Consider the following 49,040-nt stretch of genomic DNA (forward strand, 5'->3'; position numbering starts at 1 on the left):
GCCTGGCATAGGCGTCAAGCTGGCGCAGAGAGTCCACATAGGTCGCCAGCCATGCCAGTCCGTGGGTGGCCCGCTGTTCTTCTTCCATGCGCTGCGAGGAGATACGGCCGTCTTTCGTCACAAGCGCGCGTACACGCTGCGCTGCGAGATCAAGCAGGCGGTCGAGGGTGGCAACGGCGGCGGCCGTGTGGTCTGACAGGCTCTCCGGCGTTTCTGCCGCCTTTGTGGCTGCAGGGGGCATTGGCGTTCTCCGTTTTCATTTGTTGCGCTCTGGCGCTTGTTGTTGAAGCTATGTTGCGTTGCACACCCCAATTTGTCGAGGCGGAATTTCTTCACCTTTTGGAGGGGGCGGAATTCACCCGGGGGCCTTGACTAGTCCTTTGCAGCAAGGCCTCATCGAAGTATGAGTCTTCGCCTTGCAGCCGTGACGATTTATGCCGTCCTGAAAGACGCAATCGGCCATTTCACCCGTGATGACGGTTTCGCCATGGCCAGTCATGTCGCTCTTTCCGGCCTTCTCGCCATTTTTCCACTGTTGATTTTCATAGCGTCACTGGCGGCTTTTCTCGGTCTGACGGGGGCGGCCGATACGGTCTCCGATCTCATTTTTGATGCCTGGCCCGAGAGTGTGGCCGCGCCGCTCGCGCGGGAAGTCCAGAATGTCCTGACAGTCCGGCGCGGGGACCTGTTGACCCTGGGTGCCGTCGCCGCGCTGTGGTTTGCCTCAAACGGCGTGGAAGCGCTTCGCACCGCGCTGAACCGCGCCTACCGGCAGCAGGAACACCGTTCGATCATTCTGTTGAGGCTGCAGTCCCTCGGACTGGTTCTGCTGGGCGCAGGCATCCTGCTTGCCTATACGTTTCTTGTGGTTCTGGCCCCGCTGGCACTGTCGAAACTGGAGACTTATGTGCCGGCGATCGAATCCTTCCTGCTGTCGATCAATCTGGCGAGATACACGCTGGCCGGGTCTCTGCTGATCATCGGTCTGTTCATCACCCACTGGCAGCTTCCCTCCGGACACAGAACGTTCAGGGATCTGTGGCCGGGTGTGCTTGCAACCCTGATCATGTGGATTGTCGCCGGCAGTGTCTTTGGCGCCTATCTGGCCCGCTTCGCGAATTACGTTTCCACCTATGGCGGGCTGGCAGGCATCATGACCGCGGTGATCTTCCTGTATATCTGTGCATTGGTCTTCATTCTCGGCGGCGAGCTCAACGCCGCGATTTCCCGTCAGCGGCAATTTGCCCGGCGCAAGAAAATGCAAGCTGCCGCGCGTGCGGTGTCCGAAGACTGACAAGCCCCGTGCTGCGGGCGGATCAGGATTTCGCGGCTGGCTTCCGGATCGTCAGAACGGCGCTGATGACGAGTGCCATGCCGGCAAGCTGAACCAGGGTCAGCGTTTCCCCGAAAAGAAAATAGCTCTCGACCGCCGTGGCGACAGGCACCAGATAGAACAGGCTGGCGACCCTCGAGACGGCTCTCTGACGAATGAGCAGCATCAAAAGCAGGATGGCTCCCACGGACAGAACCAGCACCAGCCAGACAAGGGCGAAAATGAATTCACCTGACCAGGTGATGTGCCAGCTTTCGAAAAGGCTGAGAGGGACGGTTACCAGCAGGGCACCGACATATTGCCAGGCGGTTGCCGCCAGAAGATCCGTGCTCCCGACAAATCGCTTCTGGTAGACCGTGCCCAAACTGATGGCGAAGACACCGGCAAGCACGGCTGCAATGGTCGCGACCGTGATTCCGGTTCCGCTCAGGTCGAATTTGGGGCCGAGAACCAAGGCAAGACCAGCGGCACCGATTGCCATGGCGAGCCAGTGTCGTTTTGAAACGGTTTCCCCGAGCATCAGCACCGCCATGATGGCGGTCAGCACCGGTTGCAAACCGACAATGATCGACGACAGACCTGCCGGCATTCCCTGCTTGATCGCCCAGAAGACGCCAGCGAGATAAATCCCGTGAACCAGCATTCCAGTGACAACGCAGTGAAAGATTGCAGCGGGTGATCTGGGCCAGGACTTCGCAAGCACCAGGGCCAGGACGATCAGGACCGGCACGACCGCAGCGAATCGGACGGTCAGGAACACCATTGGTTCGACATAGGGCGCACCCAGTTTCGAACCGATGAATCCGGTTGACCACAATAGAACGAAGATTGCCGGTGCAGATTTGGCGAGGAATTTCAAGTTTTGCCTCAAAAAGGAGAGAAAATGCCTGGAAACTGTGCAGTATTGCGGATGCAATATTAGGATTCATTAACCGGAAATTGTGGATTTTCCTCGACTCTGTGGACTGATACTCAGGTGTTAGGGGCATACGCTGGTGACTGTCGGTACTCAACAATCATTTCAAATTCTGTCCAGACTGTCGGTCAAAGTCAGAATTCTCTCGCTCAGCCTATTCACGATTGTAGGCCTTCTGGCAATAGGGGCCGTGTTTTTCTGGAGCCAGAATGAGGTGAATACCGCATTTGTGCGCATGGGAGGAAGCGCAACCCTGGCAGAACAGGTCGCCGAACTGTCCGATGTGGGAGGCGCTCTGCTGGCGGTCGAGGAACGCTACCTCATCGCGCCTTCACCCGGCGGGGTCGAAGCCTTCGAGGCAAAACTCGCGCAGGCCAACATGGTTCTGGAAAGCATTTCCACCAACCCGGTTGCCGCGGCCCAGTCTGCCCAGATTTCCGATGTGAAGGATACTCTGGACGGCACCGGGGGCGCGTTCGAAATGCTTGACGCGGTTCAGCAGAAGATCGGTTATGACAGCACTCAGGGCTATCTGGCGAAACTGGATGAATCCGCCGGGGCCGTGAAGCTTCGCCTGCAGGAAGAAATGAAATTCGGAGGAGGTCCGGACTTCGAAAAACTGGCCCGTGCCATCCTTGCCGTTCAACTCGCGGAAAAGGAATACACCCTGAAGAGCACGCCTCAGTCGGTTGAGGTGTTTGCGACCGAGTTCACGGTGTTCGAGAAGCTTCTGAAAAAGGTCTATATCTCCGACGCCATCAAGAAAGAGCTGGCCGACAATATGGCCGCCTACAAGATGACATTCGACGAATATACCGCCGCAATGACCCAGAAGACCGAATATACGGGTCTGTTGGAAAGCCTGTTCGAGCTGGTGCCTCCGCATATCGCCACCTTGAACGCGGCTGCCCGCGTCACCAAGACACAAGCCGACAGCCAGCTGGAAACCGCCCGTTTCATAGCTGCTGTCGCAATTGGCGGCACGATACTGCTCCTGCTGGTTCTGCTTCCCGCCATTGCCCTTCTGATCGGGCAGTCCATCGCCCGGCCACTGTCGCGGCTCCAGACGGCGATGGAGGCACTGGCTGATGGGCACACCGATCTCGACCTTCCCGATGTAGCCGGAAACACGGAACTGGCCTCGATGAGCCGGACGGTCCAGGTGTTCCGCGACAACGCGCTTGAACGCGTCGAGCTGGCGGAAGCGCAGGCATCAGAACACGGCAAGCGTGAAGAACGCGTTGCCCGGCTCGACAAACTGATCGGCAGTTTCGAGGGCACTGTTTCCCAGGCACTGAACAGTCTGGACAGGGCGAATGACGAACTGCGGCAAACCTCGAAATCGATGGAGCATTCGGCGGATGATGTCGCGGATCAATCCGACGAAGCGGCAAGTGCCGTCAAGACCGCCGCGCAAAACGTGACATCGGCGGCCCAGTCCGCGGAAGAGCTTGCCGCGTCCATCGCGGAAATCGCCGGGCAGGCGAACCAGTCGACGGAAGTTGCCAAACAGGCCGTCGAGAGTGCGACCTCGACCGTTGCCACCATGCAGAAGCTTTCCGGCGCTGCGGACCGGATCGGTGAAGTCATGGGTCTCATCCGGGATATTGCAAGCCAGACCAATCTCCTGGCGTTGAATGCGACCATTGAAGCCGCCCGTGCGGGCGAGGCGGGCAAGGGGTTTGCCGTGGTGGCGGCGGAAGTGAAGCAGCTCGCCGACCAGACCTCTCAGGCGACCGAGGAAATCGCAACCCAGATCGAGGCGATCCAGGGCTCTTCCGGCGAGGCGGTCCAGGCCATCGAGGATGTGAACCGCATCATTTCGGACATGGAAGGGCTGGCATCCGCCGTGGCCGCGGCCGTTGAGCAGCAGGATGAGGCGGTTCAGGCCATTTCCCAGAATGTTTCCAGTGCCTCCACCCGCTCCGAAGAGGGGGCCGAGCGAATGGAGGCCGTCGGCTCCGCCGCCAGCCTGGCGCGCAGCAACAGTTCGGAAGTCGAGTTGCTTGCCGAATCTCTCGGTGAGCAGGGCGTTCTGATCCGCGAGGAGGTCGCCCGGTTCCTTCAGGATGTCCGCAGCGCCTGATCGGAATATTGACTGGCGTGCAGCCGGATTCGTCCTCGCGGCAATTCGCCCTTCTGGCGGGTTGCCGCACTTCATGTTAGGCCATACGCAGATATCGGTGCGAAAAGCCAGGCATGAAAAGGGCGGACGGAATGCAGGAAGAAATCGTCATCATCGGCGCGGGGCAGGCTGGTGCGCAGATTGCCCAATCTTTGCGTCAGGGCGGGTTCGAAGGACCGCTGCGCCTGATTGGCGACGAGCCCTATCTTCCCTACCAAAGACCGCCGCTTTCAAAGAAGTTTCTGGCCGGAGAAATCGACTCGGATGGCCTCCTGCTGCGTCCCCCGGCGTTTTTCTCCGCCAATGACATCGATCTCATTCCCGACACAAGGATCGCTGCGATTGACCGGAAGTCGAAACGCCTGCGGCTTGAGAACGGTGATACGCTGCCTTACGGCAAGCTTGTTGTGGCAACGGGAACCCATGCGCGCTCCCTGCCGATCGAGGGTGCCGAAAAGCAGGGCGTGCTGACACTGCGCTCGATCGCCGATGTCGATAACATCCGAGAAAGGCTGGAGAACTGCACGCGGGTCGCGATTATCGGTGCCGGTTATATCGGTCTGGAAGTGGCAGCCGTCGCCAAGGGACTCGGCAAGGACGTGAGCGTTATCGAAGCCCAGGACCGCCCCATGAAACGTGTGGTGAGCGAGACTGTTTCAGCCTTTTTCACCACCCTGCACCGGTCAAAGGGCATAGATCTCCGCCTCGACACGGGTATAGAGGCAATCGAGGGTGAGCGCGATGCCACGGGGGTCAGATTGACTTCCGGGGAAACGGTTCCGGCAGGTCTCGTGCTGATGGCCGTCGGGGCGGGGCCGAACGACAGCCTTGCGGCCGAGGCCGGTATCGAGACTGACAACGGCATCCTGGTGGATGGGTCTGGCCAGACCAGCGACCCGAATATCTATGCGGCAGGTGACTGCACACGGTTCTATTCCAACCGCTACAAGCGGTCCGTGCGGATGGAGAGCGTGCAGAACGCGATCGATCAGGCCAAGATCGTGGCGCAGGCGCTGGTCGGGAAGGATGTCGATTACGATCCGCTGCCCTGGTTCTGGTCCGACCAGTATGACATCAAGCTGCAGATCGCGGGACTTTCGGATGGCTATGACGACACCGTCGTCGTCGGCTCGCCCGATGATCACAAGTTCTATGTCGCCTATCTGAAGGCCGATCAGCTTATCGCTGTCGACAGCATCAACGCGCCGCGTTCCCATATGATGGCGCGCCGGGTAATCGGTGAAACCTGGCGTGAGGGATTGCTGCCGGAGGCGTGACGTCCGAGATGGGTGGCAGGTCCGGCTGTTGCCGGCAGTTCTTCCACCTGTCCGTATGTATCCAGAAAGTGGGCCTTCATTTCCTTCCAGCCATCTCCCGCATCATTTCTCACGAAATGCATCTCCAGTTCGTGCACACGGCTTAGCGCATGCCGCTGTTTAGCAGAATGAGCCGGGTGACTTCCTTCGGAATTTCCAGGTGAACCATGTGGCCGACCCGCTCGAAGATGTGCGTGGCCACCATGCCGGGCAGCTTGTGGGCCTGGCGGGTGGGCAGAACCCGGTCCTGGGTGCCCCAGATAACCTTGATCGGCAGGGGTAGGGCGGCGAGTTCTTCCCTGGGCAGGGTCTTTTGCACATTGCCGTCGATGATTTCGTCGGCGACGGCCTGCAGCGTTGCGGCGGCGCCGGGCAGGGCGCGGCTTTCGGCAGCGGTTTTTGCCAGGAATTTCGGTAGTTTGAATTCCCAGCCGAAAAACTGCTCCAGCAGGGTTTCCATTTCAGCTGCATCCGTCGCGGTGGCGTAACGGCGCAGGAGGCGGTGGTTAATTTCCGGGCCGAAGCCGCCCGGGGCCAGCAGCGTGAGGCTCGCAACAATCTCCGGGGCTCTCAAGGCGATAAGCGCGGCGATCGCGCCGCCCATGGAATGGCCGACCAGGTGCACTTTGGTCAAGCCGAGCGCCTCCAGGGATTGCGATACGGCCTTCGCGGCGACACCGGCATTGCCGATTTTCGGCCAGTCCAAAGCCTCTCCGTGACCGGGCAGGTCGAAGGCGATGGACCTTTTTTGCGCGGAAAGACCTGTCTGGATGTTCAACCAGGTCTGACGATCACCGCCGAAGCCATGCAAAAGAACAACGGGCGCACCCGTATCGTTTCCGCTGGCTTGCTGGTCGCGGAAGGGCAAATGCGCTGGGGCGGCTGGGCGGAGGTCGGTCATGTTGTTCCGGTACTTTGCAAGTGGCGGATGGGTCCGGCAGCAGTGCCGCGAAGGGGGAGGATAGCTTTTTAGGGAAGCTGACGGCTTATTCCAAGGCGAAAAGAGGTTGCGGGGCGGCGAAACCGCTCAGCGCGAAATCACCGACAGCGCGTGCTCTGGCGCCTGTGCGCCCGGCGACATCCGCAGTCATGAGAACATCCACGCCGACGGTTTTCGTGAGGCTCTCGATCCGCGCGGCGGCGTGTACGGTCTGGCCGATGACGGAAAACGTCATTCGGTGCGGAACGCCGATATTGCCGAACATTACCGTTCCGACGGAAAGGGCTACGCCCGCTTTCAACGGCTGGGTGGACGCAGGCTCCGCGTTGACAGATTTCAGCCGCTTGCGGGTCGCGTCCGCCGCGGCGATTGCCTGACCCACGGCGGTGTCCAGGCTCTGGTCACCTATCGGGAAGACCCCGAGAACGGCGTCGCCGATGAAGTCGAGCACCTCGCCGCCATTGTCCAGTATCGCGCCGGCGGTTGCCTGGAAATAGGCGTTGAGCCAGGACAGATAGGCATCTGGCCCCAGTTGTTCGGCAATGGCTGTGGAGTTGCGCATGTCGCTGTAAAAAATCACGGCATCTATGGTTTCCCCGTCGCCGTGACGGATCTGACCGGACAGAACCTTGCCGCCCGCGATCTTGCCGAGATAGGTTTCGGCAATTGTGCGGCTGATCTGGCTTTGAAGCGTGGCGCGCGCGGCAAGGGCCAGACGTTTTTGAATATAGGTGATCGCGTGCAGGGCTTCGTCGGTGAAACCGTTCTCTTCCCGGGTCGCCCAGGTCACCACGATGCCCGAAGTGGTGACTTCCTCGCGGATCGTCGGCAGCTCGAAGGCCGTGACCATGATCATGTAGTCGCTGTAGCCACGGTCACTGAGGTTGGCAAGCAGGGGAAAATCGAACGGTGCGTTGGTGTTTGCCAGACGCCGGCGCATCATCGGTTCGCCGCTCCTGAGGATCGAGCGAATCGGGCTGGTGAGCCAATCTTCGCTTTCTTCCTGGAAATGAACGATCTGTTCGTGCTGGAGGTCGTTGCCGTTTTCCCAGCAGACTGTTTCCGCTTCGATCAGCGGATGAAGCGTCGACCAGCCCATCAGGGCCCGATCGATCGGCACATGGCATTGGCGGAGCCTTTCGCACATTTCGGCGAACATCGCCGCCATGTCCGGCGAGCCCAGGGCCTGGCCGATAAGCCAATCCTCGACTCCGTCGATTTCCTTCATACTGATCATGGTGAGAAGTTAGATCACTTTCCGATCATGTTGAACCATTTGATGGCATGAAACGGCTCACGCGGGAAATGCTCTACCGATCTTTCTCGTCCGTTTCGAGACAGTCCGAACCGGCAGATATGCAGGAAGCCGGCTGAAGCGCGACTTCGCCCGGCGGGATGATCAGCCAGTTGACGATTTCCTCCGGAATGCCGGCGGAGGACCTGTAGGGGAAGCTTTTCCGGCCGCCGCGCACCGCATCCGGATAAAAAAGCAGTATTTCGTCGTCGGGGCGCTCATTGTCGCCGTCCCAGACAATCATCAGTCCCCGGTTCTGTACATCCTCCATATCGATCCACGGACTGAGGCGTGCATCGTGCAGGTAGAACATGGCGGGCCGGTCAGGCACGTATATCGTGGCATTTGCCGCAGCCCACATGTCTCCGGCGATATAGGCGAGATCCGTGCCCGTTTGTGATGTCCAGACCGAGGCAAGATGACTCGCAATGTCCCGGCCGGGGTAATGGATGCGGGTCTGCTTGTTTTTCCAGTGCGGTTCCAGAACAGCCTGTCCGACCAGCAGGGCAAGGAAAATCGTCTGGATCGCGACCGCGGCGGCGAAGGCGCGGCGGGGGTAGGGCCAGCATTCCGGCAGCGCAAGAAATCTGACAGCGAACGTTCCGGAGAGCAGGAACATCGGCATGCCCCACATATGTTCGAATTCGTTGCCGGTCACTGCCGAGGCTGCCAGCACGACGGCAAGGGGCATGAAAGCGAACCAGAGCAGGAAGCGGTCCCCTTGAGCCGGCAGGGCACGGACCGACTGTCGAAGGCCGCTTCTGAAGGTTCTCATGCCGCCCCAGCCGAGGCCTGCCAGCACGACCAGGAAAAGTCCGACATGATTGCCGATCTGTGCGGCAAGAAAGTTCAAGGGGTTGAAAATGTGGTCGAGGAACGAGATGGCCGGATTGCTGCGCGCTGCGGCGTAGTGAAAGGTCAGGAAATCCGTTTCCAGGAGCCAGAGGATATGCGGAACGAGCAACGCCGCGCAGACCAGGGCGCAAAGCCAGGGACCGGCAGACAGAAAATGCCGGCGTGCGTCGGCGAAGATCAGTGTGTGGAGCCCGATTGTTCCGATCAGGAGGAGTACGAAATATTTGGTGTAGAGCCCGAATGCGGCGAGGGCACCGAGGACGATCCAGTCCAGCAGGCGTCCTTTTTCCAGCGCCCTGTGAAAGAAGAGCATCATGCCCGCCCAGACCGGGATCTGAAGGACATTCGGATTGAATTCCGGCATGGGCAGGGTGAAGTAGAATGTCACGCTGGTCAGGACGACGGCCCAGAAAGCCTGCCAGGGAGACAGGCCGAGGCGCCGGGCGAGTTGCCAGATGAACAGATAGGCGAGCGCGGCGCAGAGCGCGCTCAGCCAATAGCCGCCGATATGATGGCCACCGGTGAGACGGTAGGTCATTTCCAGCAGCCAGGCCTGCATGGGTGGATGCTTGGTGTAACCGAGTGCGAGCTCCCGGCCCCAGGCAAACCCTTCGACCACATCCAGCGGCGGTCCCGGGAAGGTCAGCGACGGGATCAGCGCGTAGAGCAGGCAGACAAGGCCGCCGTAAAGAAGCGCGGCCCGGGGCGCGGAGGAGGTGCGAAAGGCCATCGAGGTGCTCAGGTTTCAGCCAGGTCATGGGAGAATGCCCACAGACGGGCGCTCAGAAAAGACACCGCCGGCACGATCGCGATGGAGAACAGCAAGCCGATGAGATCCGGCCAGGGCGTCAGTTCGAGCCAGAGCGCCAGCACAACCGAATTGAGCAGAAATCCCGACAGGGCGATCACAAGGAACCGGGTCATGCTGGCAAGCACCGCGCCGTTGCGGCGCAGATGCGAAAAGCTCCAGAAATAGTGACCGCTGAAGGATACGCCGAAAGCCACGAGGAAACCGCAGATGTTGGCCGGAAAGGCGGACAGTGTTCCGGTCTCCAGGAGGACGGCTGCAACACTGGCGTGGGTAAGGGTGGCCAGGATGCCGACAACGGCAAATTTTCCAAGGGCCGCCGTCTCGGTTCTGATCTTCCGGTGTCTTGACTCAGTTTCCATCCGAAACCTGTTTCGCCTGATCGCCTGTGCCGGTCACGTCCCCCTCTATGACGTCCTGGAGGATATAGACCGGCCGCTGCTTTGCCTCGTTGAAAAGGCGGGCGATATATTCGCCGATCATGCCGATGGACAGGAGCTGCACTCCGGAGAAGAACAGCAGCGCAACCATCAGCGAAGTATAGCCGGGTACATCGATGCCGAAGACAACCACATGCAGGACCAGATAGAAAGCATAGGCAAAGGCGGCGACCGACACGAGCGCGCCACCATAAAACCAGACCCGCAGCGGCAGGGTGGTAAATCCGGTCAGGCCGTCCAGAGCGAAGTTCCACAATTTCCAGTAGTTGAACTTGCCCGCTCCTGCCTTGCGCGGCGGGCGTTCGTAGGGCAGCGCCATCGCCGGAAACCCGACCCAGGCGAACAGGCCCTTCATGAAGCGGTTGCGTTCGGGCAGTCTCAGAAGCGCATCGATCACGGCGCGGTCGATGAGGCGGAAATCGCCGGCATTCGCGGGCATCTGGATGTTGGCCAGCTGGTCGAACAACCGGTAGAACATGCCGGCCGTCGAGCGCTTCATGAGCGTGTCGGAAGAGCGGTCGACCCTGAGGCCGTAGACGACATCGTAGCCGGCCCGCCAGCCTTCCAGCATTTGCAGAATCAGATCCGGCGGGTCCTGAAGGTCAGCATCGATGATGACGGCGATGTCCCCCCTTGCGGCTTCCAGGCCTGCGGACAGGGCGGCTTCCTTGCCGAAATTCCGCGACAGACCGAGAAGGCGACCCGGCAGGCCGTCCTTCAGCGCCCTGGCGAGAATGTCGGCCGTTGCATCGCGGCTGCCGTCGTCGATGAAGACATATTCGTATTTCAGGCCGCTCCGCTCCAGCACTGTCCGGGTCGCGTCGAGAAAATGGACGATGACGTCTTCTTCATTGAAGACCGGAACAATGACGCTGAGCAGCGGCGTGGCGGAGCGCGAACCTTGCCTTCTCGAGACGTAGATTTTCGAAGCTTCCGCTGCTTGCATGAAGGGCTCCCGGTTCCTCGCAACTCTAGGGCGTAAACTCATACATGAAGACGAAATGCCATTTCCATGTCCTTCGGATTTGACCGAATTGGTTCTCCTCCGCGTCGCGAAAGGCTTGAAATGAACGACATTTCCTGCGCTTTCGCCCCTTGATGAAGACCGACTCGCCTCAAACCATTTCATCTTCGTGTATGAGCTTACGCCCCAAGTCGGCGCAACCTGACGGAAAAACATGAAAAAGGCCAGCCTCGATGATGCGGACCGGCCTGTTTTCAGTTCGGATGTGTTTGCGGTCTAAACAAGTGCCCCGTGGCAATGTTTGTACTTCTTGCCCGATCCGCACGGGCAGAGTTCGTTGCGGCCAACCTTGCCCCAGGTTTCGGGATTGTTGGGGTCGCGCTGGCTCGAAGCCGCCAGGCGTGCATCCGCCACAGCCATTTCATCTTCCCCCGTGAGAGGGTCGATGTGATGAGCGTGCATTTCCGGTTCGGCCGGCATCTGCGGCGGCTGTTCGGTGACCAGTTCCACACGCAACAATTGCGCGGTGGTTGTCTGGCGGAGCTGCGTCAGCATGGACTCGAACAGGGTGAAAGCTTCCGTCTTGTATTCCTGCAGCGGGTCGCGCTGGGCATAGCCGCGGAAACCGACAACGGACCGCAGATGATCCAGGTTGGCGAGATGTTCACGCCACAGATTGTCCAGGGTCTGCAACAGGATCGCCTTTTCCACCTGACGCATGATGTCCGGGGTGTATTTGGCGACCTTTTGCGCCATGGCGCCATCGGCGGCCTTTCGCAGCCGGTTCTTGACTTCTTCCTCGGCAATGCCTTCCTCGTCCGCCCAGTCCTTGACCGGCAGATCGAGGTTCAGGTACTTGCGGACTTCTTCCTGAAGGCCTTCCGTGTCCCATTGTTCGGGATAGGCGCGCTCGGGAATGTGGTTCGCCACCAGATCGTCGATCACGTCGTGGCGCATGTCCGCCACCGCGTCCTGAATTGCCTCGCTGTCCATGAGTTCGATGCGCTGGTCGAAAACCACCTTGCGCTGGTCGTTCATCACGTCATCGAATTTCAGGAGGTTCTTTCGAATGTCGAAGTTGCGCGCCTCGACCTTCTGCTGGGCTTTTTCCAGGGCCTTGTTGATCCAGGGGTGGATGATCGCCTCGCCTTCTTCAAGGCCGAGCTTCTGAAGCATGGAGTCCATGCGCTCGGAGCCGAAGATGCGCATCAGGTCGTCTTGCAGCGACAGGAAGAACTTCGAATGGCCGGGATCGCCCTGACGGCCGGATCGGCCGCGCAGCTGGTTGTCGATACGCCGGCTTTCGTGGCGCTCCGTACCGATGACGTAAAGACCGCCTGCCTGCAGAGCCTTCTGTTTCAGGGTCTCCACATCGGCGCGGATCTTCTCTTCGGCGGCGGTTCGCTCCGGGCCCTCGGGCATGTCGGAGAGTTCCATGGCGATCTGCATGTCCGCGTTGCCGCCGAGCTGAATGTCGGTGCCGCGGCCGGCCATGTTGGTCGCGATCGTGACCGCGCCTGGCAGACCGGCCTGTGCTACGATGAAGGCTTCCTGCTCGTGGTAGCGGGCGTTGAGGACCGCAAATACCTTGGACTTTCCGTCGTCGGTTTTCTGCGCCTCGGCAAAGGCGACGGGATCGCTCAGGTCGATCTGTTTGTAGCCATGCTTTTTCAGAAGTTCGGCGAGGCGTTCAGACTTTTCAATTGACGTCGTGCCCACCAGTACAGGCTGGCCGCGTTCCTTGCATTCGTCGATCAGTTTGGCGATCGCCTGGAATTTTTCATCTACCGTGCGGTAGACCTCGTCATCGTCGTCCACCCGGCTGACCGGCATGTTCGTCGGGATCTCGACGACTTCGAGTTTGTAGATATCCGCGAATTCGTCCGCTTCGGTCGAGGCGGTTCCGGTCATGCCGGCGAGTTTGCCGTACATGCGGAAATAATTCTGGAAGGTGATCGAGGCCAGTGTCTGGTTTTCCGGCTGGATCTGAACCTTTTCGCGGGCTTCCAGCGCCTGGTGCAGGCCTTCCGAGAACCGGCGTCCCGGCATCATGCGGCCGGTGAACTCGTCAATAATGACAACTTCGTTGTTGCGGACGATATAATCCTTGTCCCTCTGGAACAGCTTATGCGCCTTCAGCGCCTGTTGCAGATGGTGGACGATGGAGACGTTTTCCACGTCGTACAGCGAGTTGCCCTTCAGAAGTTCGGCTTCCCGCAGCAGGTTTTCCAGCTTCTCGTTGCCCGCTTCGGTAAAGCTGGCCGAGCGCTGTTTTTCGTCCAGTTCGTAGTCTTCGGCGGTCAATTGCGGAATCAGCGTGTCGACCGAGTTATAGAACTCCGAGCGGTCCTCGAGCGGACCGGAAATGATCAGCGGCGTTCGGGCCTCATCGACCAGGATCGAGTCAACTTCATCGACGATCGCATAGTTATGTTCGCGCTGAACCATCGATCCGCGATCGTGTTTCATATTGTCGCGCAGATAGTCGAAGCCGAACTCGTTGTTGGTGCCGTAGGTTACGTCGGCGGCGTAGGCCGCGCGGCGCTCCTCGTCCGACAGGCCGTGGGTGATGCAGCCGACGGTGAGGCCCAGGAAGGTGTAGACCTGACCCATCCATTCGCTGTCGCGCTGGGCCAGATAGTCATTCACCGTGACCACATGGACGCCCTTGCCCGCAAGGGCGTTCAGATAGACCGGTGCGGTTGCGACAAGGGTCTTGCCCTCACCCGTCCGCATTTCCGAAATCTGACCGGAGTTCAGAACCATGCCGCCAATAAGCTGTACGTCATAGTGCCGCTGTCCGAGTGCGCGGTGCGCAGCCTCGCGAACTGTTGCGAAGGCGGGGACGAGAAGGTCCTCGATATCCGCACCGTTCTGGATCTGGGTCCGGAATTCGGCCGTGCGGGCCTTCAGCGCGTCGTCCGACAGGCCCTGAAGTTCCGGCTCCAGAGCATTGATCTGTTCGACCTTCGCCTGAAATGTCTTAATCTTCCGGTCGTTCGCAGAACCGAAAATCTTACGTGCTAAAGCGCCAAGGCCAGCCATGTGGCGGTCCTTCCCTGAAAGGCGGCGCCAATGGCAATCCGGCGCCTGCCCATGAAATCGTCTCAATTGCTGTCCACGTTGCCGACAAGGGCAACGCGCTGGCCGGTGACCGCGGCCGAAAAGATGCCTTCCCGGCCCACGAGCCGGACGCCCGACAGATAAGAGGGGGTTCAATGCTTGTCAACGCCGCTGGAATGCGCAATGTAGCCCAGCCCTCATCAAGGGAGGCAAGAAAGATTACTGTTCCGATAGGTAAAGGACGTCTCATGCTCCGAATTTCGATGCGCAGGCCGGTTCAGGCACTTGCCGTTTCACTCCTGGCCATGTCGCTCGGATCCGCGACCCTTCATGCCGCCGAGCCGGACGATGTGGTCGCCAAGGTCGGCGATGGAGAAATCACCGAAGCCGAACTTGCGTTTGCAGCCCAGGATGCCGGCCAGGAATTGCAGCGTTTCCCGCCCGCTCAATGGCGTCAGCTCCTGCTCGATGCCATGGTGGACATGGAATTGATGGCGCAGGCGGCCCGTCAGGAAGGGTTGGACAAGGATCCGGATTTCCAAAGACAGCTGGATTTCCTTGAACTGCAGGCATTGCGGAATGCCTATCTTGCCCAGAAAATCGGTGGAACGATTTCCGACGAAGACGTTCAGGCAGCCTACGACGCGCAATTCGCCGATTTCGAGGGCGCAGAGGAACTGCACGCCCGTCATATTCTGGTGAAGGAGAAGGCGGAAGCCGAAGCGCTGGTCGCTGAACTGGACGGTGGGGCGGACTTCGCCGAACTGGCGCGGGAAAAATCCACCGGCCCATCCGGTCCCAATGGCGGCGATCTCGGCTTTTTCAAAAAAGGCCAGATGGTCAAGCCGTTTGAAGAAGCGGCTCTCGCGCTCGAACCGGGCAGTTATACAAAAGAACCGGTGGAAACCCAGTTCGGCTGGCATGTCATCAAGCTGGAAGAGACCCGCCGTGAGGAAAAACCCGCTCTCGATCAGGTCGGTGACTCTCTGCGTCAGCAGATTTTCCGTGATCGGTACGAAGCCCGGATGGCCGAGCTCAGGGACGCGATGCCGGTTGAAATTCTCGACGTAGCACCTGTTCAGCCGGCTGAAGACGGCGAAAAGACCGAGTGATCGTCGAATTCCGATGGTAATTAAACCCGGCGGCATTCAGCTGCCGGGTTTTGTGTATGACGGACAAGACTTGAACGAGACTTGAAAAGGCTTGCGCCGCTTCAGCGCTTTTGGGTAGATCAGGCGGCTTCTCTTCCGGAAACGGATGAAAAGTTGAAAACTTGACCAAGAGTGCCGGAAAATCTTCCATGCCGACGACCGTTTCCCCCCTTGCCCCCAAGTCCTACCCGGAGATGCCGGAGATCGAGGGTGTCCAATTCGCCACCGCTTCGGCAGGTATCAAATACACGGGCCGTACGGATGTTCTGCTTGCCACGCTAAGCGAAGGCACGGCCGTTTCCGGCGTGTTCACACAGTCGAAATGTTCCTCGGCGCCGGTGGACTGGTGCAAGGCCCGGCTCGCCGCCGGCAAGGCGCGCGCACTTCTGGTGAACTCGGGCAATGCCAATGCCTTTACCGGCAAGAAAGGCAAGGCCGCGGTTGAGCTTTCAGCGCAGATCGTTTCCGGCGCCCTTGGCAGCAGTGAGGCGGAAATCTTCCTGGCTTCAACCGGCGTGATCGGCGAACCGCTTCCGGCTGAAAAATTCTCCCATGTGGTCGAAGACCTGAAAAACGATCAGGGCAGTGCCGGCTGGCTGGACGCGGCCCGGGCGATCATGACGACCGACACCTACCCGAAAGTGGCGACCGCGAGTGTCGACCTGGACGGCAAGACGGTGTCGATCAACGGCATCGCAAAGGGCGCGGGGATGATCGCGCCTGATATGGCGACCATGCTGTCGTTCATCTTCACCGATGCCGCCATTGCGCCGGATGTGCTGCAGGCATTGCTTAGCGGTGAAACCGGCGGCAGCTTCAATGCCGTTACGGTCGACAGCGACACCTCCACATCCGACACCGTCCTGTTGTTCGCGACCGGAACCGCCGCTGCGAGAGGGGTTGCTCCCGTCAAGTCTCTGGACGACCCGCGGGTAGACACCCTGCGTGCGGCGCTCGGGGATGTGATGCTGGATCTGGCCCACCAGATTGTTCGCGATGGTGAAGGCGCCCGGAAATTCGTTGAGATTCGCGTCCAGGGCGCAGAGAGCGACGCTTCGGCGAAGAAGATCGCGTTGTCGGTCGCCAATTCGCCGCTCGTCAAAACCGCCGTTGCCGGTGAAGACGCCAATTGGGGCCGTGTGGTCATGGCTGTCGGAAAAGCCGGAGAACCGGCGGACCGGGACCGGCTGGCGATCTGGTTTGGAGACATCCGGGTTGCGGTCGATGGGGAAAGAGACCCCGCCTACAGTGAAGAGGCGGCCTCGGCGGTGATGCAAGAGGAAGATATCGTCATCCGGGTGGATCTGGGCCTGGGCGCCGGACAGGCAACCGTCTGGACTTGCGACCTCACCAAGGAATATGTCGCAATCAACGGCGATTACCGCAGTTAGATGCGGGTGACATTCCACCGGAGCGTTTCGATATGGGCGCCTTGGAACAATTTTCGTAAATTTGCAGCTTTCGACCGGAATTGCCTGACGGCAGTTTGAACAAATGTTTCAGAACTGGACACCGACCATGACCAAGATCGTACTTGTCGCGGCCTGCGCTCTTGTCGATGTGGATGGGCGCGTACTGCTGGCGCAGCGGCCCGAGGGTAAATCCATGGCGGGTTTGTGGGAGTTTCCAGGGGGAAAGGTCGAAGACGGTGAGCGTCCGGAGGAAACCCTGATCCGGGAACTTGACGAAGAGCTCGGCATCACGGTTAAGGAAGCGTGCCTCGCACCGCTGACCTTCGCCAGCCACGCTTATGAAGATTTTCACCTCCTTATGCCACTCTTCATCTGCCGCAGATGGGACGGTGTGCCCCGGGGCCTGGAAAGTCAGGCTCTGAAATGGGTTCGAGCCAATCGGCTGCGGGACTATCCGATGCCGGCGGCCGATGAGCCTCTCATCCCGCATATTCTGGAAGCGGTCTAGCTGGTATCCGCGTTCAGGCCGACGCAGACCTTTTTTGATCCGGCGGTTAACCGCATTCGATCAGTTTGATCCTGGTGGGGAGTGTTCGCAGTGTTGAGGACGTCAGCTTGCTACCGGGAGGCCGAGCGCCTTCTGAAGCGCCTTGTCCGGGATGAAACCGGGTCGACCGCAATTGAATATACCGTGATCGCAGCTCTTATCGGAGTTGTCGTTCTTGCAGGACTGGGTGCGGTCGGGGATTCTCTGACAGATAATATTTACGGCGCGATCACGGAAGCCATTACCGAGGCCACGGGCGGCGGCGATGAAGACACCAGCTGATTGCAGCCTTCCCGCCTGCCTGCCAGACAGATGACCGCCAACGTCGGCCGGAGCTATTCGCCGATCTTTCGTTCCTGCGCGCCGAGTGCGTCCGCCAGCCTGGATTTGGCGGAACCTGGAGACAACGGTTTCTGTTGACTTTCATGCGGCGCCCACCCCGAAAGCGTCACAAGGGCGAATGTCGCCCTGATCCGGCCGTCCGGATCGCTGTGGTTCTGCGCATAAAGTTCCGCGGCCCGCAGCAGGATCGCTCCGGTGAGAGGCGTCCGGCTTCGGTCCTTCAGAACCGACGTCGCCCCCATCGCGCGCAGGTCGGCGAGCAGGGCGAACATGGTGTCGTAGCGGACTGTGAGCGTGTCCAGATCCGTTACCGGGAGCGCAAAACCCGCTCGTTGCAGCAGGCCGCCGAGATCGCGTGTGTCGGCGAACGGCAGGACACGGGCCGCCGCCCCTCCCGTGATTTCCAGTTCCGCCCTTGTGAGGCAGTCGCGCAATTCCGTGAGCGTTCCCGCGCCAGGCAGCGTTGCCAGAAACAGGCCGTCGGGTGCAAGTGCCCTGCGGATCTGAACCAGACTTCCAGGCAGGTCGTTCACGAATTGCAGATTCAGCGCGGAAACGATCAGATCGACCGACTGGTCCCGGAAGGGGAGTGCCGCATCGTCGCAGACGAGATCGGGGGCGGGCAGGTTCGGATCGGCGCTGAACAGATCCGCCCGGATGAGGCTTTCCGCCTTGCCGGAGCCTGAAACAGCGCGCGAGACCAGGCCGGTATGACCGCCGAGGTCCACCGCCGTTCGGAAACTGCGGTTGACCATCATGAGCCGGTCTTCCAGGTCGTCCGCGACAGCCTGCAGGAGAAAATCGGCGCCGGGTTTGGCGGCCCGCAGGGCGCGCTCGCGCCGGCGTCGAAAAAGCGTCCGGTCGAACAGGTCTGGTTGTGCTGTCACGTGAACTCGGCCTTTGTCAGAACATGGCCGGTCACATATGGTATCCGGAGCGGAAGGTCAAAGACTGCCACTATCGGCAATTGGCCTTGGAGGCGATTGGAGAGGTCTGCAGAGGTGTGGCATTCGCCCTTGATCGGAAAAAACCTGATCTCCGCTCCAGGTACGGCGGCGGGGATGGTGCTGGATTTTCTGTTGCCTCTGCGGTGTCTTTGCTGCGAGGCCAAGGTCGCATCTGAAGACAGCCTGTGTCCAAAATGCTGGCAGGACATGCACTTTATCGAAAAGCCATGGTGCCACCGGCTGGGAATACCTTTCACCTATGATGTCGGGGACGGAGCCTGGAGCCCAAGGGCGATTGCCTCGCCGCCTGTTTTCGACCGCTTGCGGTCGGTGGCTTTTTACGAAGGTCCGGCCCGGCAACTGGTTCTGGCGCTCAAATTCTCCAGACGCCGCGAGCTCGCCAGATCCATGGGGTGCTGGATGAGCCGGAGCGGGAGCGAGTTTCTCGACCGGGACAGTCTCATCATTCCGGTTCCCCTGCACTGGCTGCGCCTGTTGTCCCGCCGCTTCAACCAGTCGGCGGATCTGGCAAAGGCCGTCGCGCGGAATTGCGGCGGTGAGTTCGAACCGGATCTCCTGAAGCGAAAAAAGCGAACACGCCAGCAGGTGGGATTGTCGGCAAAAGACCGCCACAAGAACGTCCGGTCCGCATTTTCGATCGACGCTGCGCGGGTCGGGGCGTTACAGGGGCGCCACGTTGTCCTGGTCGATGACGTCATGACGACCGGATCGACGGTCTCCGCCTGCTGCAAGGTTTTGCTCGCATCGGGAGCCGCCTCGGTGAATGTTCTCACCTTCGCCCTTGCTGATCCCTCGATTCGTTCCGCAGACGGCGCCCTGTCGGTTTGAAGCCGGCTCTTGAGTTTCCGTGCTGCGACCGCATATAACCGCCGGGATTTGTTATCGAACGGTTCGGATCTGGCGGGACAATTCCGCCGTTCCTGTAAGCACGCATCCTCCGTTCCGGCAGGCAAAAGGAAAAAATGAATGGCTGAAGTGGTGATATATACGCGCCAGCTTTGCGGGTTCTGTACAGCCGCCAAGAGGCTGCTGGACCAGAAGGGCGCCGACTACACGGAATTCGATGCCAGCTTCAGTCCGGGTCTGCGCAAGGAAATGGTGCAGAAAGCCAATGGCCGTTCCACCTTTCCGCAGATCTTTGTCGGCTCCACGCATGTCGGTGGCTGTGACGAGTTACATGCCCTGGAGCGGGCCGGAAAACTGGACGCCCTGCTCGCGTCCTGATCTGGCGCTTAAGCCGGGAGAAGGTGGAGAGGCATCTAAGACTTTACGATTGATCACCTTTTTCTGCTTTCATAAGATGGCGTATGAATGCAGGTTGATGTGGCGGCAACCTTATTTTCTCGCACCCACCGCAGGGAAGGCCTCCGATGCCCTCGTTTATCGCAGCATGTATCCAGCTTCGCAGCGGCAAGACACCGTCTGAGAACGCCAATGTGGCCGAAGGACTGATCCGCGCGGCTGCAAAGGATGGAGCGCACTACATTCAGACGCCGGAAATGTCGAATGTGCTGGTGCGCAGCCGCGAAGAGTTGATGGAGCGTATTTCAGAACCCGCAGAAGATGCTTTCCTGGCAATGGCGCGGCCGCTGGCAGTGGAGCTTGGCATTTGTCTTCACATCGGGTCCCTGGCCGTTCTGGCCGGCAACGGCAAGGTCGCCAACAGGGCCTTCCTGATCGGACCGGACGGGCAGATCCAGGCAAGCTACGACAAGATCCACATGTTCGATGTGGACCTGCCCAACGGCGAAAGCTGGCGCGAGTCGGCGACCTATGAGCCAGGCAGGCGTTCCGTGGTCGCTGACTTGCCTTATGCGCGGCTCGGCATGGCGATCTGTTACGACATCCGCTTTCCGGCGATATTCCGCACACAGGCGCGTGCCGGTGCGCAGATCCTGACCGGACCTGCCGCCTTTACACGGCAGACCGGTGAAGCCCATTGGCATGTGCTGCAGCGTGCACGCGCTATCGAGAACGGCGCCTTCGTTATTTCCGCGGCGCAAGGAGGCGCGCATGAGGATGGCCGGGAGACCTACGGGCACAGCCTCATCGTCGATCCCTGGGGGACCGTGATCGCGGAAATGAACAATGATGCGCCGGGTCACCTGCTGGCGAGCATCGACACGGATGAAGTTGTCAAGGCGCGCCAGCGTATCCCTGCCATTGCCAATGAGCGGGACTTCACTTGTGAAGTCGCCCAAGAGCTGAAGGGGGAAACGGCGTGATCAAATACACGCTCGTTTGCGACAGCGCCCACAGTTTCGAAGGTTGGTTCCGGAATTCACACGATTTTGAAACGCAGTGCGACCGTCAGTTGGTAGGGTGCCCGATCTGCGGGGCGGTGGATATCAAAAAAGGGCTGATGGCGCCTTCGGTGTCGACATCCAGAACCAGGGAAACCATGTCCGTTCCCGCCACCACGGATCAGCCTCCGGCGGAGACGCCTGCACCCGCAGCGGCGAAGCCCGCTGCCGCCTCGATGCAGCCTTCGGCTCTTCTTCCGGTGGATGTCCGGCAAAAGGAAATCGTCGAGGCGCTGCGTGAGGTGCGCGCCCGCATTGTCGAGAATTCGGAAAATGTCGGCCGGGATTTTGCCGATGAAGCCCGTAAAATGCACTATGGCGAAGCGGAGGCGCGCAGCATCTACGGCGAAACCACTTCGCAGGACGCGGAAGCCCTGATTAACGAGGGCATTGCCGTTCTTCCGCTGCCCGAGTTGCCTGAGGACAAGAACTGAAACAAGCCGGCCGGTTGACGCCATTCGATTAAGCCCGATTTCCCGGCCTTTCCCAGACACCGAAGCCATCCGCGTTCAGACAGACGCGGATGGCTTCGGATTTTCAGGGCATGGCGGAACCGAATGCTGAAGCTGTCAGCTTTTTGAATTCGCGGCCGGTTTCCGGCCTGCTGCGGCTTTGGTCCGAACTTCCTTGAGGCTGTCGCCCGCAGCCTTGCCGAGTTCGGTGACGCTTTCAATCGCCGTCTCGTTGAGTTCTTCAACAGCGGCGGCATTTTCGGAGAAGCTGTCGCGGAACAGAGCCGCCTGTCTGGCGAAGTGTTCCTGATACTCGTTCGCCATCTTCGAATAGAAGGCCTGCAGCGTTGCAATCGTCTCTTCCGGCGCCGTGCACTGGCTCAGGGTTTTCGCGCACTCGACGTCTTCATGCAGACGGTGGGTGACGAAATTCATCTGGTCGTCGAAGGCTTTTCCGGTGTGGGACAACAGCGTCTGGCTCATCTTCTGGACGCCGGCGACGGCCTTGGCCTCAATCCGGTCTTCGGGTTCCGCGAAGTTCCAGTTCGAAAAGGAGGGCATCGGCCACTGGGGCATCATCGAGCTGAAATCGAAGGCATCCGTATTACGCTTGGAAGGCATGTCACAAACTCCGCTGTTGTCGGTCAGCTTCGACCGGCTGGCTGTCCAGCCGTCGAAGCCCGTCCGTTCCTCGACCCGCTGCGAAGGCGCGGCGGATACTTGCCCCTCAGCTCCACTCTACGATGTCTTCACGTCACATCATTGACGGGGATCAAAAGCCGGTGAAACTGTGACAGAAACGCAATAATCCCCTGGGTCTGGCGCCAGGGGATCGGTGTCAGGGCCGGTTCAGAAAGTCTCTCAGCGCGGCTGTTGTCGTGTCCGGCTCTTCAAGGGTCGACAAATGTCCGCTGCCTTCGATGACCACAAAGTCACTTCCGGAAATCCGCTCATGGATCTCCCGGGACACCGGTGGTGGCGTCAGCCTGTCCCCGTCGCCGACCAGCACGAGGGCCGGGCAGGTAATGTCCGCAAGCCTGGGCCGGGCATCGATGCGGTCGATCAATGCGGTCTGCTGGCGGATGAAAGCGTCCGGACCGGTTTCCATCGCCATATCGACCACAATCTGCCTGAGTTCTGCGTCTTCTTCCCTCCTTTCATGGACGAAGCCTGGATAAAGCAGGTGCGGAACCTTCGAGAATCCCTTCTTGCGTGTCAGGTCGATCAGGAATTTCCGCCGCTCCGACTGGTCGGGTGTGTCCGCGCGGGCATTGGTATCGAGAAGCGCCAGTTTTCCGACCCGCTCCGGCGCCTCGCGCATGATTTCCATGCAGATGTAGCCGCCCATCGACAGGCCGATCAGGGAGAACCGATCCGGCGCATTTTCCAGAATGGCGGCGGCGATTGCCTCGATGCTGTCGTGTTCGCGGTGATTGGCCACCATGATCGGCCGATCCGCGAAGGCGACGATCTGCGGAGCGAAAAGCGCTTCGGTGCACAGGAGGCCGGGAACAAAGACTATCGGGTCGCTCATTTGGCGGCCTCTCCGTTTTCCGCAAGCAGCATGTAGTTGACGTCCATGTCCCGCGAGCGGGCCCAGCTGTCGGTCAGCGGATTGTAGCTCACTCCCGAGCGGTCGATAATCGTCAGGCCTGCCTGCCCGAGCGGGGTTTCGATTTCCTCCGGTTTCACCAGCTTTTCATAGGAATGCGTCCCCTTCGGCAGCCAGCGCAGCACGAATTCCGCGCCGACGATGGCCAGGGCATAGGCCTTGAGGGTCCGGTTGATGGTTGCCACAAACATCAGGCCGCCGGGCCGGACCATGCTTCCGGTCGCCTCGAGAAACAGGGGTACGTCGGCGACATGTTCGACGACCTCCATGTTCAGCACCACGTCGAAGCTTTCGCCTGCGGCCGCCAGCGCTTCGGCTGTTTCGGTCCTGTAGTCGATGTCAAGGCCGGAGCTGCGCATGTGCAGTTTGGCGATCTCGATATTGGTTTGGGACGGGTCGGCGCCGACAACCTCCGCGCCAAGGCGCGCCATCGGTTCGCACAGCAGCCCGCCGCCGCAGCCGATGTCGAGAAAGCGCAATCCCTTGAAGGCGTCGGAGGCCTTCGGATCCCTGTCGAACCGGCGGCAGACTTCCTGCTTGATGTAGGCGAGGCGAACCGGGTTGAACTTGTGCAGCGGCTTGAACTTGCCCGCCGGATCCCACCATTCTTCGGCCATCGCGGAAAAGCGGGCGACCTCTTCGGTGTCGATCGTGCCGGAGTTTTCTCGTGCCTTGTCTGTCATAGGACGGTCCTTTCAGACGTCGAGCCGCAGGGGAGTGCGGCCAGTTGGACTTTCATCAGCTGTCGTTTCAGCCTCATTGGCTGTTTGTCAAGCCGGACCGGCAGCAAATCCGGTCACGGTAATAGCTTCCAAGCGTGGTTGCAGCAAAGCAATGCAGCCTGTATGCATGTGCGCCGATCCATCCGGCGCTTCAAGCGCTTCATGAACCGACGAGAAGAATACGAGTGGTATGGCCCGACTGGTTTTAAAATTTGGCGGGACTTCGGTTGCCGATCTCGATCGCATCCGCAATGTCGCCCGCCATGTCAAACGGGAAGTGGATGCCGGCCATCAGGTCGCGGTCGTGGTTTCGGCAATGGCCGGGCAGACCAATCAGCTGGTGCAATATTGCCGCGAAGCGTCGCCACTTCACGACGCCCGGGAATACGATGCGGTGGTTGCATCCGGTGAACAGGTAACCTCAGGCCTGCTGGCCATCGTTCTGCAGGACATGGGCGTCAACGCGCGCTCCTGGCAGGGCTGGCAGGTGCCGATCAGGACAGATGAGAATCACGGCGCGGCGCGGATTCGGGAAATCGACGGCAGTCTGCTGTCGGAACGGCTGGAACAGGGGCAGGTCGCGGTGCTTGCCGGTTTCCAGGGGCTGTCGCCGGAGAACCGGATCGCGACGCTGGGTCGCGGCGGATCCGACACCAGCGCGGTTGCCATCGCCGCTGCCATCAAGGCCGACCGATGTGATATCTATACGGATGTCGACGGTGTTTATACGACAGACCCCCGGATCGTGCCCAAGGCGAAACGTCTGAAACGGGTGTCCTTCGAGGAGATGCTCGAAATGGCATCACTCGGAGCGAAGGTTCTTCAGGTCCGTTCTGTCGAGATGGCGATGATTCACGGTGTGAGGACCTTCGTACGCTCCAGCTTCGATGATCCGAATGCACCGCAGGTCGGTAACGACGGCCTTCCGATTGGTACTCTTATTTGCGACGAGGACGAACTCGTGGAACAGCAGGTTGTCACCGGCATTGCCTATGCCAAGGACGAAGCCCAGATCTCACTCCGCGACGTGGCGGACAAGCCTGGCGTCGCCGAATCCGTGTTCGGACCGTTGGCCGATGGCCACATCAATGTGGACATGATCGTCCAGAACATTTCGCCGGACGGAAAGACAACGGATATCACCTTTACCGTTCCCGAAGGCGACTATGAACGGGCTAAAAAGGTTCTGGAGGACAATCGCGCGGAGATCGGATTCCAGAATCTGGAAGGCGCCACCGACGTGGTCAAGGTGTCCGTCATCGGTATCGGAATGCGCTCTCATGCGGGGATCGCAGCTCAGTGTTTCAGGGGGCTGGCCTCAAAGGGGATCAACATCCGGGCCATCACCACATCGGAGATCAAAATCTCCGTGCTCATTGATTCAGCATACGCGGAACTTGCGGTGCGGACTCTGCATTCGCTATACGGGTTGGACGGATAGTTCATCCGGCCGGTTGGTGCCGGCAGGGATTGGGGCCGGTAGCAGGATCAACGGGCATCCGATCGAAAACGGCCGGAGGGCCACAAGTCGATCTGTTGTAAAGTGTTGGAGCAGCCTGTCCGCGATCGAACGAACGCAGGGAGCTCTGGTGTGAAGCGGGATCAAACGGGGGCGCCATGCGCAGCAACCTAGCCGGACCGCGCCTGCTGCTCCGCCGGCTTCGGGAAGTCATGGCGGAGCCGATCACGGCGCAGGAGCGACTCGACAAGATCGTCGTGCTTATTGCGTCGAATGTGGTCGCCGAAGTCTGCTCGGTCTATATTCTGCGGGCGGATGGTGTTCTGGAGCTCTATGCGACGGAAGGCCTGAATCGCGAGGCGGTTCACAACGCGTCCCTGCGGGTCGGTCAGGGCCTTGTCGGTCTTATTGCAGCCGAAGCCCGCCCTTTGAACCTGCCGAACGCCAGCGCCCATCCAGGCTTCACCTATCTGCCGGAAACAGGCGAAGAAGCCTATAATTCATTTCTGGGCGTGCCGATCTTGCGGGCAGGGCGCACGCTTGGCGTTCTGGTCGTGCAGAACCAGTCTCACCGCACCTACCTGGAAGACGAAGTCGAAGCGCTGCAGACAACGGCGATGGTCATCGCCGAAATGGTGGCTGCGGGCGAGCTGGAGGCGATTTCCCAGAAGGCGACCGGGCTGGATCTTTCCCGGCCGATCACCTCCACCGGCACCGGACTTTCAGAAGGTGTGGGGCTCGGTCATGTGGTTCTTCACGAGCCGCGCGTCGTCATCACAAATCTGATCGCCGAGGACACGGAGCGCGAGAGTTCCCGTCTTGACGGGGCCATCAACCGGCTGCGCCTGTCCATCGACGATCTTCTGGCCAGCGGGGAAATCGCCGCGACCGGCGAACACCGCGAAGTGCTCGAAGCCTATCGCATGTTCGCCTATGATCGCGGCTGGATCCGCAAGATCGAGGAAGCGATCCGCAACGGCCTGACCGCTGAAGCGGCGGTCGAGAAGGTGCAAAGCGATACGCGGGCGCGCATGCTGCGTCAGACCGATCCTTATCTTCGCGAACGCCTGCACGATCTCGATGATCTGGCGCACCGGCTCATCCGTGAGCTGATGGGACGCGAACACGGACCCGGCCACGACGAATTGCCTCAGGACGCAATTATCGTGGGCCGCAACATGGGCGCCGCGGAACTGCTGGACTACGGGCGCGACCGGATCCGCGGGCTGGTGCTGGAGGAAGGCGGGCCGACGAGCCACGTGACAATCGTGGCGCGGGCCCTGGGCATTCCGATGGTCGGGCTGGTGCACGACATCGTCGGTCTGGCCGATGGCGGCGATGCAATCATCGTCGACGGGGACACGGGAGAAGTGCATCTTCGCCCTGCCACCGACCTGGAAAACGCCTATGCCGAGAAGGTCCGGTTCCGGGCGCGGCGACAGGCGCAATACCGGCGTTTGCGCAACAAGCCTTCGGTGACCAAGGACGGGGTCGAGTTTTCGCTGCAGATGAACGCCGGCCTGCTGGTCGATCTTCCGCATCTTGCGGAAGCGGGCGCCGCCGGTGTCGGCCTGTTCCGGACCGAGCTTCAGTTCATGGTCGCCTCATCCTTTCCGAGGATGCGGGAACAGCAGGCGCAATACAGCCAGGTTCTGGATGCGGCGGACGGAAAACCGGTGACCTTCCGGTCTCTCGATATCGGCGGCGACAAGGTTCTTCCCTATCTGCGCTCCATTCAGGAGGAAAACCCGGCCATGGGCTGGCGCGCCCTGCGGCTCGGGCTTGACCGGCCCGGCCTGTTGCGCACCCAGATCCGTGCATTGCTGAGAGCCGCTGCTGGGCGGGAACTGAAGCTGATGTTCCCCATGGTCGCGGAGGTCGGGGAATTCCTGCAAGCCAAGGCACTGGTCGACAAGGAACTCAAGCATCTGCGCCGCCATGGCCACGGTGCTCCCGACACGATCCGGCTCGGTGTCATGATCGAGGTACCCTCGCTCCTGTTCCAGTTGGAGGAACTGATGTCCTATGTGGACTTCGTTTCCGTCGGCTCGAACGATCTGTTCCAGTTCTTCTGTGCGGTCGACCGGGGCAACACCCGGGTCGCAGAACGGTTCGATACGTTGAGTGTCGGTTTCCTGCGGGCCTTGAAATCCATCGTCGATGCGGCAAATAAGGCTCATGTCCCGGTGACATTGTGCGGCGAACTGGCCGGCCGGCCTCTGGAGGCGATGGCGCTGATGGGGTTGGGGTACCGGGACCTGTCAATGTCGCCCGCGTCCCTCGGACCGGTGAAGGCGATGCTTCGCACGCTCGATGCCGGCCGGTTGGCCGCCCGCCTTCTGCCACGGCTGGAGCCCGGGCACGAGGACAGCAACATTCGGGATGTCCTGAAGCGCTTCGCCGCAGACATGGATGTTGCTCTTTAGTCAAAACGGGCGTAACGCCACTTCTTAACGTCAACCTCGGGAGACCTTGCGCGTATGCTGGCGCGTCATAGAATTGATAGTCTGCTGGACCGTTTCGCCGAAATCGAACATATGATGTCGTCGAATCCGGACCCCGCCGCTTACGTGAAACTCTCCCGCGAATATGCCGGGCTGGAGCCACTGATCGCGAAAATTCGCGAGCTCCTCAAGGCTGAGAAGGATCTGGCAGGGGCGAAGTCCCTGATGTCGGATCCGGAGTCCGATGCGGAGATGCGCGAACTTGCGGAACTGGAGCGGGACGAGCTTGCCGAACGTGTGGAGAGCCTCAGCAAGGACGTGAGCATCGGCCTGCTGCCGAAGGACGAGGCGGACGCCAACGATGCGATCCTGGAAGTGCGCGCCGGAACGGGTGGCGATGAGGCGGCTCTGTTCGCAGGCGACCTGTTTCGCATGTATCAGCGCTATGCCGAACTCCAGGGCTGGAAGGTGGAAGTCCTGTCCGCCAGCGAAGGCGAGGTCGGCGGTTACAAGGAAGTGATTGCCTCGGTTTCCGGCGAGAATGTCTTTGCCCGGCTGAAATTCGAATCCGGCGTGCACCGGGTTCAGCGTGTCCCTGCGACGGAGTCGGGCGGGCGCATTCACACATCGGCGGCCACCGTCGCCGTGCTGCCCCAGGCCGAGGATGTCGATATCGATGTTCAGGAAAGCGATCTGCGCATCGACACCTACCGTGCCTCCGGTGCGGGTGGACAGCACGTCAATACCACCGATTCCGCCGTCCGCATCACCCATATCCCCACAGGGATCGTCGTCGCCGTGCAGGACGAACGCTCGCAGCACAAGAACAAGGCGCGCGCCATGCAGCTTTTGCGGGCCCGCATCTATGACGAGGAACGCGCGCGCACGGCGAACGAACGCACCGAAGCCCGGCGGCTGCAGGTCGGCTCCGGCGACAGGTCGGAACGAATCCGGACCTATAATTTTCCTCAAGGACGCGTGACCGATCACCGGATCGGACTGACGCTCTACAAGCTTGAGCAGATCGTTGCCGGCGAGGCGCTCGGCGAGGTCATCGATGCCCTGATCATGGACCATCAGGCCAATCTGCTTGCCTCTGAAGATGCCTGAGCGATGCGGATCGGTCAGCTTTACCGGCAGGTTCGGGACCGGTTCAGGCAATCGGGACTGGCGACACCGGACCTGGATGCCAGGGTGCTCGTCAGCGCTGCGCTGAACGTGCCGGTGTCCGCTCTCGTTCTGAGGGAGGACGAGGATATACCTGAGGGAAATGCCGACCGCGCACTGGCTTATGAAACTCTGCGTCTCAATGGCATGCCGGTCGGGCGGATCCTGGGAGAACGGGATTTTTACGGCCGAAAATTCGCCCTGAATGCGGCGACCCTGGAACCGCGTCCGGATACGGAAACCCTGGTCGATGCCGTGCTGGCGCGCGTCGATCCGCAGGAGGCCGGTGTCATGTGTGATATCGGCACGGGCTCGGGCGCCATTGCCGTCACACTTCTCGCCGAACGCCCCGGCTACCGGATGATCGCCGTCGACCTGTCCGAAGAAGCGCTGCAATGTGCGCTGGGCAATGCCGCCCTGCACGATGTCGAGGACCGGTTCAATCCGGTATGCGCCGATTATACGTCATGCCTGGGTGCCGGACTGGACTGGGTGGTCAGCAATCCCCCCTATATCCGTTCCTCGGTCCTCGCCGGTCTGGACAGGGAGGTGAATCAGCACGATCCGCTCCTTGCGCTTGATGGTGGAGACAGTGGACTCGAGGCTTATCTGCGCATCGTCGCGGATGCTGCTGTCCTGTTGAGGCCGGGTGGCGGGATCGCCCTGGAGATCGGCTACGATCAGGCGGATTACCTGAAAAAACAGTTGCGGCATCATGGATTTGTAGCAATTGAAATCATTAAGGATCTTTCCGGGAACGACCGTGTCGCACTTGCCCGGAAGCCGTGATTCAATCCTTTTGTTCCCAAGGTGAAAAAGCACTTGGAAATCGCGACGGAAACGGTTAGGTTCAACTCGCCGAGACCGGATATGTGATCAGCGATCAGCGGGGCATACGCATCCGGCAGCGTTAGGCCAAATGCAGATTTAGCGTTTTGGTAATCGTTGCATATCGGACTATCCGGTGTTTCGGACTGTCGAGGAAAAAGACAAAGCGTTGGCCGGTGGCCTATGGCGCCTGCGTGAGTTTTCAGTGACAGCCGCTAACCAGCACTGTTGGTTTCGGTAATTATTTCGTATCGGTTTTACGCAATTCCGATGTTGGGTCAGCGCATGCTGACCGCCGTTCCGCAAGAGAAAACGGCAGGATGAGACCAGGAAATCAAAGCAATAAACGCATGCGGGGACGGGGTCGCAAGGGTCCTAATCCGCTAACCCGGACATTCGAATCGAACGGTCCTGATGTGAAAATCCGCGGCACAGCGATGCATATCGCGGAGAAGTATCAGCAGCTTTCCCGAGATGCGCATGCATCCGGCGATCGGGTGATGTCCGAGAATTACAACCAGCATGCAGAGCACTATCTCCGCATCGTGGCCGCAGCACAGCCGCAGCCGCAAATGGCTCACCCGTCCAATCGCGGCGAGTCCGAGGAAGGCTTCGACAACGCGCCGGCAAACGGCGCCGGGGCAACGAACGGCTCGGAGCGTCCTCAGCAGGACCGCGACCGTGACCGGGAGCGCGTTTCAGTTGCCGACGAGGATCTCGTCGATAGCGACAGCCCGCAGCCTTTCATTGAAGACATGCCGCTGATCGATCCGGAAGGCCAGGTAAATGGCGCCGGGCAGAAAGCTGAAGGGGAAGAGGCCGGAGCCGAGGAAAAACCTCGCCGCCGGGCACGCACTCCCCGCACGCGCATGCCACGCCGAGCAGCAACTTCGTCTGCCGAGAGTGGAGCCGAACCGGCTGTCGTCCCTGCCGAGGCCGCGGAAGCGCCGGGCGGTGAGGAAAAGCCGAAACCCCAGCGCCGTCCCGCTCGAACCCGCCGGGCCAAGGCTCCGGAAGAGGCCTCGGGTGAGGCTTCAACTGCAAGCGAATTGACGCCGGGCGAATAGGTCGGTCAATCAATACAGCTCAATTTGTGAAAACGGCGCTCGAAAGAGCGCCGTTTAGCTTGTTGACAAACTCAGGCGGTCATTTTGGACGGTCTGCAGCGCAGTTGCATTGCCAGAGCCGAAACCCAGCGCTGACTTTGCGCTGCAGGCGCGTCTTTATTCATGATTTCAAATATTTGACTTGCTCTGGTGCTCGTTTGCGCTCGCGCTGAAATGCCCGGTTCCGGATCAGCGTGCAGCGTTGCTGCACTTGTCCTGAATGACGAACTGAGGGTTTGTCAGCAGTCTGAACAGCGCTCGAAAGGGCGCCGTTCTGTTTGGACAGCGAATTCCGCATTGGTGCGTGACCTGGATCAATCCGCTCTCAGCCGGGCGCAGATAAAATGCCCAAGTGCTCCAAAATCGGTCACCTTTTTGCCCTCCAAGCGATTGCGATTGAAGATCTGTTGATCCAGGGGCTTTTGTGATGAATATGCAACACTATATTATGGAAGCAAGGCTCGCGATCCGTTCCGGGATTACAAGCGTTGTGCGGATGCCCGCAGCAGGGGTCCGTATCCCATAACGTTCCCCATGCTTCGGGTGGTGCGGACGGACAGGAGGTACATTATGAACTTTGAAAAATACACCGAGCGGGCTCGCGGTTTCGTCCAGTCGGCGCAGACATTCGCGCTTGGAAGGGGCCATCAGCAGTTCACTCCCGAACATATTCTGAAAGTGCTTCTGGATGACCCGGAAGGCATGGCCAGCGGGCTGATCGACAGGGCCGGGGGCCAGTCCAAGGTGCTCAAGGGCGACCTGGAAGGCGTTCTGGACAAGATGCCGAAAGTTTCCGGCGCGGCTGGCCAGCTCTATATGGCTCAGGCCACCGCACGGTTGTTCGAACAGGCGGAGAAAATCGCCGAGAAGGCGGGGGACAGCTATGTGACCGTCGAGCGGTTGCTGCTTGCGCTGGCCATGGATGGCGAGAGCGAGGCCGGCAAGCTCATGAAACGTCACGGCATCACGCCGAACGCACTGAACGAAGCGATCAACCAGCTGCGTCAGGGCCGCACGGCCGACAGTGCCACGGCGGAAAATCAGTATGAGGCGCTGAAGAAATACACGCGTGACCTGACCCAGGTAGCCCGGGAAGGCAAACTCGATCCGGTGATCGGCCGGGACGAGGAAATCCGCCGGACGATACAGGTGCTGTCGCGCCGCACGAAGAACAACCCGGTGCTGATCGGCGAACCCGGTGTCGGCAAAACCGCGATTGCGGAAGGTCTGGCTCTGCGTATCATCAACGGCGACGTTCCTGAATCCCTGAAGGACAAGCAGCTTCTGGCGCTCGACATGGGCTCGCTGATTGCCGGCGCGAAATACCGTGGTGAATTCGAGGAACGGCTGAAAGCGATCCTGTCCGAGGTCGACGCGGCGGCCGGCAAGATCATCCTGTTCATCGACGAGATGCATACGCTTGTGGGCGCCGGCAAGGCAGACGGGGCGATGGACGCCTCCAACCTTCTCAAACCGGCGCTTGCCCGGGGCCAGTTGCATTGCGTCGGAGCAACGACGCTCGACGAATTCAGAAAGCACGTGGAAAAGGATGCCGCGCTGGCCCGACGGTTCCAGCCGGTTTTCGTCAGCGAGCCGACGGTCGAGGACACGATTTCGATCCTGCGCGGGATCAAGGAGAAATATGAACTTCATCACGGAGTGCGTATCACCGATTCCGCCATCGTCTCCGCAGCAACCCTGTCCAACCGCTACATCACCGACCGGTTCCTGCCGGACAAGGCTATCGACCTGATGGACGAAGCCGGCAGCCGGTTGAGGATGCAGGTGGATTCCAAGCCGGAAGAACTGGACGAACTGGACCGCCGGATCATCCAGTTGAAAATCGAGCGCGAGGCCCTGAAGGTGGAGGACGATGCCGCCTCCAAGGACAGGCTCGAGCGGCTTGAAAAGGAACTGACGGACCTGGAAGAACAGTCGCAGGCCCTGACGGGACGCTGGCTGAGCGAGAAGGACAAGCTGAACCTTGAACAGAAAATCAAGGAGCAGCTCGAGCAAGCCCGCACCGATCTGGAGATCGCGCAGCGTCGCGGCGACCTCACCAAGGCCGGTGAGCTTGCCTATGGCGTTATTCCGGACCTGGAGCGCAAGCTGGCCGAAGCTGAAGCCTCCGAAGAGACGGATACCATGGTGGACGAGGCGGTTACGCCGGCCCACATCGCCCAGGTCGTCTCGAAATGGACGGGCATTCCGGTTGACAAGATGCTGGAAGGCGAACGCGAGAAGCTTCTGAGCATGGAAGATGCTCTGGCCGGCCGGGTGATCGGTCAGTCTGAAGCGATCCGTGCGGTTGCAACAGCGGTTCGCCGGGCGCGCGCCGGGCTTCAGGATCCCAACAGGCCGATCGGCTCGTTCATGTTCCTCGGCCCGACCGGCGTCGGCAAGACCGAACTGACCAAGGCGCTTGCCAGCTTCCTGTTCGATGACGACAGCGCGATGGTGCGGATCGACATGTCGGAATACATGGAAAAGCATTCAGTCGCCCGGCTGATCGGTGCTCCTCCCGGCTATGTCGGATACGAAGAGGGCGGTGCGCTGACGGAAGCCGTCCGCCGCAGGCCTTATCAGGTGGTTCTCTTCGACGAGATCGAGAAGGCCCACTCGGATGTGTTCAACGTGTTGCTGCAGGTGCTTGACGATGGCCGGCTGACCGACGGTCAGGGCAGGACCGTGGACTTCCGCAACACGCTGATCATCATGACCTCGAACCTCGGCTCGGAGTATCTGGTCAACCAGCCGGAAGGCCAGGATACGGATGCTGTCAGATCCGAGGTCATGAGTACGGTCCAGGGGCATTTCCGTCCGGAATTCCTCAACCGGCTTGACGAGATCGTGCTGTTCCATCGTCTGCAGCGCTCGCAGATGGCCGATATCGTCAAGATCCAGCTCGAACGGCTCCGGGTCCTGCTCGGCGACCGCAAGATCACGCTGAATCTGGACGACGGTGCTCTCGGCTGGCTGGCCCAGAAAGGCTACGACCCGGCCTATGGCGCGCGTCCGCTGAAACGCGTGATCCAGAAGGACGTTCAGGATCCGCTGGCGGAAAAGTTGCTGTCCGGCGAAATCCTCGACGGTCAGACGGTGGATGTCACCGCAGGCGGGGACCGGCTGCTGTTCCAGGTCGGTGGTAGCGAGAGCGCTGCAGCCTGATAGCCGAAATGAAAAGACAGCCCTCCAGTCGGAAACGACTGGAGGGCTGAATGCTGATTAACCGAAATTCGTCATTGCGTGATCCGGAACGGGCCTGTCGCAAGTTTCGCCGCTGGACGGATCTCTCCTGTTTGGGGAGGGGTTTTCAAACTTCGTCAACGGCACCCTTGATGGCTGGAGGAAAGGCTTCGGCTGCTCCGGTGGTTGGACGGACAACGATCTGAATGATCTCATCGCGCGCCTGTTCGGACTTAAGAAAGTCAACAACGCATGAACTTGCAGCCAGTTGCAGGATAATTGCACCTGCCAGAAATCTCTGCGACATGCCCCCTGCTGACCGACCAGCACAAGTTGGCAATGTCTCTGGTCAATGTCGCGTTCAATTGAATTCAGGAAGCCACCCGAACGCATTTGCAATGCAAACACTGCCTCGGGTGTTTACCAGAACAGGTGAATCCGTCTAAACGCGACACGCCCTAGAACAAGTAATCGAGCACGGAGGTGTTGTTCAACGAGCCGAGCGCGGCATAGCTGGCTTCGAGCTGAACCTCGTAATTCGAGGCTTCCACAATCAGCTGGGCGACGTCGGCGGAGGAGACGTCGGTAATTATCTCCCCAGCGGTGGCGATATAGTCCTGTTCGGTGGAAATGAAGCTTTCCAGGCTGGCCGCGGCCGTCGACGCGATGCTCTGCAGGGCGATGATCCCGTCCTGGGCGTTGACGAGAAGGTCGGAAAGCATTTCCAGGTCGTCCATCGTCAGGGGGGCAGCGGTCGCGGCATAGGAGAGCGCCCGCATTGCCTCCTCGATGGCGTCGGCATTGGCGGTCACGCCGTAGTCCAGGGTCCGGTCCGAGTTGAGACGGACGGACTGCTCATAATCGTCGCCCATATAATAATTGGTGTTCACGCCGGTCAGATTGTCGGCCTGATAGGCGTCCAGGTCGACCGGCGCCTCCTGGGTAGTGCTGCCGGCGAAGATGTACCGCCCGGCAAGCTGCGTGTTGAGCAGCGCGGCAATGTCTTCCAGGTAGCTTGCGGCGACCGTCTGCAATCCGGTCAGGTCGTCTTCGGTTATGATTCCGGCCGTGTTTGCGCGCATGGAGGTCAGCACGTCGCTGATACCGCCAAGAACAGAATAGGTCATCTCGACCCGGGCGAGCGCATCTTCGGCGGCGTCGATCGAGGCCTGCGACCTTGTAACCGAGACTTCCAGGTCCACGAGCGTGACCGCGGACGAGCCGAGGTCCGCATAGTCGCTGGAAAGATAGCCGCTCGCCTGCTGTTCCTGGTTCTGCGCAAGCTTCGCCTGTGTCTGCAGGGCGTTCTGCAAAATGGTGGAGGACTGACTGAACGTCGCAACCCGCATGACCATGAGTCCACTCCTACTGCACCGCCGCCATCAGATCTTCGAACATTTCCTGCACGACGCTCAGGAGCGTCGAGGCGACCGAATAGAGCTGTTCGAGTTCCGATAACCGGACCAGTTCCTCGTCCACGTTGACGCCGTACATCGAAGAAATGGTGTCCGATACGGTGGTCAGTTCGTTTTCGGCGAATTCCAGCCGCGTCTGGGCGGCATTCGTCTTCGAGACGACATCGCCCAGCATTTCGTTCGCATAATCGGCGAAGGTCATCTCGCCACCGGAAAGCCCCCCGGCCGCATCGAAGTTCGCGTCCAGCTGAAGGGTATCCAGCATCGCGTAGGCAACTTCGGACGGCAGCGTGTCTCCCAAAATCGAAGCGGGATCTGCCTGAACGGCATCGCTGACCGTGATATCGGCAGCGCCCGTGCCGGTCAACAGGTTCGAGCTGACGGCGTTCAGAGTGTCGATGAAGGTCGTCGCGAATTCGTCGAGCATCTCCTGACTAGCCGGCAGGGTCTGGTCGCGCAGTTCGATCAGTGCGCCGAGCCGGCCAGTGTCGAGATCCTCCGTGATATCCGTCCCGTTGACGGAGATCGTCGTCTGTCCCTCCGTTCCTGTCCCGGTGGAGAGCAGGTGCGCAGTGTCGCCCAGGAGGATCTGGCCGTCGCCCGTATAGACCTTGACCGTGCCGCCCTCCGTCTTGAACGTCGAGATCTCCATCTGCTCTGACAGGGAAACCAGCGCCGTATTGAGCTGGTCTTCCAGATCGGCCGTGCTGTCTCCGCGCGCGACAGCCGTCTCGATCTGTTCGTTGAGCGCGTCAATCGTCGAGATAGCCTCGTTGGCGGCCGTGACCGCGTCGCCGATCTCGTCGTCTGCCTGATCGATCTGCTTGCTGATGTCCGAAGACAGGCTGTTGAGCTGATAGGCAACATTTTCAAGCGCGGAGACCGCGGCGCTCGCGAGACTTTCGCTTTCCGGAGTTTCCGCCAGCGCGGTCAGAGCACTCTCGAAGCTCGCGATCGTGTTGGCTAGCGAACTGCCGTCGCCGTCGTCACCTGTGGTCGTGCCGAAGGATTGCTGCAGACTGTTGAGGTAGTTCGCCGTCACGGTCGCACCCGCCGTTTCCGTGGTCGCGCCCAAAAGGTCCTCCAGCAGGTATTTGCTGACGCTGCTGGAGATGTTGGAAACGGAGACGCCGGCGCCGTAGCCCAGGGTGGTCTGTGACGACACGGTCGCCGATTTGGCGGTGTAGCCTTCGGTGTCCGCGTTGGCGATGTTGGCGGAGGTGACCGACACTTGCACCTGGCTGGCGGTCAGGGCGCTGGCCGCGATATAGCTTGCCGTGTTGAGGCTTGTCATGGCCCTTGTCCCTCCAGGTTATGCCGGTTCAGACCTCGTAGCGACGGCCAATCGAAAGCGGCCCGGACGGCTGGCTGCCGTAGCGCCCGGTCTTGTCGTAGCGTGAGTTGGCAGCCTGATTTTCCCGAATCGCCCGCATGATGGTCTCCACCCTGCGGCGGTTGGCCGTCAGCGCGCGGATCAGGTTCTGGCTGTTTTCCGACAGGGCCCGCGTCAGCTTTTCGTTGCTGTGCTGCAGCCTGGTGAATTTTTCCGGAGAGGCCAGCAGGAAGACATTGCTCTGCGCCTTGAAGGATTTCAGGAATGCCTCCAGTTCCGTGGCAAGCTTCTGCTTGCGTTCCAGCAGATCGTCGACGGTGGCGGGCCGGCCGCTCTTCAGCCGCCGGTTCTCCTCCTCCGTCACCGCGTAAAGGTCTTCGGCGACCTGAATGGCGCGTTCGACGGTGGCCTCGACCTTTATGATGTCGGCCGGCGACAGGATCACGTTCATGCGTTTTTCGGGTTTTCTCGGCATGCTCACCGTCCTCGGTTCTTCCAAACTTCTGCCGTTCTGGCATAGGCGTTGACTGCCTGGGTAACAGCGGTCGACTGGGACATCTGCTGCCCGACCTCCGCTTGCTCCTGCCGCATCTTGCGGACGAGATCCTGGAGGTCGCGCTTGAGAACCAGGAGCTTCAGCCTGGTTGACTGGCTGCGCGATTCCGCTTCCAGTTTCAAAATGTCGTCTTTCAGCCGCCTGTACCGTTCCTGGCAGACTTTGAGATGATCGCTCATGGCTGTTACCTGACCGCGTCGAGCAGCGTGTCGAACATGGTGCTCGCGGTCGACATGATCTGCGATGCGGCGGAATAGGCTTGCTGGGCTGACAGCATTCGGGAGAATTCTTCCCCGGTATCAACCGTGCTGGCCTCCAGCCAGCCGCCCTGGACCGTTCCGGCTCCGCCCTCGCCCGGCTCATGCAGGGTGGCGTTGCCCGACGTCGACGAGCGGGCATAGATGCCGTCGCTCATTTCTTCCAGGCCGTCGGGATTGCCGAATGTGGCCACGGGGATCTGGTAGATCGAGCGCTCTTCGCCATTGTCGAAGAAGGCCACGACCGTGCCGTCGTCCGAGATCTCGATGGAGCTGAGATTGCCGTAGGCCAGGCCGTCCTGATCGATCGACTGGACATCAATCGACGGATCGCCGTCGTCGGAGGCATACTGGGTCAGACCGCTGGTGCTGCCGTCGCCGGCGAGATCGATGCTGATGGCAGTGTCCTCGGCACCGGTCGTCCAGCCCTCGATGGTCAGTTCGGCGGGATCGGGGTTGGTGGCGGTGAGCATACCATCCGTGGTGAAGGTCAACTCGATGACGCCGGAGGTTACCGTTCCGATGGTCTCTCCGGTGGCCGGCAGGGCCGGATCGGAATAGCTGATCTCCCAGGTGTTCTCGGCGGTCTTCGTATAGCTTGCCGTGACCGTGCTGGTTGTGCCGAGGGAATCATAGACCTCGAAGGAGCTCTCGAAACCGTCCCCGATTTCCGCATCCGCCGGCAGGTTGGCCTGGATGGCGACATTCGACGTCGCCTCGACCGAACTCTGGACAGAATCCAGGTCGATCGGCTCTAGCGCGTTCTCGCTTGTTCCGCCGATGGGATTGCCATCGGGATCCGTCGCCCAGCCGAGCAGGTAATATTCGTCGTTGGTAAGATAACCTTCGCTGTCGACGGTGAATTCGCCGTTGCGCGTGTAGTATGTCGACGTCGCGTCCGAGCCGTCGGCAACGATGAAGAAACCGTCCCCCTCAATGGCGAGGCTGGTCGCTTCGGTCGACTGCACCAGCAACCCCTGCTGGTCGACGTTGGAGACCATCGTCGCCGAGACGCCGCCGCTGGAATTCGATCCGCTGCCTGCAACAAGGCTGGAAAAGCTGGTGTAGGAAGACTTGTAGGCGGTGGTCTGGGAATTCGCCAGGTTGTCGGAAATGACGGACAGCGCGGTGCTCTGCGCGGACAGCGCGGAGATGGACGCGTTCAGGGCTCCCTGCAAGCTCATGCCGGTTCTCCTTACTGCGTCGCCAGGACGGCGAGGACGTTATCGAGCAGCACCGAAGCATCGCCGATGCCGAGCACCGCCTCGTCGCTCGTCGTATCGACCGCGGTCACCTGGGCAACGACGGTGGTGTGGCCCGACACGTCGTCGCCGTCGGCATCCGTTGCTGCGACCTGAATGGTGTATTGTCCGCCGTCCTGGAGCTGTTCGCCGTCCGACGTGACCCCGTCCCAGGCGAAGGAGTGAGCGCCCTCCGAGGTTTCCCCGGTTTCGGAATAGACCGTGTTGCCATCCTCATCGAGGATGCTGATGGTCACGTTTTCGGCTTCGCTCTCCAGCGTGTAGGACCACTGCGCCTCTCCATCCTGGAGCGATGTCGTGTTGCCGATCGCCTCGACCGTCTGGCCGAGATATCCGAGCCCCTGGGAGCTCATGTAGTTTGAAATCGTGTCGGTAAGGCTCGTGATCTGCGAGGAGATGTCGGACTGCGTCTCGTAGCTCGCAGAATCGATCATCTGACTGATATATTCGTTTGTATCGGCCGGATTGGTCGGATCCTGGTTCTGAAGCTGTTGCACCATAAGCAACAGGAATTCATCGCCGTCGATAGACGTTCTGGCGTCATCTGCAGATGTCGTGGATGTCGCGCTTGCAGGAGCCGTATAAGAATTAACGGTTGATATAGTCATATCTCCGCCCTCATCTGAATAATACTGAGAGAGGGTGAAGTTGAATTTACGACTTCAAATATTCACCCGACATAATAGTAAAACGGCTGACGACAAAGATCCGGGCGCAGGTTTTTCAAATATTTTACTTGGGAATAATTTGCCGTGTCGGTATATAATTTAGGCAAGATCTGCCGAGCGCATTTTCACAGGCGCAGATACTTGGAAAATCGGGGAGAACACGCGGGGCCGAAGAAATTCCGTTGGCGAAAAACGGGCTGCAAAGGCAGGCACGCGCGCCAAACCGGGCAGAAATTTCCCATCAGGAAATTCTTGCGATCAGATGGGGGAGGAGGGAATTCCGGGGGACGGCGTCGTTCAGCCGATCGGAGCTTCTGAACATGCCACCGAAGGGCACGACATGAGTACGCTCCACAGCGTCGCGCGTCTTGGCCGATGCCCGCATCGCCCAGCGACACGATCCTCGCGGAACGCTCTCATGCCCTGGTCAAAGAGGGTCTTATTTGTTGAGATTGGTAGAAGCCGTCAGTTTGACTCGCGCGCTTTCTTGACGATTCTCGCGGCGAGATCCGAAGGTGCCTTGGATGCCGGACCTGCGGACAGCATGGCCGACAGAGCCTGTTCTTCCTTGAGCCTTGTTCGCGCCACACTGGACATCTTCAGGAGTTCTCTTGCCTGCCCCTGCTCCGCGAGCGGCCATGTTTCCAGGTCCGGCCCGTGTTGATCCAGAAGCGCATCAAATTCTTCGATTGCCATGAGAGGCACCGCTGCAATCATTTCCAAACCAAATATCCTTCGGCACTTACCCTAACGGTACATGCCCGGAGATTGGTTGTCCATGATTTAGAAACATTCAGCAACAATTCGTTCGTTGCGTATATCCTTCATAAGCGTCTGCTGATTTCTGGGTGCAAGCGTCGTCATCTCGGCCCACGCATTGCGCAGGTCCAGCAGGCCTTCGGCGAGCGTCGCAAAGCGTTCTTCGGCATCCGGTTTCGTTACCGCACTGTTCAGCGCGAAGATGTTGCGTGTGTACATGTCGATGAGCTGCTGCCCCATGGACTTGTTGATATCCATATCGACATTCTGGCGCAGGCCCCGCAGGATCCCCGTTGCCCTGGCGACACGCAAAAGGGCGGTTTCATATTGCTTCTTGCGCAGATCCTCCGCCGCCAGAACAATGGCGTTCAGCACCTCGTCGAACAGCAGGGTCACGGCCGCCGGGGGAGCAACCGTGGTCGCGGCGGTTCTGTAGGCCGCTATGGCCCGGTTCATGGCATAGCTCATCGTTTAATCTCCTGAACTGAGAAGAGCTTCAATGTAGGAAAGGTTGGACTCCGCCAGCTCGATCGTGGCCTGGTAGGACGCGTAGAGCGTAATCAGATAGTCCCGGTAGTCGTCAGCATTCGAAATGATGCTGTCATAGTCTTCTTGATAGTCGGCATTCTGTTCGGTAAGGGCGGTGATGACTTCCGTCAGCAGACCTTCGCTCGCATCCGCGTAGTGCTCGACCGAATTGTAGAGCTTCTCCACCATGCCGGTCGTGAAGGTCATGTCCACGGTCTGGCTTTGTATGCCCGTGAAGACGAAGCTGATGCCCTCGTAGGCGGTTCCCTCGACACCCACGATGCGTGATCCGCTGATTTCGAACTGGCCGGATTCGCCGTCGACCAGGACGCTCGTCACGGTGCCGTCTTGGTCCACCTCGATATCCAGCGACAATTCATCGGGCATGGCGTCATTTCGAGCCAAAAGGGCCAGGTCGCCGGAGCTGCTGTCCATCTGGAACATCAGCAAATCCTCGATGGCATCCAGATTGGTCAGGAGCGCATCGGCAAGCACCTCGTCATCAACGACGAGGTGGTTGCTGCTGTCGTAGGACAGGCCGAGCAAGGCCATGCTTGCCTCGTCGATGAAGGTCGACAGGCCTTCGGCGATATCCGCATTCGCGCTACGAAGGATGCTGTCACCAAAAAGTATGGCGCCATCGGCGGCGCCACCGCCGGAGGCCACCTCCTGCTGGGTCTGAGCCCATTCGCGATAAGCGTTATAGGAATCGACCAGGGTATAGACCGCATCCTGGACGCTCGTCAGGGACGACGAGATCTCGATGGAGATGTAATCGTCTTCGCCGGTCTCCTGGTAGATGGAAAACGTTACGCCGTCTATGACGTCGTCGATGACATTGCTGTCTCGGGTCACCTCGACACCGTCGATGCTGATGATCGCGTCCTGGGAAGCCTGGAGCTCGCTGGTGAAGATGCCGTCTTGATCGGTCAGCCCGAGCGCCTGACCGACATCGTCGCCGGAAACACTCGTGAGCACTATGTCCTGGCCGGTCTCCGCGGCACTCAGGACAAGCTTGTATTCGGCATCGGAAACCTGGATCACCGAAGCCTTCACGCCGCTGCCGTCCGAGTAGACGTTGATTTCCTCGGCGATCTCGTCCAGCGACATGTCTTCTGTAATATCGATCTCGACGGCGCTCTCGCCGTCCTCGTATACCGCCCCGTCCAGTTCGAGCGTGAACGTGCCGGAGATGGCAAGTTTGGAGGAATCGTCCGCAAAGACGTCGCCGTCCACCTTCTGGCTTGTGGCAAGTTGCAGAACCTGAAGCTCGTATGTCGCGACATCGATGCCATCATCGGCCGTCACCACCACGGCCGATTCCGCATTCACATCGCCATAGCCGGTCAGGTAGGCATCCCGCAGGGAAAAGACATCGTCGGCATCGGTCAGCGAATTGTCGGTCCCTCGGATCGTGTCAAGCGCTGACAGGAAGTCTTGCAGAAGTGTCTGCATCTCCCCGTAGGCTGCTATCTCCGCCTCGTTCTCGAGCATCTTGATCTCGATCGAGTCGGCCGGTACCTCTTTCGTCTGCACCCCGACTTCGATCAGCGCATCCCAGTCGACATCCGCGTTCGCGTTCGCCGAGGCCGTGTAAACGGTTGTCGTCGTGGCGGTCGTCGTGGAGGAACTCGTATCGGTGACGCTCATGGCGATGATCCGTTTTGAGAGGTCTGAAAGATGCTCCGGGCCGCAGCAGCACATTGCCAGCGCAAGTGCGATGGGGACTAGGGTGTTCGGGAGCCCGGGCGCCGGCTGGGTCCGTATTCATGTGCAACCTCAGGAATACGGACCCGGCATCGATTTCAGGGGCTGGCGCCCTTCTTCCGCGTTCTGGCGAACGCGATAGCTTTTATCGGATCAGCGAGAGCAGGTTTTCCGGCATCTCGTTTGCCTGGGAGGCGGCGGCCACGGCGGCCTGAACCTTCACGCTGGCGGCCGACAGTGTTGCCTGCTCCTTGGCGATATCGACATCGGCGATCGCGGACTGGGCGGCATCCAGGTTTTCGATGCTGGTCTCGATCTGCGCGGAGCGGAACTCGAAACGGGACATAGTGGCGCCCATCTCGGCCCGGGCGTTGGAGACTTCGTCGATCGCCATGTCGAGGACCGAAAGGGCCTCCTTGGCGCCATCGGCGGTCGAAACGTCCAGACCGGCAATGCTGAGGGCCTCGACGGTCAACTCCGGCAGCGACAGGTTGATGGTGTCGGCCGAGGAGGAACCTACGACGATGTCGGCGCCGGTCGTGTCGACTTCCGTTGATGTACCGTTGGTCGTGCCGGCGGTCAGGCCAAGCGTTGTAAGGTTGAGTGCGCCGGCTCCGTCCACCAGGGTGATGGAGGCCTTCTCGCCGGAGTTCAGGGTCGTCAGCGTCAGCGTACCGCCGTCGTTGATGGCGGAGAGTGTGTACTCGCCTTCCGCCTGGAGGCCGGCATTGATCTGCTCCACCATTTCATCGACGGTCATCGACGTGTCGTCGCTGAACAGTTCGATCTCGATGTCGTTGATGGTAATGGTGCCCGCGTCACCGGCGGTCACCGTCGCAGCCGCGTTCGCTCCGGTTACGGCTGCCTCGGTCTCAACGGAATCGTCGGAGAAATCGCTGGAGTCGTCCAGAAGACTCTGACCGTTGTAGCGCGTGCTCTCTGCAATACCGTCGATTTCTTCCTGGAGCTGCTCGAATTCCGCCTGGATGTAGGCGCGTTCCGTATCCGTCACGGTGCCGGAAGCCGATTGCGAGGCCAGGGTCTTCATGCGTTCCAGGATGTCGCTGACGTTGGCCGCACCGCCGTCGGCGGTCTGCAGAACCGAAATACCGTGGGAGGCGTTGGTGGAAGCCTGCTCTAGGGCTGCCACGTCGGAGGAAATCTTGGTGGCGATGGCCAGGCCGGCAGCGTCGTCGGACGCCTTGGTGATGCTCGATCCGCTTGCGAGTTTGGCAAGGGATTCGGACTGTTCGCTTGAGTTTACGTTAAGGTAGCGAACCGCCGTGTTGGCGGCGGTATTGGTCGAAATAACAGGCATCGTCTTCTCCTCGTGTCAAAAGTCCGCGCCCGTCTTTCGGCGCAGCGGCGCGATAGCCCGCGCTCTGACAGTTCAACGAGATGACACGCCAGTATCAGGCGATTTTTATTTCGTAGGGGGGAAAGTAGAGTTAACTATTTGTAAATGCATTGATGATGTCGGCACCTTGCGATTTCAGTAAAGCGCGCAGTTTCTGCCGCCCGCGCTTGAGAAGGGATTCGACCGCGGACACTGTCGTCTCCATGATTTCGGCGATCTCGCCGTTGCTCATGTTTTCATTGTAGGAAAACACAAGAGCGATTCTCTGCTGGTCCGGCAGTCCCGTCATTGCCCGTTCCAGCAGTTCGGTTGCCTCATGCCGCTCCAGGTCCTTGGACTGGTTGGAACTGCTGTCGGCCAGTTCCGGCAACTCGGCTACCGTTTCGGCTTTCGGCTTACGCAGCAGGTCGATGCAGCGGTTGCTCACCACGCGAAACAGCCAGGTGGAGAATTTCGCCCGGCCGCTTTGCCAGACCTCCCGGCGCGTCCAGACCTGAAGAAACGCGTCCTGGACGACATCCTCCGCATCCGGACCATTCCGAAGAATGCGGTAGGCGACCGCGTATCCCCTGTCCACATGCCGCTCGACCAGGATCTGGAAGGCAACCTCGTTGTCCGCGGCGATCAGTTCGAGAAGCCCGTCATCGGACAGCGATTTCAATTCGCTCACGGTAGGAGGCGGCATCCTGTCGACTTCAATCTTCAGATCGTCTTCAAAGCCGTCGCCCGTCGTTTCTGACTTTGATATCGCCACACCCATAATCCCTATTCCCAAGTCACGTCGTAAAAACTACGTAGCCATGGCTACATGTCTATAACGTAGTAATGGCGGAGATCAGGCGGAGAAAAATGAACTTTAACAGAAAAGTTACTAGGTAAATATTACGCAATACTAGGCATTATGTTCCGTGTAATAGGTAATTATTGCCTACTGAAGCTTTAAATATGTATTCTCGTGTAATTCTTGAGATTGTTGTAGTGTAAGATTCGTTAATTTTGTTTATCTGGAAGCCTGACCAGGCTCGCGCTTGAAATGTGTTGAGTATGTGCGGCAAAATTCTCCGTTTCACTTTCCGGCCGCTAGGTGTGGAATCCAAAAAGGTTGTTCATTCCATCGATCCTGAAGCTGATTGTGTTTGGTCCCCAACCAGTCTCAGATCTTCAATGCGAGTGAACAGCCTTTTTGGATTCCACACCTAGTCCTCTCGTTAAATTTTACAATCAAGCCGACCGGCAAGATCTCAAACCGCGCGCCTCGCCGGCATTGCCTGCTGGACAGGTTCCTTCGCGGATTAAACACCATGAAAACAGCGGCAAACCATGCTGTATCCTTCGGAAGAACCTTCTGGCAGCGTTAAGATCGCGCTTTGCGGTCAGCAAAGATCGACCGGAATGCCGTGCTTGTCGATGGCTCGATACGGATAGCGCCATCGGCCCGAATGTTGACATAAGTCTCATCGATGCGGACCGCCCGCAATGTAGCTTGCAGAACCGGGGCACATGCTTTTCGGTCAGTGGCGTGGACGCCAGAACCCATCTCTTGATGGTGCTGTGGTCCATTTCGAAGCCGCGTTCCAGGAGCATTTCCTCCAGATCCCGCTTGCTCAGCGGATAGCGCAAATACCAGGACACTGCCTGAATGATCAGCCAGGCTTCGAGTTGTCCGCCTTTGAACCCGTCTTTTGGCTGGCGCTTCAATTTTCGACGATGACGGTGGGAATCGGGACGCAGAACTCCGGGTTAAAGGAGTGTTCTTTCAACAGTCAAATCTCAAGACACGGTAACTTCGAAGATCTTTGCGAGAGCCCCCCTGTCCGGGCGCGGCCCTGTGAACACAGGGCGGTCGATTGCTCGACTGTCCGACCGATAATCGCTTGCGCGTATCTCAGTGGACACGTTAAAACTGATGCTAACGTAAGAACATGGGGCGGCCTGCAAATGAATGATATGAAAATCGGCGAACTCGCCAAGGCCGCCAAGGTCAGCCAGAGAACGATTCACTATTATGAAAATCTAGGTCTCATCTCTCCGATGGAACGCGAAGGGGCAAGCCACAGGCTCTACGAACGGGAGACCCTGGCGCGTCTTGAAAAGATCGCAGCTTTGAAAAGGCTGGGTCTGAGCCTCGATGAAATTAGCTCGGTAATTGATCTGTATTTCGGAAAAAAAGAAGGAATTCTGGCCGGAAAGCATCGTGTTATCGAAATGCTCAGGGAGCATCTTGAGAAAGTCGATATGCAGATTGACGAACTCTCATCCTTCCGCAGTGACTTGATCGTGAACATCAAGCATATGGAACGGCTTTATCAAGAGCACCAATCAGGTACCGACGAATAAGACCACGGCTTGACAAAAGCTGCAGCTTGATCAAAATCTACAGTCAACGTTAACTGTAGGTATCAGTATGACTCGACAGCACTATGTCCTCATGGGATTTCTGGTGCTCACCGCGCTTCTCGTGGTGGGCCAGCTTTACGTCGTGATCCCGCTAACCGGCGCGATCGCGGAAACCTTCGCGTCGACGCCGAGGCTGGCGGCCTGGTCCGGCAGCGCTTTCGGCTTCGCCTATGCATTGGGCTTCTTGATTTTCGGCCCGCTATCCGACAGGTATGGGCGGCGCGTCGTGTTGTTGACCGGTCTGATCGGGACTGCGGTGGCTACCGCGCTCGTCGGTCTGGCCGATACCATGACCACCTTTCTGCAGGCACGTGCCGTGCAGGGCCTGGTCGCGGCAAGCTTCCCGCCTGTCGCCCTGTCGCTGGTCGCGGAGGTGCTTCCGCCGCAGCGGCGGCCACTCGGGGTGTCGCTGATCAGCTTTGCTTTCCTCGCTGCGGCTCCTTTGGCCCAGTTCGGCGGAGCCGCCGTGACGGCCTCGCCGAGTATGCTGATGCTGGCACTTGCGCCGCTCTATCTCGTCATGATGGCCGGGCTCGCGATCAGTCTTCCTGGTCAGGCCGGGGCCAGCTCGGGGCCCGCCGCAGAAAAGACCGAACCTGAGGACAGCAGCAGGCTCTTGAACAATATGGTGATCGTTTCGGCCTGGGTCGCCGCGATCACCGTACTCTTCGGCTTTGTGACCTTCCAGATCGCCATCGTCATGGGCGCCGACAGTCTCGATCCGCAGATGGTTCGCTTAGCCGGTCTGCCGCCGCTGGTCCTGAGCCTCTTCGCCGCTCCGATTTCGGCCCGCTTTGGTGCCTCCGTCACTGCGCGCCTGGGTCTGATCGTCGAGGCGGTCGGGCTTGTCCTTTGTCTCGTTGGCCCGGCCATGATGGTGCCCGCAGCGGTGTTGATCTCGGCCGGTGTCGCCCTCGCCGTCCCCGGCCTTATTGCGACAATTGCCGGTGCTTCGTCGAACCGCAATCGGGGCCTGGCGCTGTCGGTCTACACGTTCACGCTGTTCGTTGGAGCCTCCCTGGCACCCCCGGTGGCCAGCGCGGTCGCACCTTTGGGATCGGCGCTGCTCTTCGGTCTTCCCGCCATCCTGCTCGCCGTCGCGTTCATAGCGGTCACGCTCTCGCGGCGAGCAGCTCCGTCGTACGCATACTAACGCCTGATCTGTGGGATCAGCAGAAAGGAATTTGGATGAATTTGCGTAATTTCGTATCCGCGATGGGAGTCGTCATCGGCTCCGGCGCCCTTGGCATCTCTGCAGACGCCGAAACGGATGGAGGTCACATGCAACTCCAACTCACCGCACGCTCCGCCCAAGCAGTTATCGGGACTTTTAAACCCGACGATTACCTGATGGTCGCGACGCGCAAAGTCAAGGTCGATGGCGAAACCGCGACCCTCACCCGTTACATCCGCGCCGACAAGCGCAATGCTCAACTGGGTGGCGAACATTTCAGCACCGTGGTTGCCGAAGATGGTCGCCTCAAAGGCTTCGCGCGGATCGATCTGGATCTCGTCGGCGGTGAGCTGCCGTCGCGCGATGAGGCCCGTGCAATCGCGCTGAACTTCCTGGAAGACGCTGCGCCGGACCTTCTCACGTCGCTCAAGATCAGCTGGATCGAACCACATGACGAGACCATTTCGTTCACCCGGCAGGGCAAGACGCGGCCCGTCACGCTGACGGGCATGAAGGTGAAGATGCAAAACAGGGCCGATGGCCGCTGGATGTGGGTCATCGTCGGCTCGAATCGGCGTGTCATGATCTTTGAACGCGATATCGTTTGGATCACTTTTCCCGGACATCGCGGAACCGAAAAATGGCTGCATGACAGCTGGCTCGATGAACGCGGGGCTGGCATCGATCCCGGCGCCTGATCCCAGGTGTTCGATCCCACACCGAGTAGTTTGGGCGATTAACGCGCATCTTAACCTGAAACGGTCTTGCCAACTTCTTGACCGCGCTTGGTCTTGGTAGATCGTTGTGATGTTTCAGAGGTTCGGTTTTCCGCGCCTCAAGGGCATGTGCTTTTCCCGGACAATCCGCCGCGCGGGCCTGCGGCAAATCCGAACTGGCGGCGCCCGATTACACGATCAAGATCATTCTCATGGCAGCACAAGGCACCTGATGTTTGTTTGACGCAAGGCACGGCTTCCTGAACGAGGATGTCAATTCATCCTTCTTCATGGAGCCGTGACCGCATGGGTCATGATTGAAACCCCGCCCCGGCAAGGACCTGAGCCCGGTCCTGTATGGGAATATGTTAGTTGATTGATGCGATGCGGGAAGGTTTGCGGACGCGCTCCAGAAGCGTGTCGATCCTGTAGCGTTCTGCCTCAAAGGACGCGCGCATTTGCCCGTCTAGGGTTCTGCCCTTGGGCAGTTTGATACGCATCGGGTCCATGTAGCGCCCATTCACCAGCACTTCGTAGTGGAGATGCGGGCCGGTGGAAAGCCCGGTCGACCCCACATAACCGATGATCTGACCCTGGGTGACCTTGGTGCCTTCCTTGATGCCCTTGCCGAAACCGCTCATGTGGTTGTAGGTGGTGGTGTATCCGTTGGTGTGGCGCAGCTCGATGCGCCGCCCGTAGCCGGAACTCCAGCCCGCCTTGAGAACAACCCCGTTGCCCGCGGCGATGATCGGTGTCCCGCGGGGCGCGGACCAGTCAACGCCCAGGTGCATCTTGGTATATTTGTGGATCGGATGGCGGCGCATGCCGAAACCTGACCGGAACTTGCCGCCATTGAGCGGCTTGCGGACCAGAAACTTTTTCGCGCTCTGGCCCGAGGCGTCGTAAAAGTCGGTGACGCCGTCATCCGGAGTGCGGTAACGATAGAATTCACGCGTCGTGTTGCCGGTGTTCAAGGACGCATAGAGAATTTTCGGTCCACTGTTGTCGTCGCCATCGGCGAAGAACAGATCCAGGGAATCTCCGGGCTGGACGCGCGCATTGAAGTCGACGTCGAAGGAGAACATGCGCACCAGATCGTCGATGATCTCGCCGGGCATCTCCTGTTCGAGCGCGGTCTGATAGAGGCTGTCGTAGATC

44 protein-coding genes and 3 pseudogenes (2 of these 47 running past the window's edge) are annotated in these 49,040 nt (G+C 59.7%); 21 read left to right on the forward strand and 26 right to left on the reverse strand.

The features are described from left to right. Positions 1 to 241, reverse strand: the 5' portion of a protein-coding gene (locus OA90_RS08295) for an acyl-CoA dehydrogenase family protein (protein ID WP_082836913.1). 1,448 nt of this gene lie to the left of the window's left edge; 241 of the gene's 1,689 nt are visible here — the first part of the coding sequence; the start codon lies at positions 239 to 241; its stop codon lies off the left edge, out of view. A gap of 162 nt (positions 242 to 403) precedes the next feature. Between OA90_RS08295 and OA90_RS08300 the strand changes: the two genes are divergently transcribed. Continuing rightward, entirely contained in the window at positions 404 to 1,294 is an 891-nt protein-coding gene (locus OA90_RS08300) for a YihY/virulence factor BrkB family protein (protein ID WP_068409358.1), read from the forward strand. Between the two features lie 22 nt (positions 1,295 to 1,316). On the opposite strand, the gene OA90_RS08305 is transcribed toward OA90_RS08300, so the two are convergent. Continuing rightward, complete coding sequence (locus OA90_RS08305) at positions 1,317 to 2,192, reverse strand: DMT family transporter (RefSeq protein ID WP_082836914.1); 876 nt, start codon at positions 2,190 to 2,192, stop codon at positions 1,317 to 1,319. 271 nt (positions 2,193 to 2,463) lie between these two features. Here OA90_RS08305 and OA90_RS08310 point away from each other — a divergent pair, with 271 nt between their 5' ends. Together OA90_RS08310 and OA90_RS08315 are read left to right on the forward strand one after the other, a co-directional pair. Further along, complete coding sequence (locus OA90_RS08310) at positions 2,464 to 4,335, forward strand: HAMP domain-containing methyl-accepting chemotaxis protein (RefSeq protein ID WP_208986038.1); 1,872 nt, start codon at positions 2,464 to 2,466, stop codon at positions 4,333 to 4,335. 131 nt (positions 4,336 to 4,466) lie between these two features. Continuing rightward, the gene (locus OA90_RS08315) at positions 4,467 to 5,651 is read left to right on the forward strand and encodes an FAD-dependent oxidoreductase (protein ID WP_068409362.1); all 1,185 of its coding nucleotides are present in this window, start codon (positions 4,467 to 4,469) and stop codon (positions 5,649 to 5,651) included. Between the two features lie 142 nt (positions 5,652 to 5,793). Here the strand turns inward: OA90_RS08315 and OA90_RS08320 are convergent, their stop codons facing one another. From OA90_RS08320 to secA, 6 genes are all read right to left on the reverse strand, one after another. Beyond that, complete coding sequence (locus OA90_RS08320) at positions 5,794 to 6,591, reverse strand: alpha/beta fold hydrolase (RefSeq protein ID WP_068409364.1); 798 nt, start codon at positions 6,589 to 6,591, stop codon at positions 5,794 to 5,796. Positions 6,592 to 6,676: 85 nt separating this feature from the next. Further along, complete coding sequence (locus OA90_RS08325; protein WP_068409366.1) at positions 6,677 to 7,867, reverse strand: adenylate/guanylate cyclase domain-containing protein; 1,191 nt, start codon at positions 7,865 to 7,867, stop codon at positions 6,677 to 6,679. Positions 7,868 to 7,940: 73 nt separating this feature from the next. Beyond that, positions 7,941 to 9,509: a glycosyltransferase family 39 protein gene (locus OA90_RS08330; protein ID WP_068409368.1), complete on the reverse strand. Its 1,569-nt coding sequence runs from the start codon at positions 9,507 to 9,509 to the stop codon at positions 7,941 to 7,943. Positions 9,510 to 9,517: 8 nt separating this feature from the next. Beyond that, entirely contained in the window at positions 9,518 to 9,949 is a 432-nt protein-coding gene (locus OA90_RS08335; protein WP_068409370.1) for a GtrA family protein, read from the reverse strand. After that, a complete protein-coding gene (locus OA90_RS08340) occupies positions 9,939 to 10,973 on the reverse strand; it encodes a glycosyltransferase family 2 protein (protein WP_068409372.1) in 1,035 nt (344 codons plus the stop codon). The genes OA90_RS08335 and OA90_RS08340 overlap by 11 nt, the downstream gene beginning before the upstream one ends. Before the next feature lie 294 nt (positions 10,974 to 11,267). Next, entirely contained in the window at positions 11,268 to 14,036 is a 2,769-nt protein-coding gene (gene secA, locus OA90_RS08345; protein ID WP_068409374.1) for a preprotein translocase subunit SecA, read from the reverse strand. 266 nt (positions 14,037 to 14,302) lie between these two features. Here secA and OA90_RS08350 point away from each other — a divergent pair, with 266 nt between their 5' ends. The 4 genes from OA90_RS08350 (at position 14,303) to OA90_RS08365 (ending at position 17,446) form a co-directional block, all read left to right on the forward strand. Beyond that, the gene (locus OA90_RS08350; RefSeq protein WP_068409376.1) at positions 14,303 to 15,166 is read left to right on the forward strand and encodes a peptidylprolyl isomerase; all 864 of its coding nucleotides are present in this window, start codon (positions 14,303 to 14,305) and stop codon (positions 15,164 to 15,166) included. A gap of 188 nt (positions 15,167 to 15,354) precedes the next feature. Continuing rightward, positions 15,355 to 16,596 carry a bifunctional glutamate N-acetyltransferase/amino-acid acetyltransferase ArgJ gene (gene argJ, locus OA90_RS08355; protein ID WP_068409378.1) on the forward strand — a complete coding sequence of 414 codons (1,242 nt, stop codon included), beginning with the start codon at positions 15,355 to 15,357 and terminating at the stop codon, positions 16,594 to 16,596. 127 nt (positions 16,597 to 16,723) lie between these two features. After that, entirely contained in the window at positions 16,724 to 17,125 is a 402-nt protein-coding gene (locus tag OA90_RS08360) for a (deoxy)nucleoside triphosphate pyrophosphohydrolase (protein ID WP_068409794.1), read from the forward strand. A gap of 90 nt (positions 17,126 to 17,215) precedes the next feature. Continuing rightward, positions 17,216 to 17,446 carry a Flp family type IVb pilin gene (locus OA90_RS08365; RefSeq protein ID WP_244274568.1) on the forward strand — a complete coding sequence of 77 codons (231 nt, stop codon included), beginning with the start codon at positions 17,216 to 17,218 and terminating at the stop codon, positions 17,444 to 17,446. A 53-nt stretch (positions 17,447 to 17,499) separates the two neighbouring features. Here OA90_RS08365 and OA90_RS08370 read toward each other — a convergent pair whose 3' ends face one another. Then, positions 17,500 to 18,393 (reverse strand): methyltransferase domain-containing protein, encoded by an 894-nt coding sequence (locus tag OA90_RS08370; protein ID WP_068409388.1) that lies wholly within the window; start codon positions 18,391 to 18,393, stop codon positions 17,500 to 17,502. Between the two features lie 129 nt (positions 18,394 to 18,522). Between OA90_RS08370 and OA90_RS08375 the strand changes: the two genes are divergently transcribed. The 4 genes from OA90_RS08375 (at position 18,523) to OA90_RS08390 (ending at position 21,211) form a co-directional block, all read left to right on the forward strand. Next, positions 18,523 to 19,302, forward strand: a complete 780-nt coding sequence (locus OA90_RS08375) for a ComF family protein (RefSeq protein WP_208986039.1) — start codon at positions 18,523 to 18,525, stop codon at positions 19,300 to 19,302. A 138-nt stretch (positions 19,303 to 19,440) separates the two neighbouring features. Further along, complete coding sequence (grxC, locus tag OA90_RS08380) at positions 19,441 to 19,698, forward strand: glutaredoxin 3 (RefSeq protein WP_068409390.1); 258 nt, start codon at positions 19,441 to 19,443, stop codon at positions 19,696 to 19,698. Positions 19,699 to 19,844: 146 nt separating this feature from the next. Continuing rightward, on the forward strand, positions 19,845 to 20,699 hold the full coding sequence (locus OA90_RS08385; RefSeq protein WP_068409392.1) for a carbon-nitrogen hydrolase family protein: 855 nt from the start codon (positions 19,845 to 19,847) through the stop codon (positions 20,697 to 20,699). After that, positions 20,696 to 21,211, forward strand: a complete 516-nt coding sequence (locus tag OA90_RS08390; RefSeq protein WP_068409394.1) for a DUF1178 family protein — start codon at positions 20,696 to 20,698, stop codon at positions 21,209 to 21,211. The genes OA90_RS08385 and OA90_RS08390 overlap by 4 nt, the downstream gene beginning before the upstream one ends. A 135-nt stretch (positions 21,212 to 21,346) precedes the next feature. Here OA90_RS08390 and OA90_RS08395 read toward each other — a convergent pair whose 3' ends face one another. The 3 genes from OA90_RS08395 to ubiG form a co-directional block, all read right to left on the reverse strand. Further along, positions 21,347 to 21,850, reverse strand: a complete 504-nt coding sequence (locus OA90_RS08395) for a hypothetical protein (RefSeq protein WP_068409396.1) — start codon at positions 21,848 to 21,850, stop codon at positions 21,347 to 21,349. Between the two features lie 217 nt (positions 21,851 to 22,067). Further along, positions 22,068 to 22,763 (reverse strand): alpha/beta hydrolase, encoded by a 696-nt coding sequence (locus tag OA90_RS08400; protein WP_068409398.1) that lies wholly within the window; start codon positions 22,761 to 22,763, stop codon positions 22,068 to 22,070. Next, positions 22,760 to 23,524 carry a bifunctional 2-polyprenyl-6-hydroxyphenol methylase/3-demethylubiquinol 3-O-methyltransferase UbiG gene (ubiG, locus tag OA90_RS08405; protein WP_068409400.1) on the reverse strand — a complete coding sequence of 255 codons (765 nt, stop codon included), beginning with the start codon at positions 23,522 to 23,524 and terminating at the stop codon, positions 22,760 to 22,762. The genes OA90_RS08400 and ubiG overlap by 4 nt, the downstream gene beginning before the upstream one ends. Positions 23,525 to 23,753: 229 nt before the next feature. Between ubiG and OA90_RS08410 the strand changes: the two genes are divergently transcribed. From OA90_RS08410 to OA90_RS28500, 7 genes and pseudogenes are all read left to right on the forward strand, one after another. Further along, positions 23,754 to 25,004: an aspartate kinase gene (locus OA90_RS08410; protein WP_068409402.1), complete on the forward strand. Its 1,251-nt coding sequence runs from the start codon at positions 23,754 to 23,756 to the stop codon at positions 25,002 to 25,004. Positions 25,005 to 25,180: 176 nt separating this feature from the next. After that, positions 25,181 to 27,448, forward strand: a complete 2,268-nt coding sequence (gene ptsP, locus OA90_RS08415) for a phosphoenolpyruvate--protein phosphotransferase (RefSeq protein WP_068409404.1) — start codon at positions 25,181 to 25,183, stop codon at positions 27,446 to 27,448. Between the two features lie 54 nt (positions 27,449 to 27,502). Further along, positions 27,503 to 28,576, forward strand: coding sequence for a peptide chain release factor 1 (gene prfA / locus OA90_RS08420; RefSeq protein ID WP_068409407.1), 1,074 nt, complete (start codon positions 27,503 to 27,505; stop codon positions 28,574 to 28,576). Positions 28,577 to 28,579: 3 nt separating this feature from the next. Then, complete coding sequence (gene prmC, locus OA90_RS08425) at positions 28,580 to 29,422, forward strand: peptide chain release factor N(5)-glutamine methyltransferase (protein ID WP_068409409.1); 843 nt, start codon at positions 28,580 to 28,582, stop codon at positions 29,420 to 29,422. A gap of 359 nt (positions 29,423 to 29,781) precedes the next feature. Next, a complete protein-coding gene (locus tag OA90_RS08430) occupies positions 29,782 to 30,528 on the forward strand; it encodes a DUF4167 domain-containing protein (protein WP_082836916.1) in 747 nt (248 codons plus the stop codon). A gap of 609 nt (positions 30,529 to 31,137) precedes the next feature. After that, complete coding sequence (gene clpB, locus OA90_RS08435) at positions 31,138 to 33,735, forward strand: ATP-dependent chaperone ClpB (protein ID WP_068409413.1); 2,598 nt, start codon at positions 31,138 to 31,140, stop codon at positions 33,733 to 33,735. A gap of 175 nt (positions 33,736 to 33,910) precedes the next feature. Continuing rightward, a pseudogene (locus OA90_RS28500) lies at positions 33,911 to 34,009 on the forward strand (IS6 family transposase); the annotation flags it as partial. A 202-nt stretch (positions 34,010 to 34,211) separates the two neighbouring features. Here the strand turns inward: OA90_RS28500 and OA90_RS08445 are convergent. The 13 genes and pseudogenes from OA90_RS08445 to OA90_RS27965 form a co-directional block, all read right to left on the reverse strand. Further along, entirely contained in the window at positions 34,212 to 35,108 is an 897-nt protein-coding gene (locus OA90_RS08445; protein ID WP_068409417.1) for a flagellin, read from the reverse strand. 10 nt (positions 35,109 to 35,118) lie between these two features. After that, positions 35,119 to 36,462: a flagellar hook-associated protein FlgK gene (gene flgK, locus OA90_RS08450; protein WP_068409419.1), complete on the reverse strand. Its 1,344-nt coding sequence runs from the start codon at positions 36,460 to 36,462 to the stop codon at positions 35,119 to 35,121. Positions 36,463 to 36,490: 28 nt separating this feature from the next. Further along, a complete protein-coding gene (gene flgN, locus OA90_RS08455; protein WP_068409422.1) occupies positions 36,491 to 36,976 on the reverse strand; it encodes a flagellar export chaperone FlgN in 486 nt (161 codons plus the stop codon). Between the two features lie 2 nt (positions 36,977 to 36,978). Further along, on the reverse strand, positions 36,979 to 37,236 hold the full coding sequence (locus OA90_RS08460) for a hypothetical protein (protein WP_068409424.1): 258 nt from the start codon (positions 37,234 to 37,236) through the stop codon (positions 36,979 to 36,981). A gap of 5 nt (positions 37,237 to 37,241) precedes the next feature. Then, positions 37,242 to 38,498, reverse strand: a complete 1,257-nt coding sequence (gene flgE, locus OA90_RS08465) for a flagellar hook protein FlgE (protein ID WP_068409426.1) — start codon at positions 38,496 to 38,498, stop codon at positions 37,242 to 37,244. 11 nt (positions 38,499 to 38,509) lie between these two features. Beyond that, positions 38,510 to 39,184, reverse strand: a complete 675-nt coding sequence (locus OA90_RS08470; RefSeq protein ID WP_068409428.1) for a FlgD immunoglobulin-like domain containing protein — start codon at positions 39,182 to 39,184, stop codon at positions 38,510 to 38,512. A 525-nt stretch (positions 39,185 to 39,709) separates the two neighbouring features. Next, positions 39,710 to 39,940: a hypothetical protein gene (locus OA90_RS08475; protein ID WP_068409430.1), complete on the reverse strand. Its 231-nt coding sequence runs from the start codon at positions 39,938 to 39,940 to the stop codon at positions 39,710 to 39,712. Positions 39,941 to 40,027: 87 nt separating this feature from the next. Continuing rightward, positions 40,028 to 40,471: a flagellar protein FliS gene (locus tag OA90_RS08480; RefSeq protein WP_068409432.1), complete on the reverse strand. Its 444-nt coding sequence runs from the start codon at positions 40,469 to 40,471 to the stop codon at positions 40,028 to 40,030. A gap of 3 nt (positions 40,472 to 40,474) precedes the next feature. Continuing rightward, positions 40,475 to 42,181 (reverse strand): flagellar filament capping protein FliD, encoded by a 1,707-nt coding sequence (fliD, locus tag OA90_RS08485; RefSeq protein ID WP_068409434.1) that lies wholly within the window; start codon positions 42,179 to 42,181, stop codon positions 40,475 to 40,477. A gap of 202 nt (positions 42,182 to 42,383) precedes the next feature. Continuing rightward, positions 42,384 to 42,998 carry a flagellin gene (locus tag OA90_RS29865; RefSeq protein ID WP_347876833.1) on the reverse strand — a complete coding sequence of 205 codons (615 nt, stop codon included), beginning with the start codon at positions 42,996 to 42,998 and terminating at the stop codon, positions 42,384 to 42,386. Positions 42,999 to 43,124: 126 nt separating this feature from the next. Further along, positions 43,125 to 43,556: pseudogene (locus OA90_RS29870) on the reverse strand (flagellin); the annotation flags it as partial. A 130-nt stretch (positions 43,557 to 43,686) separates the two neighbouring features. After that, positions 43,687 to 44,349: a sigma-70 family RNA polymerase sigma factor gene (locus OA90_RS08495; protein ID WP_244274569.1), complete on the reverse strand. Its 663-nt coding sequence runs from the start codon at positions 44,347 to 44,349 to the stop codon at positions 43,687 to 43,689. A gap of 572 nt (positions 44,350 to 44,921) precedes the next feature. Next, positions 44,922 to 45,326, reverse strand: a pseudogene (locus tag OA90_RS27965) (IS6 family transposase); the annotation flags it as partial. Between the two features lie 216 nt (positions 45,327 to 45,542). Between OA90_RS27965 and OA90_RS29460 the strand changes: the two are divergent. From OA90_RS29460 to OA90_RS28990, 3 genes are all read left to right on the forward strand, one after another. Continuing rightward, a complete protein-coding gene (locus OA90_RS29460) occupies positions 45,543 to 45,932 on the forward strand; it encodes a MerR family transcriptional regulator (RefSeq protein WP_082836918.1) in 390 nt (129 codons plus the stop codon). A 67-nt stretch (positions 45,933 to 45,999) separates the two neighbouring features. Next, positions 46,000 to 47,145 (forward strand): MFS transporter, encoded by a 1,146-nt coding sequence (locus tag OA90_RS08505; protein WP_068409438.1) that lies wholly within the window; start codon positions 46,000 to 46,002, stop codon positions 47,143 to 47,145. A 35-nt stretch (positions 47,146 to 47,180) separates the two neighbouring features. Further along, positions 47,181 to 47,864, forward strand: coding sequence for a hypothetical protein (locus OA90_RS28990; protein ID WP_199823646.1), 684 nt, complete (start codon positions 47,181 to 47,183; stop codon positions 47,862 to 47,864). 386 nt (positions 47,865 to 48,250) lie between these two features. Here OA90_RS28990 and OA90_RS08515 read toward each other — a convergent pair whose 3' ends face one another. Further along, positions 48,251 to 49,040 carry the end of a M23 family metallopeptidase gene (locus OA90_RS08515; protein ID WP_068409440.1) on the reverse strand. 1,187 nt of this gene lie beyond the right edge of the window, so 790 of the gene's 1,977 nt are visible here — the last part of the coding sequence; its start codon lies off the right edge, out of view; the stop codon is at positions 48,251 to 48,253.

This window comes from Labrenzia sp. OB1 (assembly GCF_001624695.1).
Classification (GTDB): Bacteria; Pseudomonadota; Alphaproteobacteria; order Rhizobiales; family Stappiaceae; genus Roseibium.

Coding starts and splice junctions, on each gene's coding strand:
- OA90_RS08300 (WP_068409358.1), top strand. CDS start 404: ATGAGTCTTCGCCTTGCAGCCGTGACGATTTATGCCGTCCTGAAAGAC.
- OA90_RS08315 (WP_068409362.1), top strand. CDS start 4,467: ATGCAGGAAGAAATCGTCATCATCGGCGCGGGGCAGGCTGGTGCGCAG.
- OA90_RS08320 (WP_068409364.1), bottom strand. CDS start 6,591: ATGACCGACCTCCGCCCAGCCGCCCCAGCGCATTTGCCCTTCCGCGAC.
- OA90_RS08325 (WP_068409366.1), bottom strand. CDS start 7,867: ATGATCAGTATGAAGGAAATCGACGGAGTCGAGGATTGGCTTATCGGC.
- OA90_RS08330 (WP_068409368.1), bottom strand. CDS start 9,509: ATGGCCTTTCGCACCTCCTCCGCGCCCCGGGCCGCGCTTCTTTACGGC.
- OA90_RS08335 (WP_068409370.1), bottom strand. CDS start 9,949: ATGGAAACTGAGTCAAGACACCGGAAGATCAGAACCGAGACGGCGGCC.
- OA90_RS08340 (WP_068409372.1), bottom strand. CDS start 10,973: ATGCAAGCAGCGGAAGCTTCGAAAATCTACGTCTCGAGAAGGCAAGGT.
- secA (WP_068409374.1), bottom strand. CDS start 14,036: ATGGCTGGCCTTGGCGCTTTAGCACGTAAGATTTTCGGTTCTGCGAAC.
- OA90_RS08350 (WP_068409376.1), top strand. CDS start 14,303: ATGCTCCGAATTTCGATGCGCAGGCCGGTTCAGGCACTTGCCGTTTCA.
- argJ (WP_068409378.1), top strand. CDS start 15,355: ATGCCGACGACCGTTTCCCCCCTTGCCCCCAAGTCCTACCCGGAGATG.
- OA90_RS08360 (WP_068409794.1), top strand. CDS start 16,724: ATGACCAAGATCGTACTTGTCGCGGCCTGCGCTCTTGTCGATGTGGAT.
- grxC (WP_068409390.1), top strand. CDS start 19,441: ATGGCTGAAGTGGTGATATATACGCGCCAGCTTTGCGGGTTCTGTACA.
- OA90_RS08385 (WP_068409392.1), top strand. CDS start 19,845: ATGCCCTCGTTTATCGCAGCATGTATCCAGCTTCGCAGCGGCAAGACA.
- OA90_RS08395 (WP_068409396.1), bottom strand. CDS start 21,850: ATGCCTTCCAAGCGTAATACGGATGCCTTCGATTTCAGCTCGATGATG.
- OA90_RS08400 (WP_068409398.1), bottom strand. CDS start 22,763: ATGAGCGACCCGATAGTCTTTGTTCCCGGCCTCCTGTGCACCGAAGCG.
- ubiG (WP_068409400.1), bottom strand. CDS start 23,524: ATGACAGACAAGGCACGAGAAAACTCCGGCACGATCGACACCGAAGAG.
- OA90_RS08410 (WP_068409402.1), top strand. CDS start 23,754: ATGGCCCGACTGGTTTTAAAATTTGGCGGGACTTCGGTTGCCGATCTC.
- ptsP (WP_068409404.1), top strand. CDS start 25,181: ATGCGCAGCAACCTAGCCGGACCGCGCCTGCTGCTCCGCCGGCTTCGG.
- prfA (WP_068409407.1), top strand. CDS start 27,503: ATGCTGGCGCGTCATAGAATTGATAGTCTGCTGGACCGTTTCGCCGAA.
- prmC (WP_068409409.1), top strand. CDS start 28,580: ATGCGGATCGGTCAGCTTTACCGGCAGGTTCGGGACCGGTTCAGGCAA.
- OA90_RS08430 (WP_082836916.1), top strand. CDS start 29,782: ATGAGACCAGGAAATCAAAGCAATAAACGCATGCGGGGACGGGGTCGC.
- clpB (WP_068409413.1), top strand. CDS start 31,138: ATGAACTTTGAAAAATACACCGAGCGGGCTCGCGGTTTCGTCCAGTCG.
- OA90_RS08445 (WP_068409417.1), bottom strand. CDS start 35,108: ATGGTCATGCGGGTTGCGACGTTCAGTCAGTCCTCCACCATTTTGCAG.
- flgK (WP_068409419.1), bottom strand. CDS start 36,462: ATGACAAGCCTCAACACGGCAAGCTATATCGCGGCCAGCGCCCTGACC.
- flgN (WP_068409422.1), bottom strand. CDS start 36,976: ATGCCGAGAAAACCCGAAAAACGCATGAACGTGATCCTGTCGCCGGCC.
- OA90_RS08460 (WP_068409424.1), bottom strand. CDS start 37,236: ATGAGCGATCATCTCAAAGTCTGCCAGGAACGGTACAGGCGGCTGAAA.
- flgE (WP_068409426.1), bottom strand. CDS start 38,498: ATGAGCTTGCAGGGAGCCCTGAACGCGTCCATCTCCGCGCTGTCCGCG.
- OA90_RS08470 (WP_068409428.1), bottom strand. CDS start 39,184: ATGACTATATCAACCGTTAATTCTTATACGGCTCCTGCAAGCGCGACA.
- OA90_RS08475 (WP_068409430.1), bottom strand. CDS start 39,940: ATGGCAATCGAAGAATTTGATGCGCTTCTGGATCAACACGGGCCGGAC.
- OA90_RS08480 (WP_068409432.1), bottom strand. CDS start 40,471: ATGAGCTATGCCATGAACCGGGCCATAGCGGCCTACAGAACCGCCGCG.
- fliD (WP_068409434.1), bottom strand. CDS start 42,181: ATGAGCGTCACCGATACGAGTTCCTCCACGACGACCGCCACGACGACA.
- OA90_RS29865 (WP_347876833.1), bottom strand. CDS start 42,998: ATGACCGTCGATGAAATGGTGGAGCAGATCAATGCCGGCCTCCAGGCG.
- OA90_RS29460 (WP_082836918.1), top strand. CDS start 45,543: ATGAAAATCGGCGAACTCGCCAAGGCCGCCAAGGTCAGCCAGAGAACG.
- OA90_RS08505 (WP_068409438.1), top strand. CDS start 46,000: ATGACTCGACAGCACTATGTCCTCATGGGATTTCTGGTGCTCACCGCG.
- OA90_RS28990 (WP_199823646.1), top strand. CDS start 47,181: ATGAATTTGCGTAATTTCGTATCCGCGATGGGAGTCGTCATCGGCTCC.